General features: G+C 64.1%; 51 protein-coding genes, 1 other RNA gene and 1 pseudogene (1 of these 53 running past the window's edge). 15 read left to right on the top strand and 38 right to left on the bottom strand.

The window, feature by feature from the left end; all coding sequences use genetic code 11:
- A protein-coding gene (locus FJV83_RS11115) for an aminopeptidase P family protein (protein ID WP_142885124.1) crosses the window boundary here: on the top strand, positions 1-1,287 show its 3' portion. 558 nt of this gene lie to the left of the window's left edge; 1,287 of the gene's 1,845 nt are visible here — the last part of the coding sequence; its start codon lies off the left edge, out of view; it ends in the stop codon at positions 1,285-1,287.
- A gap of 136 nt (positions 1,288-1,423) precedes the next feature.
- Here the strand turns inward: FJV83_RS11115 and FJV83_RS11110 are convergent, their stop codons facing one another.
- The 23 genes from FJV83_RS11110 to mraZ all read right to left on the bottom strand — a co-directional run bounded on the left by FJV83_RS11110 (position 1,424) and on the right by mraZ (position 28,907).
- Positions 1,424-1,720: an AzlD family protein gene (locus FJV83_RS11110; RefSeq protein ID WP_095787755.1), complete on the bottom strand. Its 297-nt coding sequence runs from the start codon at positions 1,718-1,720 to the stop codon at positions 1,424-1,426.
- Positions 1,717-2,445, bottom strand: a complete 729-nt coding sequence (locus FJV83_RS11105) for an AzlC family ABC transporter permease (RefSeq protein ID WP_142885122.1) — start codon at positions 2,443-2,445, stop codon at positions 1,717-1,719. Before FJV83_RS11105 ends, FJV83_RS11110 begins: the two co-directional genes overlap by 4 nt.
- 114 nt (positions 2,446-2,559) lie before the next feature.
- Positions 2,560-3,249, bottom strand: coding sequence for a DUF2461 domain-containing protein (locus FJV83_RS11100; protein ID WP_142885121.1), 690 nt, complete (start codon positions 3,247-3,249; stop codon positions 2,560-2,562).
- Positions 3,246-5,450, bottom strand: a complete 2,205-nt coding sequence (gene ligA, locus FJV83_RS11095) for an NAD-dependent DNA ligase LigA (RefSeq protein WP_142885119.1) — start codon at positions 5,448-5,450, stop codon at positions 3,246-3,248. The genes FJV83_RS11100 and ligA overlap by 4 nt, the downstream gene beginning before the upstream one ends.
- 151 nt (positions 5,451-5,601) lie before the next feature.
- Positions 5,602-7,275, bottom strand: coding sequence for a DNA repair protein RecN (gene recN / locus FJV83_RS11090; RefSeq protein ID WP_142885117.1), 1,674 nt, complete (start codon positions 7,273-7,275; stop codon positions 5,602-5,604).
- A gap of 218 nt (positions 7,276-7,493) precedes the next feature.
- Positions 7,494-8,363: an outer membrane protein assembly factor BamD gene (locus FJV83_RS11085; protein ID WP_095773953.1), complete on the bottom strand. Its 870-nt coding sequence runs from the start codon at positions 8,361-8,363 to the stop codon at positions 7,494-7,496.
- A 264-nt stretch (positions 8,364-8,627) separates the two neighbouring features.
- A complete protein-coding gene (lpxC, locus tag FJV83_RS11080) occupies positions 8,628-9,578 on the bottom strand; it encodes a UDP-3-O-acyl-N-acetylglucosamine deacetylase (protein WP_095773952.1) in 951 nt (316 codons plus the stop codon).
- 279 nt (positions 9,579-9,857) lie between these two features.
- Positions 9,858-11,537, bottom strand: a complete 1,680-nt coding sequence (ftsZ, locus tag FJV83_RS11075; RefSeq protein WP_095787749.1) for a cell division protein FtsZ — start codon at positions 11,535-11,537, stop codon at positions 9,858-9,860.
- 66 nt (positions 11,538-11,603) lie between these two features.
- A complete protein-coding gene (ftsA, locus tag FJV83_RS11070) occupies positions 11,604-12,911 on the bottom strand; it encodes a cell division protein FtsA (RefSeq protein ID WP_095773950.1) in 1,308 nt (435 codons plus the stop codon).
- Positions 12,908-13,849, bottom strand: a complete 942-nt coding sequence (locus FJV83_RS11065) for a cell division protein FtsQ/DivIB (RefSeq protein WP_142885115.1) — start codon at positions 13,847-13,849, stop codon at positions 12,908-12,910. Before FJV83_RS11065 ends, ftsA begins: the two co-directional genes overlap by 4 nt.
- Positions 13,837-14,763, bottom strand: coding sequence for a D-alanine--D-alanine ligase (locus tag FJV83_RS11060; protein ID WP_095773948.1), 927 nt, complete (start codon positions 14,761-14,763; stop codon positions 13,837-13,839). The genes FJV83_RS11065 and FJV83_RS11060 overlap by 13 nt, the downstream gene beginning before the upstream one ends.
- A gap of 446 nt (positions 14,764-15,209) precedes the next feature.
- On the bottom strand, positions 15,210-16,175 hold the full coding sequence (gene murB / locus FJV83_RS11055) for a UDP-N-acetylmuramate dehydrogenase (protein WP_095787745.1): 966 nt from the start codon (positions 16,173-16,175) through the stop codon (positions 15,210-15,212).
- Positions 16,172-17,572: a UDP-N-acetylmuramate--L-alanine ligase gene (gene murC, locus FJV83_RS11050; protein ID WP_095787744.1), complete on the bottom strand. Its 1,401-nt coding sequence runs from the start codon at positions 17,570-17,572 to the stop codon at positions 16,172-16,174. Before murC ends, murB begins: the two co-directional genes overlap by 4 nt.
- A complete protein-coding gene (murG, locus tag FJV83_RS11045; RefSeq protein ID WP_142885114.1) occupies positions 17,569-18,696 on the bottom strand; it encodes an undecaprenyldiphospho-muramoylpentapeptide beta-N-acetylglucosaminyltransferase in 1,128 nt (375 codons plus the stop codon). The genes murC and murG overlap by 4 nt, the downstream gene beginning before the upstream one ends.
- Before the next feature lies 1 nt (position 18,697).
- Complete coding sequence (gene ftsW, locus FJV83_RS11040; RefSeq protein ID WP_142885112.1) at positions 18,698-19,849, bottom strand: putative lipid II flippase FtsW; 1,152 nt, start codon at positions 19,847-19,849, stop codon at positions 18,698-18,700.
- Entirely contained in the window at positions 19,849-21,249 is a 1,401-nt protein-coding gene (gene murD, locus FJV83_RS11035; RefSeq protein ID WP_142885110.1) for a UDP-N-acetylmuramoyl-L-alanine--D-glutamate ligase, read from the bottom strand. Before murD ends, ftsW begins: the two co-directional genes overlap by 1 nt.
- Before the next feature lie 11 nt (positions 21,250-21,260).
- Complete coding sequence (gene mraY, locus FJV83_RS11030; RefSeq protein WP_010910257.1) at positions 21,261-22,343, bottom strand: phospho-N-acetylmuramoyl-pentapeptide-transferase; 1,083 nt, start codon at positions 22,341-22,343, stop codon at positions 21,261-21,263.
- A gap of 23 nt (positions 22,344-22,366) precedes the next feature.
- On the bottom strand, positions 22,367-23,824 hold the full coding sequence (locus FJV83_RS11025) for a UDP-N-acetylmuramoylalanyl-D-glutamyl-2,6-diaminopimelate--D-alanyl-D-alanine ligase (protein ID WP_095773942.1): 1,458 nt from the start codon (positions 23,822-23,824) through the stop codon (positions 22,367-22,369).
- On the bottom strand, positions 23,821-25,275 hold the full coding sequence (locus FJV83_RS11020) for a UDP-N-acetylmuramoyl-L-alanyl-D-glutamate--2,6-diaminopimelate ligase (protein WP_095773941.1): 1,455 nt from the start codon (positions 25,273-25,275) through the stop codon (positions 23,821-23,823). The genes FJV83_RS11025 and FJV83_RS11020 overlap by 4 nt, the downstream gene beginning before the upstream one ends.
- Before the next feature lie 54 nt (positions 25,276-25,329).
- On the bottom strand, positions 25,330-27,039 hold the full coding sequence (locus FJV83_RS11015) for a penicillin-binding protein 2 (protein ID WP_095787740.1): 1,710 nt from the start codon (positions 27,037-27,039) through the stop codon (positions 25,330-25,332).
- Positions 27,036-27,431: a hypothetical protein gene (locus FJV83_RS11010; protein ID WP_095787739.1), complete on the bottom strand. Its 396-nt coding sequence runs from the start codon at positions 27,429-27,431 to the stop codon at positions 27,036-27,038. Before FJV83_RS11010 ends, FJV83_RS11015 begins: the two co-directional genes overlap by 4 nt.
- 4 nt (positions 27,432-27,435) lie before the next feature.
- Complete coding sequence (gene rsmH, locus FJV83_RS11005; protein WP_142885108.1) at positions 27,436-28,452, bottom strand: 16S rRNA (cytosine(1402)-N(4))-methyltransferase RsmH; 1,017 nt, start codon at positions 28,450-28,452, stop codon at positions 27,436-27,438.
- Positions 28,449-28,907, bottom strand: a complete 459-nt coding sequence (gene mraZ, locus FJV83_RS11000; protein ID WP_095773937.1) for a division/cell wall cluster transcriptional repressor MraZ — start codon at positions 28,905-28,907, stop codon at positions 28,449-28,451. Before mraZ ends, rsmH begins: the two co-directional genes overlap by 4 nt.
- A gap of 406 nt (positions 28,908-29,313) precedes the next feature.
- Here mraZ and FJV83_RS10995 point away from each other — a divergent pair, with 406 nt between their 5' ends.
- A complete protein-coding gene (locus FJV83_RS10995; protein ID WP_142885336.1) occupies positions 29,314-30,429 on the top strand; it encodes a cystathionine gamma-lyase in 1,116 nt (371 codons plus the stop codon).
- An 8-nt stretch (positions 30,430-30,437) separates the two neighbouring features.
- Here the strand turns inward: FJV83_RS10995 and FJV83_RS10990 are convergent, their stop codons facing one another.
- From FJV83_RS10990 to FJV83_RS10960, 7 genes are all read right to left on the bottom strand, one after another.
- Positions 30,438-30,785: a type II toxin-antitoxin system RelE/ParE family toxin gene (locus FJV83_RS10990; RefSeq protein WP_142875889.1), complete on the bottom strand. Its 348-nt coding sequence runs from the start codon at positions 30,783-30,785 to the stop codon at positions 30,438-30,440.
- A complete protein-coding gene (locus FJV83_RS10985; RefSeq protein ID WP_095773934.1) occupies positions 30,733-31,008 on the bottom strand; it encodes a type II toxin-antitoxin system ParD family antitoxin in 276 nt (91 codons plus the stop codon). The genes FJV83_RS10990 and FJV83_RS10985 overlap by 53 nt, the downstream gene beginning before the upstream one ends.
- 167 nt (positions 31,009-31,175) lie before the next feature.
- An RNA gene (rnpB, locus tag FJV83_RS10980) (RNase P RNA component class A) lies at positions 31,176-31,575 on the bottom strand.
- A 77-nt stretch (positions 31,576-31,652) separates the two neighbouring features.
- Positions 31,653-32,357 carry a transglycosylase SLT domain-containing protein gene (locus FJV83_RS10975; RefSeq protein WP_142885106.1) on the bottom strand — a complete coding sequence of 235 codons (705 nt, stop codon included), beginning with the start codon at positions 32,355-32,357 and terminating at the stop codon, positions 31,653-31,655.
- Positions 32,358-32,566: 209 nt separating this feature from the next.
- Positions 32,567-33,322 carry an N-acetylmuramoyl-L-alanine amidase gene (locus FJV83_RS10970; RefSeq protein ID WP_095773932.1) on the bottom strand — a complete coding sequence of 252 codons (756 nt, stop codon included), beginning with the start codon at positions 33,320-33,322 and terminating at the stop codon, positions 32,567-32,569.
- Positions 33,319-34,038, bottom strand: a complete 720-nt coding sequence (locus FJV83_RS10965; RefSeq protein WP_095773931.1) for a DnaJ family molecular chaperone — start codon at positions 34,036-34,038, stop codon at positions 33,319-33,321. Before FJV83_RS10965 ends, FJV83_RS10970 begins: the two co-directional genes overlap by 4 nt.
- Positions 34,039-34,193: 155 nt before the next feature.
- Positions 34,194-34,406 (bottom strand): hypothetical protein, encoded by a 213-nt coding sequence (locus FJV83_RS10960; protein ID WP_019859105.1) that lies wholly within the window; start codon positions 34,404-34,406, stop codon positions 34,194-34,196.
- A gap of 181 nt (positions 34,407-34,587) precedes the next feature.
- Here FJV83_RS10960 and FJV83_RS10955 point away from each other — a divergent pair, with 181 nt between their 5' ends.
- From FJV83_RS10955 to FJV83_RS10945, 3 genes and pseudogenes are all read left to right on the top strand, one after another.
- Entirely contained in the window at positions 34,588-38,220 is a 3,633-nt protein-coding gene (locus FJV83_RS10955) for a hydantoinase B/oxoprolinase family protein (protein WP_142885104.1), read from the top strand.
- 159 nt (positions 38,221-38,379) lie between these two features.
- Positions 38,380-39,678: a DUF3419 family protein gene (locus tag FJV83_RS10950; RefSeq protein WP_095787732.1), complete on the top strand. Its 1,299-nt coding sequence runs from the start codon at positions 38,380-38,382 to the stop codon at positions 39,676-39,678.
- Positions 39,675-40,346: pseudogene (locus tag FJV83_RS10945) on the top strand (class I SAM-dependent methyltransferase); the annotation flags it as partial. The gene FJV83_RS10950 and the pseudogene FJV83_RS10945, both read left to right, overlap by 4 nt.
- A 119-nt stretch (positions 40,347-40,465) precedes the next feature.
- On the opposite strand, the gene FJV83_RS10940 reads toward FJV83_RS10945, so the two are convergent.
- The gene (locus FJV83_RS10940) at positions 40,466-41,845 is read right to left on the bottom strand and encodes a serine hydrolase (protein ID WP_142885103.1); all 1,380 of its coding nucleotides are present in this window, start codon (positions 41,843-41,845) and stop codon (positions 40,466-40,468) included.
- Positions 41,846-42,126: 281 nt separating this feature from the next.
- Here FJV83_RS10940 and FJV83_RS10935 point away from each other — a divergent pair, with 281 nt between their 5' ends.
- Together FJV83_RS10935 and FJV83_RS10930 are read left to right on the top strand one after the other, a co-directional pair.
- Positions 42,127-42,927: a GH25 family lysozyme gene (locus FJV83_RS10935; protein ID WP_095773927.1), complete on the top strand. Its 801-nt coding sequence runs from the start codon at positions 42,127-42,129 to the stop codon at positions 42,925-42,927.
- Between the two features lie 261 nt (positions 42,928-43,188).
- Positions 43,189-44,367 (top strand): lytic murein transglycosylase, encoded by a 1,179-nt coding sequence (locus tag FJV83_RS10930; protein ID WP_095787834.1) that lies wholly within the window; start codon positions 43,189-43,191, stop codon positions 44,365-44,367.
- Between the two features lie 25 nt (positions 44,368-44,392).
- Here FJV83_RS10930 and FJV83_RS10925 read toward each other — a convergent pair whose 3' ends face one another.
- Positions 44,393-45,301, bottom strand: a complete 909-nt coding sequence (locus FJV83_RS10925) for a LysR family transcriptional regulator (protein ID WP_095773926.1) — start codon at positions 45,299-45,301, stop codon at positions 44,393-44,395.
- Between the two features lie 130 nt (positions 45,302-45,431).
- Between FJV83_RS10925 and FJV83_RS10920 the strand changes: the two genes are divergently transcribed.
- The gene (locus FJV83_RS10920; RefSeq protein ID WP_142885101.1) at positions 45,432-46,163 is read left to right on the top strand and encodes an SDR family oxidoreductase; all 732 of its coding nucleotides are present in this window, start codon (positions 45,432-45,434) and stop codon (positions 46,161-46,163) included.
- Here the strand turns inward: FJV83_RS10920 and FJV83_RS10915 are convergent.
- On the bottom strand, positions 46,160-47,380 hold the full coding sequence (locus tag FJV83_RS10915) for an alanine racemase (protein WP_142885100.1): 1,221 nt from the start codon (positions 47,378-47,380) through the stop codon (positions 46,160-46,162). The two genes, FJV83_RS10920 and FJV83_RS10915, sit on opposite strands and share 4 nt — an antisense overlap.
- A 302-nt stretch (positions 47,381-47,682) precedes the next feature.
- Between FJV83_RS10915 and FJV83_RS10910 the strand changes: the two genes are divergently transcribed.
- Positions 47,683-48,600, top strand: coding sequence for a DMT family transporter (locus FJV83_RS10910; protein WP_095773924.1), 918 nt, complete (start codon positions 47,683-47,685; stop codon positions 48,598-48,600).
- A gap of 521 nt (positions 48,601-49,121) precedes the next feature.
- On the opposite strand, the gene metF is transcribed toward FJV83_RS10910, so the two are convergent.
- Together metF and FJV83_RS10900 are read right to left on the bottom strand one after the other, a co-directional pair.
- Entirely contained in the window at positions 49,122-50,039 is a 918-nt protein-coding gene (gene metF / locus FJV83_RS10905; RefSeq protein ID WP_095773923.1) for a methylenetetrahydrofolate reductase [NAD(P)H], read from the bottom strand.
- Positions 50,039-51,061: a metalloregulator ArsR/SmtB family transcription factor gene (locus FJV83_RS10900; protein ID WP_095773922.1), complete on the bottom strand. Its 1,023-nt coding sequence runs from the start codon at positions 51,059-51,061 to the stop codon at positions 50,039-50,041. Before FJV83_RS10900 ends, metF begins: the two co-directional genes overlap by 1 nt.
- A 193-nt stretch (positions 51,062-51,254) precedes the next feature.
- Between FJV83_RS10900 and tsaA the strand changes: the two genes are divergently transcribed.
- Positions 51,255-51,779 (top strand): tRNA (N6-threonylcarbamoyladenosine(37)-N6)-methyltransferase TrmO, encoded by a 525-nt coding sequence (tsaA, locus tag FJV83_RS10895; protein WP_142885099.1) that lies wholly within the window; start codon positions 51,255-51,257, stop codon positions 51,777-51,779.
- Positions 51,776-52,090 carry a DUF2293 domain-containing protein gene (locus FJV83_RS10890; protein WP_095773920.1) on the top strand — a complete coding sequence of 105 codons (315 nt, stop codon included), beginning with the start codon at positions 51,776-51,778 and terminating at the stop codon, positions 52,088-52,090. Before tsaA ends, FJV83_RS10890 begins: the two co-directional genes overlap by 4 nt.
- A 5-nt stretch (positions 52,091-52,095) precedes the next feature.
- Here the strand turns inward: FJV83_RS10890 and FJV83_RS10885 are convergent, their stop codons facing one another.
- Positions 52,096-52,605 (bottom strand): hypothetical protein, encoded by a 510-nt coding sequence (locus tag FJV83_RS10885; RefSeq protein ID WP_095773919.1) that lies wholly within the window; start codon positions 52,603-52,605, stop codon positions 52,096-52,098.
- Between the two features lie 158 nt (positions 52,606-52,763).
- On the opposite strand from FJV83_RS10885, the gene FJV83_RS10880 reads away from it, so the two are divergent.
- Together FJV83_RS10880 and FJV83_RS10875 are read left to right on the top strand one after the other, a co-directional pair.
- The gene (locus tag FJV83_RS10880; RefSeq protein ID WP_142885098.1) at positions 52,764-53,726 is read left to right on the top strand and encodes a D-amino acid aminotransferase; all 963 of its coding nucleotides are present in this window, start codon (positions 52,764-52,766) and stop codon (positions 53,724-53,726) included.
- Positions 53,727-53,859: 133 nt separating this feature from the next.
- Complete coding sequence (locus FJV83_RS10875; protein ID WP_142885097.1) at positions 53,860-54,699, top strand: SDR family oxidoreductase; 840 nt, start codon at positions 53,860-53,862, stop codon at positions 54,697-54,699.
- A 66-nt stretch (positions 54,700-54,765) separates the two neighbouring features.
- Here the strand turns inward: FJV83_RS10875 and FJV83_RS10870 are convergent, their stop codons facing one another.
- Positions 54,766-55,383: an MOSC domain-containing protein gene (locus tag FJV83_RS10870; protein WP_142885096.1), complete on the bottom strand. Its 618-nt coding sequence runs from the start codon at positions 55,381-55,383 to the stop codon at positions 54,766-54,768.
- A 17-nt stretch (positions 55,384-55,400) separates the two neighbouring features.
- A complete protein-coding gene (locus tag FJV83_RS10865) occupies positions 55,401-55,958 on the bottom strand; it encodes a TetR/AcrR family transcriptional regulator (protein WP_281409084.1) in 558 nt (185 codons plus the stop codon).
- 196 nt (positions 55,959-56,154) lie between these two features.
- Between FJV83_RS10865 and FJV83_RS10860 the strand changes: the two genes are divergently transcribed.
- Together FJV83_RS10860 and FJV83_RS10855 are read left to right on the top strand one after the other, a co-directional pair.
- Complete coding sequence (locus tag FJV83_RS10860) at positions 56,155-56,577, top strand: hypothetical protein (protein ID WP_095773915.1); 423 nt, start codon at positions 56,155-56,157, stop codon at positions 56,575-56,577.
- A gap of 18 nt (positions 56,578-56,595) precedes the next feature.
- Positions 56,596-56,994, top strand: a complete 399-nt coding sequence (locus FJV83_RS10855) for a glyoxalase/bleomycin resistance/extradiol dioxygenase family protein (protein ID WP_142885094.1) — start codon at positions 56,596-56,598, stop codon at positions 56,992-56,994.
- The last annotated feature ends 61 nt before the right edge of the window (positions 56,995-57,055 follow it).

The following is a 57,055-nucleotide window of genomic DNA, read 5'->3' as shown; positions in this document are numbered from 1 at the left end:
GCAACAGCGATCGGCAAGGACGGCGCCACCCATGCGGTGCTGACCGACCCCTCCTCCATCGCCTGGGCCTTCAACATCCGAGGCGGCGACGTACCGCACACGCCGCTGGCGCTCGGCTTCGCCATCCTCGCGGCGGATGGATCGCACCAGCTGTTCATGGACAAGCGCAAATTCTCGCGCCAGGTCGCGGCCTATCTCACCCAGCTCGCCGATCCGCACGAGCCCGGCGAATTCGAGGCGGCGATCGCAGCGCTTGCCAAGGGTGGCGCCAAGATCGCGCTCGACCCGGTGCTGGCGGCCGACCGGCTGCGCATGCTGGTCGAGGACAATGGCGGTACGGTGGTCGCCGCGCCCGATCCTGCCCGCATCCCGCGAGCCACCAAGAACCAGGCCGAGATCAACGGCTCGCGCGCCGCGCACCGTCGTGACGGCGCGGCGGTGGCCAAGCTTCTGTGCTGGCTGGAGCGGCAAAAACCCGGCTCGCTCGACGAGATCGCGGTCGTCACAAGGCTGGAGGAGAGCCGCCGGCAGACCGGCGAGGAAACGCAAATGCTGCTGCGCGACGTGTCCTTCGACACCATTTCCGGCGCCGGCCCGAACGGCGCCATCATGCATTACCGCGTGTCGCGCGCCACCAGCCGCAAGCTGCAGGCCGGCGAGTTGTTCCTGCTCGATTCCGGCGCGCAGTATCAGGACGGCACCACCGACATCACCCGCACTGTGCCGATCGGCCAGCCGACCGAGGAAATGCGCGAACGCTTTACCCTGGTGCTGAAAGGCATGATCGGCATTTCCACGCTGCGCTTCCCCGCCGGCACGCGCGGCTCGGAAATCGACGCCGTCGCCCGCATGGCGCTGTGGAAGCATGGTTGCGACTTCGCCCATGGCACCGGCCATGGCGTCGGCTCTTATCTGGCCGTGCATGAAGGTCCGCAGCGCATTGCCCGCACCGGCACCGAAAAGCTGCTCGAAGGCATGATGCTGTCCAACGAACCCGGCTATTACAAGGAAGGCGCCTACGGCATCCGCATCGAGAACCTCATCCTGGTGACGCCGGCCGAACAGATCGAAGGTGGCGACATCGCCGTGCATGGCTTCGAGACGCTGACGCTGGCACCGATCGACATCAGGCTGGTGCGGTCAGAGCTGCTGACTCGCGAGGAGCTGCATTGGCTAGACGCCTACCATGCCCGCGTGCTGGCCGAGATCGGACCGATGCTTGACGGCGAAACGCTGGCCTGGCTGGAAAAGGCGACAGCGCCGCTGCCGCACGACGCGAAGATTTGAGGCGAGCCTCTTTCTCCAAGTCACTATACGGGAGTTGAGAAGCGGACGAAAAGCCAATTGCTTGGCTTTTCGAGTGACGAACGCCCGGCAGGGCAATGAGGGGCGGTGCCAACGCTCGGAAAGATCGCGGGCCAAACTACGCTGCGAACTGCCGCGCCAGGATGAGCACTGCCGCGCCAGCCAAAAACATCGACATCAGCCCGCCGCGCAGCGAGACCGCGGCGGTGACGACCAGCGCCGCCCATTCCGCCGGTCCGGCATTTAACAGCTCCGGTGCCACCAGCGTCGTCAGCACCGCCGCCGGCACGGCGTTGAGGCCGGCCTCGACGCGCGGATGGATGTTCTCGAAGCGGGAGATGACCAGATGCCCGCCGACGCGCGTGAGATAGGTGGCGACCGCGCCGGCGATGATGATCCAGAACGTCGTGCTCATGGCCTTGTCTCCACGCCGCTATGGTGCGGCGGCAGGATGACGGCGAGCAGCACGCCGGCAATGGCGCCGATCGAGACGTGCCAGGGCGAGCCGACCGTCTTGTAGGCGACGATTGAGGCGCAGGCACTGGCGACCACCACCGGCAGCCACAGCGGTCGCTTGCGGAAGCCCATCACCAGGCCGAGGAAATAGATCGGCAACAGGAAATCGATGCCCAGCGCATGCGTGTCGGGGATGAGCTTGCCGAACACAGCACCCAGCGCGCTTTCGGTTACCCAGAACACATAGACCGGCAGGCCAAGCCCCAGATACCAGGCGAAGCCGACCGTCTGGCCCGACGCCGCCCTCGCCTCGGCCACCGCGAACTGCGGATCGGTGAGGAGGAAATAGCCGAGCGCCTGCTGGATGACAGGCCAATGCGCGATGCGCCGGCCAATGCCGGCGGAGTAGAGCACATGGCGGAAGTTGACGGCGAAGATCGACAGCACGATCAGCCACGGCGCGACATGCTGGCCGAACAGCTGGATGCCGACCATCTGGCTGGCGCCGCCATAGACCAGCGCGCTCATCATAAAGGCTTCGAGGACCGAGAAACCATTGTCGACGGCAAGCGCCCCGAACAGCACCGCGAACGGCGCCGACGCCACGACGACAGGCATGGAGAGCCGCACGCCTTGCCAGAAGTCGCTTCTGCCGCCGCTCTCGGAAATCACGTCCGTCGCCATCGATCGCTCCAGGGTCGAAACCGTCGATGTAGGTAGTGCAGCCCGCCTTGTCACACGAATTCGCTTGAGCCAAACGATCAACGGAAATGATCATCGCCGGGCTCGAGATGGAACTTAGTCCTTCGCGATTTTGCCCTCGATCGCCCTGCCCCAGTCGAGCAGCGGCTTGGCGCGCATGGTGAAATCGACGAGTTCCTCGACCAGTTCCGGCCCGTGGATGCCCGCCGGATCGATGACGTGGCGGACGGCAAAATGCCGGTTGCGGATCGCAGCGACGAGATCCTTGTCCGTAACGTGCTCGAAGCCCCGCGGCGTGCGTTTCATGGCGTCTTCGGCGCTAAGCTCGAGGCCGTTCTTCTTCAACGCCTTAACCATGGCGCGAAACCTGTCCGGCCACGTCTCGAGGGCGCGCCGCATCGCCAGCAGCAGCGCAGCCTCCGGCTGCCACCAGGCGACGCCGGCAAAGCAGCCCTCAAGCCCGATATGAATGTAGAACACGCCCTGCACGGCCTTGCTGCCATCGGACGACAGGATCGCCGAGACATGCCGGTTGTAGGGCCGCTTGTCCTTGGCAAAGCGCACGTCACGATTGATGCGGAACAGCGACTTCTTGCGGTCGCCGCGCAAGCCGAGCCGCGCTTCCGCAAAGCGTTGGGTCAGCGTGTCGACGAGATCGCCAAGCGGATCGCGCAGTTCCTGTTCGAACAGGTCGCGGTTTTCCAAAAACCACTCCCGGCTCTGGTGGAAATCCAGCGCCTTCAGGAACGGAAGGGCCTTTGGGCCGAAGCCTTTGAACGCCGTCACGCCTTGCCGACCCGTTGCAGCCAGGTGTCTTCGTCGATGACTTCGACGCCAAGTTCGCTGGCAAGCTTGAGCTTGGAGCCGGCGCCGGGTCCGGCGACCAGCAGATCGGTCTTGGCCGAAACCGAGCCGGCCACCTTGGCGCCCAGGCGTTCGGCCATCGCCTTGGCTTCCGAGCGCGTCATCTTCTCCAGCGTGCCGGTGAAGACGATGGTCTTGCCGGCAACCTCGCTGTCGGCCGAGACGGTGACGATATAGGGCTTGGGCCTGACCTGCTCGAGCAGCTTGTCGAGCACGTCGTCATTGCGTTCATTGCCGAAGAAATCGCGCAGCGCATCGATCACCGTGTCACCGATGCCGTTGACCGAAGGGAAGACGGTGTGCGGATCCTGCGCTGCCGCCGTTTCCTTGCCGACGCGGATCAGTTCCTCGATGGTGGAAAAGGTCTTGGCGAGCACGGCGGCCGTCGTCTCGCCGATATGGCGGATGCCGAGCGCGAAGATGAAGCGATCGAGTTCCGGCTCGCGGCGCGAATCGATGGCCGCGAACAGCTTGTCGAGGCCTTCATAGTTGCGGTCCTCGACACTGCGCACATTCTTGCGCGTCTTTCCGGACGCCGCCTCGCGCTGCCTGGCCTGCTCCTCGCGCCGCTCGGCCAGCGCCTTGGTGACGGCGGGACGTCGATCCCTGAGCGTAAAAATATCGGCGGCCGTCTTGATCAGTCCGGCATTGAAGAAGGTGTCGATGTTTTCGGCGCCCAGGCCCTCTATATCGAGCGCCCCGCGCGAAACGAAATGGCGCAATCTTTCCACGGCCTGTGCTGCGCAGATCAGCTCGCCGGTGCAGCGCCGGCGGGAATCCTCCTTGCCGGTCTTCTCGTTGATCTCGCGCGTCGCCGGCGAGCCGCAGACCGGACAGGTATGCGGGAATTCGTAAGGCACGGCATCGGCCGGGCGCTTGTCGATGACGACGCTGACGATCTGCGGAATGACGTCGCCTGCCCGCTGGATCACCACCGTGTCGCCGATGCGCACATCGATGCCGTCGCGGATCGGCAGGCCGTTGCTGTCGAAACCCTTGATGTAATCCTCATTGTGCAGCGTGACGTTCTCGACCACGACGCCGCCGACGGTGACGGGCGCAAGCCTTGCGACCGGCGCCAGCGTGCCGGTGCGGCCGACCTGGATGTCGATCTTCTGCACGGTCGTCATCGCCTGCTCGGCCGGGAATTTGTGGGCAACCGCCCAGCGCGGCTCGCCGGTGACGAAACCCCAGCGGCGCTGCAATTCCAGCTGGTCGACCTTGTAGACGACCCCGTCGATGTCGTAGCCGAGCGAGGAGCGCTGCTCCTCGATGCGATGATAGTGCGCTATGAGGTCGTCGATCGACTTCGCCCGCACCATCAGCGGGCTGACCTTGAACCCCCATTCCTTGAACTTCTGCACCGAATCGAACTGCGTCGGCGCGGGGTCCGCCGTCGTGTAGCCCCAGGCATAGGCGAAGAATTTCAGGTTGCGGCTGGCGGTGACCGATGGATCTTTCTGGCGCAGCGATCCAGCCGCCGTGTTGCGCGGATTGACGTAATCCTGGCCGCCGACCGCTGCCGAACGCTGCTTCAAAGCTTCGAATTCGGCATAGGTCATGTAGACCTCGCCGCGGATTTCGATGACATCAGGCCAGTCCGAACCCTGCAACTTCTTCGGAATGTCGGCAATGGTCTTCAGATTCGCCGTGATGTCCTCGCCGACCGTGCCGTCGCCGCGCGTCGCGCCCTGCACGAACACGCCGTTCTCGTAGCGCAGCGACGCCGACAGCCCGTCGATCTTCGGCTCGGCGGTGAAAGCGATGTCGAGGTCCTTGTCGCGATCGAAGAAACGCCGGCCGCGCTCGATGAAATCGGCGACGTCCTGGTCGGTATAGGCCTTGGCGAGGCTCAGCATCGGCACCGCGTGCCGCACCTTGGCGAAACCTTCGGCCGGCGGCGCGCCGACCCTGCGCGACGGCGAATCCTCGCGCACCTGGTCGGGAAAACGCTCCTCGATGGCAAGGTTGCGCCGGCGCAGCGCATCATATTCAGCGTCGGTGATCGTGGGCGCGTCCTCGGCATGGTAGCGCCGGTCATGCTCGGCGATCTCCTCCGCCAGGCGCTTCAGCTCGGCTTCAGCCTCGCTTTCGCTGAGCGAATCGACAGGTTTTTCGGCCATGCTTTTCTTCCCCGAACGGTGGCGCGCCACAATAGAGCATGATCCCGAAAAGTGGGAACCGGTTTTCGGAAAAGATCATTCCTGAACAGCAGGATGGAGCCATATCCTGACTCGCTGCCATATCCTGCCCCGTCAATGACGCCGGATGGCCTTACGCCGCGTTTGTGTTCTCGCGCAGCAGCCTTTCGGCGGCGGCGCGTGCCTCGTCGGTGATCGTGGCGCCGGCCAGCATGCGGGCGATCTCTTCCTGCCGCGCCGGCCTGTCCATCTCGGCAATGCCGGTCGCCACACGGTCCGTGCTGCCCGATTTTGAGATCAGGAAATGCGTTGCCGCGCGCGCCGCCACTTGCGGCGCATGCGTGACCGACAGCACCTGCACGCGCTTCGACAGCCGCGCCAGCCTTTGGCCGATGGCATCCGCCACGGCGCCACCGACGCCGGTGTCGATTTCGTCGAAAACCAGCGTCGGCGCCGAGCCACGGTCGGCCAGCGCCACTTTCAGCGCCAAAAGGAAGCGCGACAGCTCGCCGCCGGACGCCACCTTCATCATCGGCCCGGGCCGCGTGCCGGGATTGGTGCGCACCCAGAACTCGATCTGGTCGATGCCCTCTTCCATGCGGGTCTCGGCCTCGCTCTTCATCTCCACGATGAAGGCGGCGCGTTCGAGCTTCAGCGCCGGCAATTCGGCCATCACCGCCTTGGTCAGGCCGACGGCTGCCGCGTGGCGAAACGAAGAAAGCTGCGCCGCGGCGATGTCATAGGCCTCGCGTGCCGCCGCGGCCTGCTTTTCCAACCCATGCAGGCGTTCCTCGCCGGCATCGAGATCAGCCAGATCGGCAACCATCGTGTCGCGCAGTTGCGCCAGATCGTCGACGGCGACACTGTGCTTGCGTGAGGCGGCGCGCAGCGAAAACAGCCGCTCCTCCGCCTTCTCCAGCCGCTGCGGGTCATACTCCGTTGCGCGAAGGGCCGCTTCGACACCGGATTGCGCGGCGTCGAGCGACAGCATGGCTTCGTCCAGCGACTTGACCACGTCCTCGAGCAGGCCGGGCGCCTCCGTCGCCTTGCGCTGCAGCCGTCTCAGCAGACTGGCGAGTTGCGGCAAGGGCGAAGACGGGCCGGACAGTACATCCTGGGCGTCATGGATTTCGGAAGCGATCTTTTCGGCGCGCATCATGTGGGCGCGCAGTTCGGCAAGTTCCGTTTCCTCGCCAGGCTGCGGATCGAGCTTGGTCAGCTCCGCCACCGCCGCACGCAGGTAATCGGCCTCGCGCGCCGCTGCCGCCACCTTGGCGCGGTGGCGCGTGAGCTCCTGCTCGCAGGCGCGCCAGTGGCGCCAGGCCTCGCCGGTCGATCGGACAGCGCCGAGATGGCCGCCGAAAGCGTCGAGCACGTCGCGATGGGCGCCCGGATCGACCAAGGCGCGTTCGTCGTGCTGGCCGTGGATCTCGACCAAAGCGCGCCCGACATCGCGCATCAGCGTCACGCTGGACGGCTGGTCGTTGACGAAGACGCGGGTGCGGCCGTCCGCCGTCTGCACGCGGCGCAGGATGATGTCGCCATCATCCTCGATGGCATTCTCGACGAGCAGCGCGCGTACCGGATGGTTGCGCGCCACATCGAACACGGCAATGACCTGGCCCTGTGGTGCCCCATGGCGCACCAGGGAGGCGTCGCCGCGCGCGCCGAGCGCCAACGACAGGGCATCGAGCAGAATGGATTTGCCGGCGCCGGTTTCACCCGTCAGCACGGAAAGGCCCGGCTGGAAGTCGATATCCAGCTTCTCGATCAGGACGATATCGCGGATCGACAGTCTGGAAAGCATCAGAACCCGAACCTCAGGCAATTCCAGGAAAGGTGCGTAGCGTTTTTCCCATCGGAATTGCGTAGGACAAAAAGTTGGGACGGCTCAGCGCTTCAATCAAACCACTGAACCGCCGTGGAGCGGTGCGCGACCGATTGGAGTCGCAGCGCCGCACTATCTTTTTGTTTCAGCATCGGATCAATCCGAAAAGCGCCCAACGCACGCTTGCGCCTGACAGATCAGGCGCCGGTGATCAGCTTCCCGGCCTTGGAAATCCACGATCCGGCATTCTCGCGCGGCGAAAGCCCGTTGCTCTGCAGGAGCTTGTAGGAATCCTTGTACCACGGGCTGTCGGGATAGTTGGTGCCGAGCACCGCGGCGGCCGTCTGGGCCTCCGAGGTGAGCCCCATCGCGTAATAGCTTTCGGTAAGGCGGGCCAACGCTTCCTCGACATGACGCGTGTTGGAATAGTTTTCCACCACGGTGCGGAAGCGCTTGACGGCGGCGATGTACTCGCGGCGCTCCAGGTAATACCGGCCGATCTGCATTTCCTTGCCGGCGAGCTGGTCGTTGGCGAAGCGGATCTTCTCCTTGGCGTCGTCGACATACTCCGACGTCGGCCAGCGCGTGACCAGATCCTGCATCGTCTGCAGCGTCTGGCGCGCTTCCTTCTGATCCTGCGTCACGTCCTTGATCTGGCGATAGTAGCTCAGGCCGATGATGTACTGTGCATAGGGCGCGTCATCGGTGGACGGATAAAGCGCCAGATAGCGCTTGGCCGACGAGATCGCCTCGTCGTAGCTGCCCTTTCGGTAGTCGGCGAAAGCGCCCATCACCATCGACTTGCGAGCCCATTCCGAATAGGGGTGCTGGCGGTCGACGGCGTCGAACTTCTTGCTCGCCTCGTCGAGGCGGCCGGCATTCAAATTGGCGAGGCCCTGGTTGTAGAGAACGTCGGCCGGCTCGGTCTGGTCGACGTATTTCGACAGATCGATGTCTTTCTCCGACGACATGCAGGCCGACAGAAAGAGCGATGGAACAACCAGCGAAAGCGCCAGGAGAACAGACCGCTTTGGCGCTTTCGATTGACCGACTCGCTTGAAGAACATGATTGGATTGCGCCCTTTCGGCGTTATTTTAATGCCTCTTGCATGCTGTTGTCCCAAAACTGGTCCCCACTTTTGAGCGACATGCACTAATCGACGGCAGCAGCCATAAACCATAACCGCCTTGCCCGGCAACGCTATCTCCGGGCAATGGCGCATTTTTGTGGCGGCAAGGCGGCGCTAGCGCATCCCTATGATTTCGCCGGTCGATGATGCATTCCTGCAACACCCGGCATCCCGCCACAAAGCGTGAAAACGGTGCGAAACCTAGATCATCCAAGGCGCGTAGAGCGGCGCATTGACGGCGCTCATCTCTGCCGCGCGGCCACGCTCTCGGCGTGTCGTCTCGACGATCTCGAAGGCCGTGCGGTCCGACAGCAGGCGCCGCAGCGCCGCGGCGTTCAGCCTGTGGCCGCCGCGATAGGAGCGGAAACAGCCGATGAAGCGGGCTCCGGCCAGAGCCAGGTCGCCCATGGCGTCGAGCGTCTTGTGGCGCACGAATTCGTTGGGATAGCGCAGGCCGCCCATGTTGATGACGCGGTTGTCGTCACCGATCACCAGCGAGTTCTCGAGCGAGGAGCCAAGCGCGTAGCCGGCCGCCCACAGCCGCTCGACATCCTTCATGAAACCGAAGGTGCGGGCGCGCGCAATATCGCGGCGAAAAATGTCGGCATTGATGTCCGACGCAAAGAGCTGACGGCCGATGGCCGGGCTTTCGAAATCGATCTCGACCTCGAAGCGGGTGCCGTCATAGGGCCTGAACTCCGCCCAGGAAGCACCGTTCTCGATGCGAACCGGCTTGACGACCCTGATATAACGCCGCTTGACCGGCAGCGTCTCGATGCCCGCCTGGTCGATGGCTTCCACGAAGGCCATGGCGCTGCCGTCGAGGATGGGAACCTCGTGGCCGTCGATCTCGATGAGAACATTGTCGATGCCGAGCCCGAACAGCGCGGCCATGATGTGCTCGACGGTGGCGATATGCTCGCCCGAGGGATCGCCAAGCATGGTGCACAGATCGGTGGCGCCGATCTCGGAAAACAGGGCACGGAACTCGCGGCCCTGCCCTTCGCCATTGATGAGCTGGAACACGATGCCGGTGTCGGCATCCGCCGGCAGGAAACTGATGGAAACTTCTTTGCCGCTGTGGACGCCGGTGCCCGTAAGCGACGCGCGCGTCTTCACTGTCGTCTGGTAGTCGTGCAAGACAATCCCCATAAGCCCGATATGCCTAAGTCCGCTTCTCCAGCCCAAGGGCGCGGCTCTTGTTAAATCGGCAGGCAGGGTCACTTCCCCGAAATCCCGGCAGACCGACTATGGTAGGCAGCGAAGATAATGTCCCGCCAGGGAGACTCCAAATCACGGTTTCTTACCCTCTGTAACCGCGAGCCGGAGCAAGCCCCATATCGTAACTGTTTGATTCTACAGCACTTAAAATGTTAACAGGCGAGCAATCCCTTGCTCGCCTGTTAACAATTGTTACGGTCCGTTAACCGCTCAGTTGGCCTGGCGGCGGAGGAACGCCGGAATCTCCAGCTGATCGTCGTCCTGAGTCGCCCTGGTCTGCGGCGTCAGGCGGCCCTGGTCGTCCAGCTGGCCACGGCGCGGCGCATAGAGCTGGGCGTCCTGGCTGGCGAGACGGCGCACTTCGGGGGCGGCCTGGCGCAGCTTCGGCTCGCGCGGTTGCGCCGGCTGCAGCCTTGCAGGTTCCTCCTCGCGGCGGGTCAAGCCGTTGGTCAGGCGCTTCAACAGGCCCATCGGTCCGCTGTTGTTCTCGTGGTCCACCGGACGGCTCTTTGCGTCGACCTCGGCCTTCACCACCGGCGGAAAGTCCTCGACGCGCGGCATGCGCTGCGGTGCCATCGCCACCGGCTGCTGGACCTCACGCAGCATTTCGCGCGGCTGCGGGGCCGGCTGCATCTGCTGGACGACCGGCTGCGGCATTGGCTGCTGCGGCGGCGCCTGGAAGATCTTGCTCTGCGGGCGGAAATCGTCCGCATGGGCGACAGGAGCCGGGCGGGCCTGCGCCATGGCGGCGGCGTTCGACTCGGCGAGCTGGATGGCCTCGGCGACCGGGTCCGCGGCGCGCGGTTCATAGACAGGCTGCTGGACCGGTGCCGGGCGGCTCTCCACGGCGGCCACGGCCGGACGGGCGGCCGGCTTCGGCGGTGCCGTACGGATCGAGATCGGCGCCGCGGCGATTTCAGCCGCCGACTTGTCGATGCCGGTGGCGACCACCGAGACACGGATGACGCCTTCGAGTTCCTCGTCGAAGGTGGCGCCGAGGATGATGTTGGCATCCTGGTCGACCTCCTCGCGGATACGGGTCGCTGCTTCATCGACCTCGAACAGGGTCAGGTCGCGGCCGCCGGTGATCGAGATCAGCAGGCCCTTGGCGCCCTTCATCGAGGTCTCGTCGAGCAGCGGGTTGGCGATCGCGGCCTCGGCGGCGGCCATCGCGCGGCCCTCGCCCGAAGCTTCGCCGGTGCCCATCATCGCCTTGCCCATCTCGCGCATCACCGAACGCACGTCGGCGAAGTCGAGGTTGATCAGGCCTTCCTTGACCATCAGGTCGGTGATGCAGGCGACACCGGAATAGAGCACCTGGTCGGCCATGGCGAAGGCGTCGGCGAAGGTGGTCTTGTCATTGGCCAGCCGGAACAGGTTCTGGTTGGGGATGACGATGAGGGTGTCGACGCATTTCTGCAGTTCCTCGATGCCCAAATCGGCCGTTTTCATGCGGCGCTGGCCTTCGAAGTGGAACGGCTTGGTGACGACACCGACGGTGAGGATGCCCTTTTCGCGCGCGGCGCGGGCAACGACCGGAGCAGCACCGGTGCCGGTGCCGCCGCCCATGCCGGCGGTGACGAAGCACATATGGGTGTTGGACAGGTGATCGATGATCTCGTCGATGCACTCTTCAGCCGCCGCGCGGCCGACTTCCGGCTGCGAGCCGGCGCCGAGGCCTTCGGTGACATGCGCGCCGAGCTGGATCAGCCGGTCGGCCTTCGACATGGTCAGCGCCTGCGCGTCGGTGTTGGCCACGACGAACTCGACACCGCGCAAGCCCGCGGTGATCATGTTGTTCACGGCATTGCCGCCGCCGCCGCCGACACCGAATACGGTGATGCGCGGCTTAAGCTCGGTGATGTCCGGCTTCTGCAGATTGATGGTCATTGTCTCCGTCCTTTGCCTTTCACGCCGCTTCGCCGCCGCGGCCGCCTATGGGGCTGTCCCCGTCAATTAGAAACTGTCTCTCAACCACTGACTCATGCGATGCAGTTTTCCACCCGTTCCGGTCATCCTGAGACCGGAAATGCCTTTTGCAGGATGGCTCTCGAAATTCGCCATCTGCGGATAGATCAGAAGCCCGACGGCGGCCGAGAAAGCCGGCCCCTTCGCCGCTTCGGGCAGGCCCGCCACGCCGAGCGGGCGACCGATGCGCACATTGCGCCCCAGGATGCGGCGCGCCGCTTCCGGCAGGCCGGCCAGCTGGCTGGCGCCGCCGGTCAGAACGACGCGCTTGCCGACCGCATTGCCGTAGCCGGACTTATTCAGCCGGTCGCGCAGCAATTCGAGCGTCTCGTCGATGCGGGCGCGCACGATGCGCGTCATCACCGAACGCGGGATCTGCAGCGGCACGTCGCCGTCGTCGCCGATCGGCTGGATCGAGACCAGGTCGCGGTCGTCGGCACTGCCCGGCAGCGCCGAACCATGCATGACCTTCAGCCGTTCGGCGGCATCGAGCGAGGTCGAAAGCCCCTTGGCCATGTCGAGCGTGACATGGTTGCCGCCAATGGCGATCGCGTCGCCATGGACGAACTTGCCTTCCGAAAACACCGATATGGTCGTCGTGCCGCCGCCCATGTCGATGCAGGCGGCACCCAGCTCCAGCTCGTCATCGACAAGCGCGGCGAGCCCGCTGGCATAGGGCGTCGCCACCATGCGCTCGACCGACAGGTGCGAGCGGTTGATGGAAAGCTCCAGATTGCGCATCGGTGCCGCATCACCGGTCAGCACGTGCATGTCGACGCCAAGCGCGTCGCCGACCATGCCGCGCGGATCGCGCACGCCGCGCTCGGCATCGAGCGAGAAGCCGACGGGCAGCGAATGGATCACCTCACGCTCGGCCTTGAGTGCCTGCTTGGCGCCGGCGCCGAGCACGCGCTTAATGTCGGCTTCGTCGGCCTCGTGGCCGCCAAGATTGATGGTCGCCGAGAAGCTTTCGCTCTTCAGCCGGCCGGCGGTCATGTTGACGATGAGCGAATCGACCGTCAGCCCCGCCATGCGCTCGGCGGCGTCGACGGACAGGCGGATGGCATGCTCGGCGCGGTCGAGATCGACGACCACGCCCGACTTCACGCCTTGCGACTTCTGATGACCGATGCCGATCACCTGGATCCGGTGCGAGCGGCCGCGCAACAGTTTGCCGTCATCGTTCGGCTTGAGCTTGGCCACCATGCAGCAGACCTTGTTCGAGCCGACATCCAGCACCGTCAGAGTGCCGGACCGGCGCGACGCGGCATCGCCTGAACCGCCAAGCCAGCTCATATCTTCGTCTCCGACTTGCGCTTGAGGGTCTTCGGCTTCTCGTTGAGCGCGGCCTCGCGCTGCGTCGCCGCTTCGGGCGTCAGCTCCACGACCAGCCGGTCTGTCAGGCGCATGTCGACGGCAGCGATGTCGCGCGACAAAAGCCCCTTGTCCTTGTCCATCTTGACCAGCTCGGCGAGCGCCTGGCCTTCCTCGTCCTCGGGCAGCTTGACGGTGATGCCGTTGTCGAGCTTCAGGTCCCAGCGGCGATCGCCAACGCGGACATAGCCTTTGACCCGGCTCGCGAGGTCCGGATATTTTTCGACCTTGGCCAGGAAGTCAGGCGCCTTGGCCGGCGCGCCCTCGCCGATCAGCAGCGGCAGCAGCACCTGCTTGCCGCCGGAGAACGGAGCGATGACCGCGCCATCCTTCTCGATGACCGAGAGATCATTGCCCTGCTGCCAGAGCGCGAAGGCTTCGCGCTCCTCGACGCGCACTTCCAGCGTGTGCGGATAGACCTTGCGCACCGCCGCCATTTCGATCCACGGCAGGCCGGAGATGCGCTCGCGTGCAGCCTCGGCGTCGAAGCCGATCAGCGAGGTCCAGCCGTCGAGCTCCAGCCTGTCGAGAATGTCGATCTCCGAGGTCTGGCGATTGCCGACCACCTTGACCTGATCGACGGCAAAGCCGGTACGGGCGGTGATGCTCTGGATGATGCCGTCGGCATGGCCACCGAGATAGGCGCCATAGGCGCCGCTCGAAGCGAGCAGCACCGCCGACATCATCGCGGCGGAGAAGCGCGGCGCCTCGAATTCACCATCGCCCAGGCGCGCCAGGATGCGCACCGGGCGGCGAAGCACGCGCGGCAGCACGAAATGGCCTGATGACAACGACAAGCCGAACAGCGACGGCCCGGCCGCGCCCTTCCCCTTGCCTTGCCCCCATTTCAACGCAGACACGAAGCGTCCTCCACCATCCAACTCAACAACTCACCAAACGAATGCCCGGCATGGGCCGCGATTTCAGGCACCAGAGACGTCGGCGTCATGCCCGGCTGAGTGTTGACCTCGAGCCATACAACTTCGCCATTTTCGGAGTGACGATCGTCATAACGGAAGTCCGACCGGGAAACGCCCCGACAGCCGACAGCTTGGTGAGCCTTGAGCGCCAGTGTCTGTATTTTTTGGTAAATATTCGGTGAAACTTTTGCGGGGCATTCGTGTTTTGATCCGCCCGCGACATATTTTGAATCGTAATCGTAGAAGGAATGACCGGTCGGGATGATCTCGCAGACGCCGAGCGCCACATCGCCCATGACGGCGCAGGTCAGCTCGCGCCCGTGGATGTAGCGCTCGACCATGACGGTATCGCCATATTTCCACTCGGACGAGCCGACGACCTGCGGTGGATGCGACTGTCCCTCCGACACGATGACGACGCCAAAGCTCGACCCTTCATTGACCGGCTTGATCACATAGGGCGGCTTCATCGGATGCTTGTTCTGGATGGCGAAGCGATTGGCGACCTTCGATTCGGCGACGGGAACGCCGACCGATTTGACGATCTTCTTCGCCTGTTCCTTGTTCATGGCGAGCGCCGAGGCGAGCACGCCGGAATGGGTGTAGGGAATGGCGAGATATTCAAGGATGCCCTGAATGGTGCCGTCCTCCCCGAACGGGCCGTGCAGCGCATTGAAGGCGACGTCAGGCTTGAGCTCGGCGAGCACCGAGCCGACATCGCGCCCGACATCGACGCGGGTGACCTGATAGCCCTCACTCTCCAGCGCATCGGCACAGGCCTTTCCGGAGGACAGGGACACGGGCCGCTCGGACGAAAAACCTCCCAGCAGGACGGCCACATGCTTGCTTTTCATTCCCCGTCATCCCCTCTCACGGCGGACCAAAAACCAAGATTTCCGCAACATTGAGTCCGAGTCTCCCGGCAGGTTGCCCCCCCAGACGGAAAACGCGGGTAACGCGTCGAACGACTCAAATCAGGAAACGCTTTCCAGCAGAGAATCAGAGAGTTGATTCACTGGCAAGTGCTTATGATTCCGAGAGATTCACTTTCTGAGAAAATGGCTGCGAAAACCGTGTCGCTGAGTCCCCGGAGCAACGGTTTTGCGCGTTCTGCGAGCGCATTGACGTTCATGCATCACATGAACTTCATAGACAGCGAGGGTACGTTGAGGTTCAGGTCAGGCCGAGTCGAAAACGATGGCCTTCGAGAACCGGAACGGAGCGGACATTCGGGTCCGTGAGCACCGGAAGCGGAGAATGCCGTCGTTTGCAGGCCGGCATCACCTGAATATCAGCGTACCTAGAGAAGCTGACCCAGAAACTCCTGGACGGCATGCCCGGGCCGGAAATCGCCGATGCGCTTGATCTCCCACTGCAGCCGGATGCCTGAGTGTTCGAGCACGCGGGCGCGCACCGTCTCACCGAGATATTCGAGGTCGTAGCCGGTCGCGGTGCCGGTGTTGATCATGAAATTGCAGTGCATGGGCGACATCTGCGCGCCACCGATCATCAGGCCACGGCAGCCCGCCTTGTCGATCTCCTTCCAGGCCGACGTGCCTTCCGGATTCTTGAAGGTCGAGCCGCCGGTCTTCTCGCGGATCGGCTGCACGGTCTCGCGGTGGTTCTGCACCGCGTCCATCGCCGCCTTGATAATGGCCTTGTCCTCGGCAAAGCCTTCGAACACGGCCGAGGTGAAGATCAGTCCGGCAGGGGCGGACGAATGGCGATAGGCATAGCCCATCTCGGCATTGCTCAGCGTCTGGACATTGCCCTTGCGGTCGAGAGCGCGCACCTCGACGACGCGCTCGCGCGTCTCGACGCCATTAGCGCCGGCATTCATCCTCAGCGCCCCGCCGACGGCGCCCGGAATGCCGTGATAGAAATGGAAGCCGCCAATGCCCGCTTCCAGCGCCAGGGCCGCGACACGCTTGTCGGGCGTGGCGGCACCCGCCTTGATCCTGATCGGCGAAACGATCTCGGCCTCGCCAAAGCCCTTGGCCGAGAGCCGGATGACGAAGCCTGGAATGCCGCCGTCCCTGACCAGCAGGTTCGAGCCGACACCAACGACGGTAAGAGGTATCTCTTCGGGAACCGCGCGCAGGAACGCGGCAAGGTCTTCTTCGTCGGCCGGCTGGAACAGCACCTCCGCCAGGCCGCCGGCGCGGAACCAGGTGATCTTGTCCATCTCGGCATTCGGCGTGAGCCGGCCGCGCAGGCCGGCAAGCCGGTCGCCGAGTCTGTCGATCAGGGCCTGGCCGTGCATCATGAGGCGGCAAGCTCCTTTGGCAGAGCATAGGCCCATTGGGTGATGTTGCCGGCGCCGAGGAAGACGACGAAGTCGCCGGGCTTGGCCAGGTCGCGAATGATCGGCGCGATCGCTGCCGGACCCTCTATGTATCGCGCGTCGCGATGGCCGCCGGCGCGGATGCGCGACACCAGCGCTTCGGAAGTCACGCCTTCGATAGGCTCTTCGCCGGCCGCGTAGACCGGCGCCACAATCACCGTGTCGGCATCGTTGAAGCAGGTTGAAAACTCGTTGAACAGATCATGCAGCCGGGTGAAGCGGTGCGGCTGGGCAATGGCGATCACGCGCCCCTTGGTGGCGCTGCGCGCCGCCTTCAGCACCGCCGAGATCTCGACCGGATGGTGACCGTAATCGTCGAACACATCGACGCCGTTCCAGGATCCGGTATGGGTGAAGCGGCGCTTGACGCCGGCGAAGGACGACAGGCCCTTCTTGATCGCCTCGCCGGACAGGCCGAGCTCATGCGCGACGGCGATGGCGGCGGTGGCGTTGGAGACATTGTGGCGGCCGGGCATCGGCAGGCGCAGACCTGAAATCGTGCTCTGGCTGCCGGTCTTGCGGTCGCGGATCACCACGTCGAACTCGGAGGTGGCCCCGGCCATGCGGTGGTTGGTAAAGCGCACATCGGCCTGTGCGTTCTCGCCATAGGTGATGACCCGGCGATCCTCGATGCGGCCGACCAGCGCCTGCACTTCAGGATGGTCGGTGCACATCACGCCGAAGCCGTAGAACGGCACGTTCTCGACGAACTGGCGGAACGCCTCGCGCACCTTGTCGAAGCTGCCGTAATGGTCGAGATGTTCGGGATCGATGTTGGTGACGACGGCGATGTCGGCCGGCAATTTGAGGAAGGTGCCGTCGCTCTCGTCGGCCTCAACCACCATCCACTCGCCGTCGCCCATGCGAGCATTGGTGCCATAGGCGTTGATGATGCCGCCATTGATGACGGTCGGATCGAGCCCGCCGGCTTCCAGCAAGGTCGCCACCATCGAGGTCGTCGTCGTCTTGCCATGCGTGCCGCCGATGGCGACAGCCTGGCGGAAGCGCATCAGCTCGGCCAGCATCTCGGCGCGGCGCACGATCGGCAGCAGCTTTTCGCGCGCGGCTTTCAGTTCCGGATTGGTCTTCTTGATCGCCGTCGAGACGACCACCACCTCGGCATCGCCGAGATTCTCGGCCTTGTGGCCGACGAAGCATTCGATGCCCTTGTCGCGCAGCCGCTGCACATTGGCGCTGTCGGCCTGGTCGGACCCTTGCACCTTGTAGCCGAGATTGTGCAGCACCTCGGCGATGCCGCTCATGCCGATGCCGCCAATGCCGATGAAATGCACAAGGCCGATGGTCTGCGGCATCTTCATGCTTGCGTCCCTTTCTTGAAATCCGAAACGGTTTTTTGGGACGCAATAGCCTCTGTGAGATCGGCGAGCAACCGTGCCGCGTCCGGCCTGCCGGCCGATTTCGCGCCCGCGGCCATCGCCGCCAGTTGCTCGGGATTGTCCATCAGCCCGCCAATGAGGGCCGCGATGCGCTCGGGCGACAGCGTCGATTGCGGGTGCACCTCGCCGCCGCCGGCAGCGGCAAGGGCCGCCGCGTTCGCCGCCTGGTCGTGGTCGAGCGCATAGGGATAGGGCACCAGCAGCGCGGGCCGGCCGATGACGGCGATCTCCGAGACGGTCGAGGCGCCGGAGCGCGAGATCACCAGATGCGCCGCCGCCATGCGCGCCGCCATGTCGGTGAAGAAGGGCGAGACCTCGACGGCGACGCCAAGCGCGGCATAGGCCGTCTTCACCCGCGCCACGTCATCCGCGCGCGCCTGCTGCGTGATGACGAGACGCTTGCGCTGTGCATCCGAAAGCAACGCGACGGCGCCCGGCATGGCATCGGAAAAGAACTGCGCGCCCTGGCTGCCGCCGAACACCAGCAGGCGGAAAGGCTCCTCCCCCGTCGATGCCGCATAAGCCGTCTTGGCCGCTTCCAGCACCGCCGGCCGAACCGGATTGCCTGTCGTTACCGTCTTTTCGCCGGTGGCGCTCGTATCCTGCGGCAGGAAGCCGCCGGCTATGGCATCGACACGGCCGGCCAGCGCCCTGTTGGCGCGCCCCATCACCGCGTTCTGCTCATGGATCAGCGTCGGCACCTTGCGCCGCGTCGCCGCGTAGAGCGGCGGCAGGGTCGGATAGCCGCCAAAACCGACCACCGCGTCCGGCTTGATCCTGCCGATAATGGCGGAGGCCTGGCGCACGCCGCGCCAGATTTTCCAGAATGCGCCAAGCACGGCAATCGGATTTTTCGAGCCCATTGTCGCCGACTGGATCGGATGGACGGCGGCAGCCGGGAAGTGGCCGGCAAACCGCTCGGCGCGATCGTCGGTCGCCAGATGCACCGTCCAGCCGCGCTCGTTCAGCTCATGCGCCAGCGCCTCGGCCGGAAACAGATGTCCGCCGGTTCCGCCCGCCGCGAGTAGGATGACACCCCTCGCCATGTCACTCCGCCGGCAAAGCGCGCCGCGGCAGCGCAAAACCCATCTGCTTGCGCTTCTCCGGCCGCTTGCGCGTCAGCGCCAGCACCATGCCCATCGAAATGGCGATGGCGATCTGCGAGGAGCCGCCATAGGAGATGAAGGGCAGCGTCATGCCCTTGGCGGGCACCAGTTGCAGGTTGACGCACATGTTGATTACGGCCTGCAGGCCGAACACGGTGACGAGGCCGCCGACCGCATAGCGGGTGAAGTCGTCATGTTCCTTGAGCGCCGTGTTTAGGCCGCGCAGCACGATGAATGCGAAGATCGACATGATGAAGAAGCACATGATCAGCCCGAATTCTTCGCCCGCGACCGAGAAGACGAAGTCGGCGTGGCTGTCGGGGATGACCCGCTTGACCGTGCCCTCGCCCGGGCCGACGCCGAACCAGCCGCCATTGATCAGCGCGTCGCGTCCCATGTCGACCTGGAACGTATCGCCTTCGCCGGTGAGGAACTTGTCGATGCGCAAGGCAACGTGCGGAAACACCGTATAGGCGGCGAAGACGCCGCCGACGCCGGCAGCACCCAGCACGATGATCCACAGCCAGGGCAGCCCGGCCATGAAGAACATGATGCCCCAGGTGCCGGTCGTCAGCATGGTCTGGCCGAGATCCGGCTGCGCCACCAGCAGCGACACGACCAGCACCAGCAGCAGCATGGCGAACAAATTGCCGGGAATGTCGGGCTGGCGCTTGTGCTCGGCGAACAGCCAGGCGCACATGATGACGAAGGCCGGCTTCAGGAATTCCGAGGGCTGGATCGACAGGCCGGCGAGCGACACCCAGCGCCGCGCACCCTTCACCTCGACGCCGATATAGAGCACCGCCACCATCAGCACCAGCATGAGGCACAGCATGATCAGCGACATGCGCCGGATCTCCCTGGAATCGAGGAAGGAGACGGCCAGCATCACGCCGAGCGCCGGCACGGTGAAGATGATCTGCCTGGTGGCGAAATGGAAACTGTCGAGGCCGATGCGCTCGGCGACCGCGGGGCTGGCGGCGAAGGACAAGACGATGCCCAGCCCCATCAGCGACAGAAACGCCGCCAGGAACCAGCGATCGATCGTCCACCACCAGGTTGCGACAGGACTTTTATCGAGACGGCTCTGCATTATCGTGCCCCTCCGATGGGTTTGACGCCATCTATAGCGCCCGCAGCTTGCCTGAAGGCTTCGCCGCGAACTTCGAAATTCTTGAACTGGTCGAAACTGGCGCAGGCCGGCGACAACAGCACCACCACCTCGCCACTGCCGTCCTTGGCCGCATCATGGGCGGCGTGCGCGACCGCGGCGGCCAGCGTGCCAGATATTTCGTAAGGCACCGCCTCGCCCAGCGTCGCCGAAAAGGCCGGTGCGGCCTCGCCGATCAGATAGGCCTTGGCGATGCGCGCGAAGAAACCGCGCAGCGGCTCGATGCCGCCCTCCTTGGGCAGGCCGCCGGCGATCCAGTAGATGCGCGGAAAGGTCGACAGCGCGGGGGCGGCCGCGTCGGCATTGGTCGCCTTGGAATCGTTGACGAACAGCACATGGCCCTTGCGGCCGACCTGCTCCATGCGGTGCGCGAGGCCGGGGAAGCTCTCGAGCCCCGACTGGATTTCGCCGAGGTCGAGCCCGACCTTCAGGCAAGCGGCGACCGCGGCAAGCGCGTTCTGCGCATTGTGCTGGCCACGCAGCGAACCGATGCCTTCGAGGAAGGCGACCTTGCTGTAGCGGCCGTGCACGGCCTCCATCAGATTGGTGCCGTCGGCGAAATAGCCGTCGGTCAGCGGCAGCCGCTTGGAAATGCGGATGACGTGCCGCCCTGCCCGCTCCAGCCGCTCGGCGATCTGCGCGCACCAGGAATCGTCGATGCCGATGATCGCCGTCTCGCTGCCCGCCACGAGCCGCTCCTTGATCGAAGCGTAGTGCTGCATGGTGCCGTGGCGATCGAGATGGTCGGGCGTCAGGTTGAGCAGGATGCCGGCGGTCGGATTGATCGAGGGAGCAAGGTCGATCTGGTAGGACGAGCATTCGACGACATAGTGGCGATCCGGCTTCGGCGGATCGAGCGTCATCACCGCGCGGCCGATATTGCCGCCCATCTGGGTGTCGCGGCCGGCCGATTTGAGGATATGCGCCGTCAGCGCGGTGGTGGTCGACTTGCCGTTGGTGCCGGTGATGGCGATGAACGGCGCCGTTGGCGCGCCGAGCGTCCGCTCGCGGCAGAAAAGCTCGATGTCGCCGATGACCTCGACGCCGGCGCCCTTTGCCAGCTCCACCGTCCAATGCGGCTTGGGATGCGTCAGCGGCACGCCCGGCGACAGCACGAAAGCCGAGAATTTCGCCCAGTCGGCGCCTCGCAAATCGGCGGTCGCGATACCGGTGGCGGCCGCCTTGGCGACGCTGTCGGGATTGTCGTCCCAGGCCAGCACCTGCGCCCCGCCCTCGATCAATGCCCGTGCGGTCGCGATCCCCGAGCCGCCGAGCCCGAAGAGCGAAACGTGCTTGCCTGCGAAGGATGCGGCGGGGATCAAGGGAGGGCTTCCTATCTGAGCTTCAGGGTGGAGAGACCGACCAGCGCCAGGATGACGGCGATGATCCAGAACCGGATCACCACCTGGCTCTCGGTCCAGCCGAGCTTTTCGAAATGATGGTGGATCGGCGCCATCAGGAACACGCGCTTGCCGGTCATCTTGAAGTAGCCGACCTGGATGATCACCGACAAAATCTCGACCACGAACAGGCCACCGACGATGACCAGCACGATCTCGTGCTTGGTGGCGACGGCGACTGTGCCGATCAGGCCTCCCATGGCCAGCGAACCGGTGTCGCCCATGAAGATCGCCGCCGGCGGCGCGTTGAACCAGAGGAAGCCGAGGCCGGCGCCGATGACGGCGCCCAGAACGACCGCCAGTTCACCAGTGCCGGGAACGAAATGGATCTGCAGATATTCGGCGAACACCGCATTGCCCGAGAGATAGGCGATGACGCCGAAGGACGCGGCGGCGATCATGATCGGCACGATCGCCAGTCCATCGAGGCCGTCGGTCAGGTTCACCGCATTGCCGGCGCCGACGATGACGAAGCAGGAGAACGGGATGAAGAACCAGCCGAGGTTGATGATGAATTCCTTGGCGAAGGGAAATGTCAGCGACGAGGAGAACGGCGCCTGGCCGTTATGCATGATCACCCAGGCGGCGATGCCGGCGATGATGAATTCCAGCCCCAGCCGCGCCTTGCCGGAGAAGCCGAGATGCGACTGCTTGGTCACCTTCAGATAGTCGTCATAGAAGCCGATCGAGCCGAAGCCCAGCGTCACCAGCAGCACCACCCAGACATAGATGCTCGACAGGTTCGCCCACAGGAGCGAAGAGCCGATGATGCCCGACAGGATCATCAGCCCGCCCATGGTCGGCGTACCCGCCTTCTTGAAATGCGTCTGCGGCCCGTCGGCGCGGATCGGCTGGCCCTTGCCTTGCCGTAGCCGCAGCGAATTGATGATGGTCGGCCCGAAGATGAAGACGATCAGCGCCGAGGTGATCAGCGCCCCGCCGGTGCGGAACGTGATGTAGCGGAAGACATTGAAGACCGAGATCTTGTCCGCGAAATCGACCAGCAGTGTAAACATGCGCTTTCGTCCCCCGACTTGACCTAGGTCAGTTTGCTGGTTGTCGTTTCAGCCGGGTACTTGCCCAGCAGCGCATCGACCAGTTTTGCAAAACCGATGCCCTTCGACGATTTGATCATCACCACGTCGCCAGGCTTCAGCGCGGCAAGCAGCACCGGCTTCAATTCCTCGACGCCGGCGCGGTATTCCGTCTTGATGTCGCCCGGTAGCGCTTCCGCCAGTGCCCGCATTTGGGGGCCGCCGAGAAACACTGTCTGCGTGCCGGTGCCAACGATGAGATCGGCAAGGGCGGCATGCAGCTTGGCCGAATGCTCGCCGAGTTCCAGCATGTCGCCGAGCACGGCGATGCGGCGCCCCTCACCCGTCACCGGCGTCGCGTTGAGCAGCGCCATGGCCGCCGCCATCGAGGCCGGATTGGCATTGTAGCTCTCGTCGATCAGCGTGATCGGGCCACCGGGGTGGCTCGAAGTCGAGCCACCGGGATGTCGCAACACATGGCGCTTGCCGCGACCGCGCTCTGCCGAGAGATCGGCCAGGGCCAGGGCCACCTTGTCGAGATCGGCGCCGACCAGTTGCGCCGCGCCCAGCACCGCCAGCACGTTCTGCACCATGTGCCGGCCGGGCACACCGATGCGGGCGATCATGTCATGGCCGCCGATCCGGGCGGCGATGTCGGAATGGTCGGCATGCAACTCGCATTTGGTGAGCTTGAAGGTCGAGCGCGCATTCTCGCCGAAGCCGTACACATGCTCTACGCCGGCGGCATGCGCCATCTTGTCGAGCAGCTTGAAGCGCGCATCGTCGCGGTTGAGGACGGCTGCGCCTTCGGGCTCCAGCCCTTCGAAAATCTCGGCCTTGGCCTTGGCGATCTCGTCCAGATTGCGGAAGAAGCCGAGATGCGCCGCAGCGATCATGGTGACGATGGCGACATGCGGCCGCACCATCTTCACCAACGGCCGGATCTCGTCGGGATGGTTCATGCCGATCTCGAACACGGCATAGTCGCAATCATCGGGCATGCGCGCCAGCGTCAGCGGCACCCCCCAATGATTGTTGAAGGACTGTGCCGAGGCATGCACCTTGCCGACCGCCGACAGCACATGGCGCAGCGCTTCCTTGGTGGTGGTCTTGCCGGCCGAACCGGTCACCGCGATGATCTTGGCCTGGGAACGGGCGCGCGCCGCGACACCAAGCTTTTCCAACGCGACCAGCACATCCTCGACGACGATGATTGGCGCCGTCAGCCGGCCGAGCGACGGCAGCTTGCCTTCCGCCACCACCAGCACACCGGCGCCGGCCTTGATGGCCGCGGTGGCGAAGTCGTGGCCATCCATCGCCTCGCCCTTGATGGCGAAGAAGGCGTCACCCGGCTGTAGGCTGCGGCTGTCGATCGAAATGCCCGATATGCCCTCGGGCATAGGCCCGAGCGGCCGCCCGTCCATGGCGGCAACCAGCGCGTCGGAGGTCCACAGCAAACTCATGCGGCACGCTCCCGCAGCGCCGCGCGGACTTCCTCGTGGTCGGAGAAATGCAGGGTTTCGGAGCCGATCATCTGGCCTTCCTCATGACCCTTGCCGGCGACGATCAGCGTGTCGCCGGCATGAAGCATGCCGACAGCCTCGTGGATCGCCTTGCGCCGGTCGCCGATTTCGATGGCGCCGGGGGCAGCGGCCAGAATGGCGGCGCGGATCGTCTCGGGCACTTCCGAGCGTGGATTGTCGTCGGTGACGATGACGACATCCGCAAGCCGGGTGGCGATTTCGCCCATGATCGGCCTTTTGCCCCGGTCGCGGTCGCCGCCGCAGCCGAACACGACCATGACGCGGCCGGTGGTGAACGGACGCACCGAAGCCAGCACGTTTTCCAGCGCATCGGGCTTGTGGGCGTAGTCGACATAGACCGGCGCACCGCTGGCGGTGGTGCCGACCAGGTCGAGCCGCCCCGGCGCGCCCTTCAATTTTTCCAATGCGGCCAAGGCCTTGGCGACGGGTGTTCCGGTGGAAATGGCAAGCCCTGCAGAAACCAGCGCGTTCGAAATCTGGAAATCGCCGGCCAGCGGCAAGTCGATTTCGTAAAGCACGCCCTCGGCCTCCACCTCGGCGCGCTGGCGATGGCGTTCGTGCTCGACCCGCTTCAGCGTGAGGAAATCGCCATGGCGGCCAACCGTCAGCACATTGAGCCCGGCGGCCTTCGCCGCCTGGATCGTCGGTGCCGACCACGGATCGTCGGCGAAGATGACCGCCGGCGCGCCCTTCGGCAGCAGCGTGTCGAACAGGCGCAGTTTGGCGCGATGATAATCCTCGACCGTCGGATGGTAATCCATGTGGTCGCGGCCAAGGTTGGTGAAGCCGCCGGCGGCGAGCTTCACGCCGTCGAGACGGCGCTGGTCGAGCCCATGGCTGGAGGCTTCCATCGAAGCATGGGTGACGCCGGCATCGGCCAATTCCCGCAGCAATTGGTGCAGGGCGACGGGATCTGGCGTAGTCAGCGAGCCATACTCGTTGCGGCCTGGCGCCACCACGCCGGTGGTGCCGATCGAAGCCGCGGCGTAGCCCGCCTGCTCCCAGATCTGCCTGGTGAAGGCGGCGACCGAGGTCTTGCCGCTGGTGCCGGTCACCGCCACCATGGTCTGCGGCTGCTTGCCGAAAAAGCGGGAAGCACTCAATGCCAACGCCAGGCGCGGATCGTCGACCGCCAGCACAGGAACCGGCAGTTCGGCAACGGAACTGCCCTTGACTGTCACGATCGCCAGCGCGCCGCGCCTGGCCGCGTCGGCGGCATAGGCCGCGCCGTCCGCCTTGGTGCCGGCGAGCGCAAAAAAGACGACGCCCGGTTTTACCTGGCGGGAATCGGACGAAATCCCGGTAACCTCCAGATCGGCGGAAGCTGTTCCTTCGACTGGCAGGACACCGGCTAGATCTCTGAGCTTCATCGAGTTCCGTTCACCGCAATAAAATAGCGCGCAGTCGCCGGCGCGCCCTAAGAATCACTCGTAGGAAACCAACGTTGCACCATTTTCATGGCTGAAATCTGGTTTCACGCCAAGCATGGCCGCCGACCGCCTGATGATATTACCCGCTATGACCCCCGCATTCGCGGCCGCGACGTCGGTCATCCCAGGCTTTTCCGGGTGCGGGGCGTCGGCAATCGTGAACACCAGATATTGCGGATCGTCCATTGGAAATGCGGCGACAAAGGTATTGAAATTCAGGTCTTTGGAGTAGCGGCCGTTGATGACCTTCTCGGCCGTTCCGGTCTTGCCACCAACGCGGTAGCCGGGGACTCTGGCGTTTCTGGCCGAGCCCTTCTCGGCATTGAGCGAATAGAGGTAGCGCATGCCCTCGACCGTCTTTTCGTTGACGACTTTCTTGGCAATCGCCATCGCTTCCTGCTGCGTGCGCACCAGGAAGGTCGGATTCATCAAATAGCCGCCATTCATCAGTGCCGCGCAGCCGACAGCCGCCTGGAGCGGGGTCGTCGATACGCCATGGCCGAAGGCGATGGTAAACGAATTGACCTGTTTCCAGACCTTCGGTTCGGTCGGGCGGGCGACTTCCGGCAGTTCGGTCTGCATCCTTTCCAGGATGCCAAGACGATGCAGGAATTCCCGGTGACCTTCGATGCCCACCAGTTCGGCCTCCCTGGCCGACCCGATGTTGGACGAATAGAGGAACACCTCCGGCAAGGACAGCACACGATTCTTGCCATGGAAATCGTGAATGGCCTGATGGCCGACCCGGATCGGATGCGAAGCGTCGAAACGACTGTTCATCGTCGCCTTGCCGGAATCGAGCGCCATGGCCGAGGTGAAGCTCTTGAAGGTCGAGCCCATCTCATAGAGGCCCGCCGACATCCGGTTCAGCCGATCCTTTTCCTGTGCATTGTAAGGATTGTTCGGATCGAAATCCGGCACCGAGGCCATGGCCACCACTTCGCCGGTCTTGACGTTGAGCACGACGGCGCCGGCGCCGAGCGCGCGATAGCGCTCCAGGCCGGCGGCTATTTCGTCGCGCACCACATGCTGGACGCGCAGATCGATCGACAGCTTCACCGGCTTGAGATCCTTGGCCACCGCCAGGCCCGACGCCTGCAGGTCGCTCAGGCCCTGCTCGTCGATATATTTCTCCATGCCGGAGATGCCCTGGTTGTCGATGTTGGTCAGGCCGACAATGTAGGACGAGGTTTCGCCGCTCGGATAGAAGCGGCGCTTCTCCGTGCGGAAGCCGAAACCGGGAATGCCGAGCTGCATGATGTCGGCCTGCTGCTTGGGTGTCAGCTGCCGCTGCAGCCACACGAAGCCGGCGCCGCTCTTGAGCTTGTGGTAGGTCTGCTCGTAATCGATCTCGGGCAGCACCGTCGACAGCTTCTCGATAGCCTCGTCGGCGTCGACGATGCGGCGCGGCTCGGCAAACAGCGACGCCGTCTTGATGTCGGTCGCCAGCACTTCGCCATTGCGGTCGACAATGTCGGGCCGCGAGGCGGTGATCCGGCTCTGCGGCCCCCCCGACAGGTCAGGCGTCTGGAAGCCGAGATAGACCAATCGCCCTGAAATGGTCGAGAAGATGCCGAAGAACACCGCCATCGTCATCACGATGCGCGCCTTGCCCTTGCCGCCGGTCGCCTTGCGTGCGCCCTCGACGACGATCGATCCGTCTTCACCCGTCCTTGCGCGACGCTTCAGCAGTTTGCCGATCATTGGGCGATGCCTCCGGTCACGACGGGATCCTTGCCGTCGGCAGGCGCCTTGTCGGAATTGTCGGCCATGCCGCCCTGGCGTCCGTTCAGAATGTCCTGGATGTCCAGGGCCTTGGCCGGCAGGTCGCCCAAGCCGACGATCTGGCGGGCGCTGACCGGCTCGAGCGCGAGCTGTGACTTGTAGAGTTCGGCGAGCTTCTGCAGCCGCGACGGCTGCGTGAGCAGGCTCCAGTCCGCCTTGAGCAGGTCGATCGTCTCCTCCTCATAGCGTATCTGGTTGTGGATCTTCTGCACCGCCGCCAACTGGTCCTCGGCCTCGCGCTTGGTCTTGTAGGTCAGGGCCGCCGCCGAAACCATGACGGCGATCAGGACAATGTCGCTGGTACGGAACACGTGCTTACCTCTCCCCCGGCCGGTCGATGCCGGGAAGCTTTGGAAGGCCGAAAATCGAAAAATCGCCGGCGCGTGCCGGCGCCTCGGTGCGGATCGCCGCGCGCAGCCTGGCCGAGCGGGCGCGCGGATTGGCAGCGACCTCGGCATCATCAGCCGTCACGCCGCCACCGGCCTTGCGGAAGGTCGCCGTGCGCGCATGCGCCTCGGGCAGGTGACGTGATCCCGTGGCGACGTCGGCACGGTCGGCGATGAAGCGCTTGACGATGCGGTCTTCCAGCGAATGGAACGTCACCACGGCGAGCCGCCCGCCCGGCTTCAGCGCGCGTTCGGCCGCGAACAACGCCTTGGCCAGTTCACCGAGTTCGTCATTGACGAAGATGCGCAGCGCCTGGAAGACGCGGGTCGCAGGGTGGATCTTGTCCTTCGGCGCGCGGCCAATATGCGTTTCGATGGCGTCGGCCAGTTCCAGCGTGCGCTCGAATGGCTTCTTTTCGCGGCGCGCCTCGATCATGCGGGCGATGCGGCCGGCGTGACGCTCCTCGCCGAGGAAGCCGAAGATGCGGGCAAGGTCGCCCGGCTTGAAGCTGTTGACGACATCCGCCGCACTCAGGCCCGCCTGCGCCATGCGCATGTCGAGCGGCCCGTCGAGGCGGAAGGAAAAGCCGCGCTCGGCCTGGTCGAGTTGCATGGAGGACACGCCAATGTCGAGCACGACGCCGTCGGCGCTTTCGACATGCTCGTCCAGCGTCGAGAACGGCGCCTGCACCAGCCTCAGCCTGCCGCCCGATTGTGCCTCGATATCGCGCCCGGCGGCGATCGCGTCGGGATCGCGGTCGATGGCGACGACGGAAGCGCCGGTCGCCAGAATGGCCTTGGTGTAGCCGCCGGCGCCGAACGTGCCGTCGATGATGATGTCGCCCTCCGCCGGCGCCAGTGCCTCGAGCACTTCGCCAAGGAGGACCGGAATGTGGCGGACCGATCCGCCAACGGCGTGGACGTCATCGCCGTGGCCCGCCGTCATTCCGGTCGCTCCCCAGGCTTCGTCCCCTGCCGAAGCTGCAAAAGCCTGGCCCGCGCCTGCGCCCCATAGGCCGCAAGTCGTCCCGGCTCCCAGATCTGAAAGAAATTGCCGCGCCCGACAAAGGCCACTTCCGCCGAGATGCCGGTATGCTCGCGAATGAAATCGCTCATCGTGATGCGGCCGTCCTGGTCGAGTTTCAGGAACGCTCCGTCGCCATGGCAGAAGAACGACATGTCGTCCGCCGCCTGCAGAAAGGGATCTTCCTGCGCGATACGCTGCTCGTAACGGTCGAGCAGATCCAGCCCGCCGACATCCATCGCCGGCAGATCCAGGCAGCGCAATGCATAGAGTTCCGAATAGCCGCGCTTCTGCACGACGGCGCGGAAATGCGCCGGAACGGACACCCGCCCCTTCGCATCGATCCTGCTCACCGTGTTCGACAGAAACCGGTCCATTAAACACTACGGCCGCTTGCGCCGCCGCACCCCTCTTCATCGTCTCGCACGCGCCGCCGCTGCGCGTTCCCTGCCCCGTATCAGCCTCGCGCGCACGGGCAAAAACCGGCAAACGCGCAGCCGCCGCGGCTGCCCGACTGGCGTACGCTTTACCCTGACGCGGAACGAAGGCTGTGATGTCTCGATGGGATATCATGGGGCACTATGGGCGTCAACGGGAATAGGCTTCATAAACACGCGCATCGCGACCAATCCGAGCAGCCGTTACGGCACGTCCCGTCTTTATGATCCATTAAGCCTAACGAAGCGTTTAGAGCCCGCTGGCCCAAAAGACCTGGCTTGCCGCCGATCACCCGCGCGCATAGCGTCGAGCGACGTCTTCCGCCCAAAAACAAGGATCGAGCTCATGTCCGAGACGGCAAAGTCACGCGCCGCCGTACTTTCTCATTTGCGCAGCCGCGATTTCGCCAGTGGCGATCCGATCCCCTTGCCGCTGACCATGGCGTCGATCTTTCACACGCCGGGTGTAGAGACCGGGGTCGATCAATATGGCCGCTACGACAATCCAACCTGGCGCGCCGTGGAACATGTGCTCGGCCATTTGGAAGATGCGCAATGCGTGAGTTTTCCCTCTGGAATGGGCGCGATTTCGTCGGTGTTTTTCGCGCTCCTGAAATCAGGCGATCGCGTGCTCCTGCCGGCGGACGGCTATCATGCGACGCGCGCGATGGCCGAACGCTTCCTGAAGCCGCTCGGCATCACCTGCGATACCAGGCCGACGCCGACCTTCCTTGACGGCGGCTTCAAAGGCTTTTCGCTGGTCTTCGTGGAAACCCCGTCCAATCCGCGGCTGGACATCTGCGATATCTCGGCGATTGCCAAGGCTGTCCACGAACAAGGCGGGCTCCTTGTCATCGACAACACGACGATGACGCCATTCGGCCAGCGTCCGCTCGACTTCGGCGCCGATGTCGTCGTCTCCGCCGACACCAAGGCGGTCAACGGCCATTCGGACGTGCTGTTCGGCCACGTCGCCAGCCGCGACGCCGACATCATCACCAAGGTGACGGACTGGCGGGCAATGGCCGGCGGCATTCCCGGGCCGTTCGAGGCATGGCTGGTGCATCGCGGCCTCGAAACACTGGAAGTGCGCTTCGACCGCATGTGCTCGTCCGCCGAAACGATCGCGCAGCGGCTGAGAGAACATCGCGCGGTGCGTGGCCTGCGTTTTCCCGGCCTGAACGGCGACCCGTCGCACAACCTCGCCCGCGCCCAGATGGAGCGCTTCGGCTTCCTCATCTCCTTCGAGCTCGCGTCCGAGAACAAGGCCGAGGATTTCATCAACAATTGCCCATTGATAGAGGCCGCGACCTCCTTCGGCGGCGTCCACACTTCGGCCGAGCGGCGCTCGAAGCGAGGCGATGCGGTACCGCCCGGCTTTGTACGTCTGTCAGTCGGCTGCGAACCGGTGGAAGAACTCTGGAAGGCCATCGAGACGTCGCTGGACGGGATCAGCGCCTGACAGGCCGATCACGAACCGAGGTCGTCGGCCTCGATGTTGCGATGGCCGTGCAGCACGCGAAGAATTTCGATCGCGTCGTCGCCGACGCGATACAGAGTGAGATACTCGCCGACGACCAGATGACGGATGCCAGGCCCAATGTCGTCACGTGGCGCGCCTGAGGAGGGAAAGGAAGCCAGTTGCTGCCACCGCGCCTCGAAGCGGTCGAGCAGCCGATCGGCTGCGGCCTCGTTGTCGCGCGCAACATGAAGCCAGATCGCGATCAGATCGTCTTCCGTGCGTTCTGGACGATGGGCAGAAAATTCATGCCGCGTCGTCAGATCGCAAGCGTCTCCGTGCCTCGGCCTTGATTTCATCCATCGATGCAAATCGTCCCGGCCCGCTGTCGATCCCTTCCTGCACCAACTTGCGTAGTTCCTCGATCGTATAGCCGAAGAGATCGCGACGGTCCTTCCACTGCCGCAGCGCATCGCGGATGACCTCGCTCGCCGAGGCATATTCGCCGGCGGCGACCACGTCGTCCACCGCTTGCGCCAGTTCCGGCGAGAGCGTGATGCTGCGCTTGTCGACCTGTCCCATGATAGGGCTCCCGATATCGTTCTCGGACCACAGTAGGATTTAATCGCACCAGCTTCAAGTGAGGCCGAGCTGAGTTCTTGTAGGCGAATAGCCGAAAAGACTTGAATCGACAGGCGCGCCCGAGGGCGCAACCTGCTGATCTCAAAGGACTTCTCTTCGAGGACGAAACTGCCAGCTGGCCTGTAAGCCGGGTTCTGTATGGCCCTCGCCCCTTGCGGGACGAGAACGTGGCGACCATTCATCTTGGGCGCATGTTGCCATGCGCCTCACGCAACCTACCCGGACGGTGAGCCGGAAACAGCCCTCGAGGGTTTCCCCTCGCACCGCCCCTATTCGGTTTTGCTCCCGGTGGGGTTTACCGTGCCGCTCCTGTTGCCAGTCGCGCGGTGGGCTCTTACCCCACCCTTTCACCCTTACCCCGACAAAGTCGTGGCGGTTTGCTTTCTGTGGCACTTTCCCTGGGGTCGCCCCCGCCGGCCATTAACCGGCACCGTGTCTCCATGGAGCCCGGACTTTCCTCACTCGCGGCCTTTCGGCGTTTGCGAGTGCGGCCGCCCAGCCAGCTGGCAAGGCGTATAAAGGGGTTCAGCCGGGAAAACGCAAATGAAAAAGCCGGCTTGTCCGCCGGCTCTCGCAACTTGCTATCAGAGCGCGGCCATCTGAACCTTGACCTTGCTGCAATAGGCGGCCGAGATCGGGTTCATCCGCGTCGCGGCATGGCCGGCATTGTATTTCAGGATCGTGCCACAGGTCGTGCCACCGCCAAGGTTCTGCGCCAGAGCGAGATACTTCATGCCGTATTTGATGTTGGTGTCGGGATCGAACAGCCCCTTGGCCGAACCGTTGTAGCCCATCATCCGCGCCGTCGCCGGCTTGATCTGCATCAGGCCGATCTCGCCGGCGCTGCCGACCATGTTCGGCCGGTAGTTGCTCTCGATCGTGATGACGGCGTTGGCCAGCGACACCGGAACGCCGTAGCTTGCCGCATAGCGGGCAACGATCGCGGAATACTGGCCGCTGCTGGCCACTGCTGCCGTCGACGCAGCGACGTTCCTGAGACCGATCGATGCCGTTGTCGTCATGTCGACGGTCTTGCGGCCACGCGTCGTCCGTCTTTTGGCGGAGGATTTCTTCGCCTTGATCGAGCTGGCTTTTTCCACCTTGGCGGAAGCCTGCTTCGCCGTTGCCTTCAGGCTGCTGCTGCTTTTGGCTGAAGTGGCCTTGCCCTTGGTCACCGCGACGAGCCCCTGATCGGCCCGGGGGCTCCATGTCGCGGCATCAGCCGCGCTGAAGGCAAAAGTCACTACGCCGGCAGCAAGAGCTGCCGTTACAACGGTCAATTTCTGCATGTGATCCTGTTCTGTCTGGACCACGCGAAGATATTCACGTGGCGCTGCTTGATTAATAGCGGAACATCCGGGGGCTGGAGATCCGACAAACTGTACGAATTGCCCTTTGAGGCCCGAATTGGCGCCAATGAAGGCGGGGCAAGTCACTTTGAGTGACAGTTTGTAACCTGACAGGGGAAAAGATTACTTGGGCGGCGCCTTGCCCCGTGTTATCCGCTCACCGAGGCAAGCAACTTCTGCAGCGTGCGCATGGTCGAGCCATCAGCCAGCCCATCGACCAGACGGGGCCGAAAATGCCGCTGGAACGCCTCGACGACAATCCGCGTCTGATGGTCGAAAACACCCGATATCTCGACGCCATAGCCATAGAGCGTCAGCATGGACTGCAACGCCTCGACATCGGTACCGCTGTCGCCGGGCTTCAGCGCGGTCCCGCGCCTGATGGGTGCGGCCGGCACGAGGTGGCCGACACCGGCCATGAACAGGGCGGCCCATGGGAACTTCTCGCCCGGATCGATCTTACGGCCCGGTGCCACGTCGGAATGCGCCAGCACCCGCATGGCGGGGATCGCATGCCGCGCGGTAATTCCCTTGCACAGGCCGATCACCGCCTCGATCTGGCGCCGGGGAAACCCGGCATAGCCCAGCGAATGGCCAGGATTGACGATCTCGATGCCCACCGAGCAGGAATTGATATCGGTGCGTCCGAACCAGGAACTCTTGCCGGCGTGCCAGGCGCGGTCGCTTTCCCGGACCATCTGCACGATGTGGCCGTTCTCATGCACGAGATAGTGCGATGAAACCTCGCTCGCCGGATCGCATAGCCACGCTTCCGCCCCGGCGCCGGTCGCCATGCCGGTGTAGTGCAGCACGATCATGTCGGGTTTCAGCGCATCACGCCTTGGCCCAAAATTCGGCGATACCCTGACCTCGGCGCTCGGCTCGTCGGGCAGGAAGCCGCTCATGCGTGCCGCAGGCCCCGCTCAATCATTTCATAGGCGGCGTTGATAGCCGCGACCCTGGTGGTGGCGATCTTGATGAATTCCTGCGGCAGGCCACGCGCGATCAGCCGGTCGGGATGGTTGTCTGAGACCAGCTTGCGGTAGCGCTTCCTGACCTCCTCGAACGGCCGGCCGCGCTCGATGCCGAGCACGACATAGGGATCGCCGGCGCCAAGATTGACGTGCCGGGCCAGGATCGACTCGTAATGCGCCTCTTCGATGCGGAAGATCTCGGCGATACGGTGCAGGAAGATGCCTTCGCGTTCATGCACCAGCCCATCGGCCTTGGCGATGTGGAACAGGCCGTCGAGTATGTCTTCCAGCATCACGCAATTGGAATGTCCCGAACCGCACAATTGCGCCATGCGCTCGGCATAGGTTTCGAAACCAGCCACGTCCCGCTGGGCGAGATCGAACAGCCGCGCGACGTTGCGCGTCTCCTTGGGCGGCACTTCGAATATTTCCTGGAAGGCGCGAACCTCGTCCTGGGTGACGATGCCGTCTGCCTTGGCCATCTTGGCCGAGAGCGCGATCATCGCCACGGAAAAGGCGACGCGGCGGCGCAGGTCCGCATCGCCGGAAAAAACCGTGCGCACGGCCTCCACCACATCGGCAACGCCCGACGAGGCTGAAGACGATACCCGCGTGATGAAGTCGCCGAGGCGGTCCCAAATCGACATGGCCGCTTCTTAGAGCGAACCGGTCCATGCTATCAAGCCAATAACGGGGTTGTGAACGACAGCCGCCCCGACAGATCGATGGATCGGCCCGTGAAAAAGGCCGGCATCATGCCGGCCTTTCTCCCAAGACACGCTTACTGCTTACTCACTACAAGCTACTGCGCAGGCGCAGGAGCAGGCGTTGCCGGAGCCGGCTCGGCGGGCTTGGTCGAATTATCGGCCGGAGCCGCGGGCTTCATCGGCTGCTCAGCAGCAGGCGGATTGGTGCTCTGCGTGGTGGTGGTGTCAGTGCCCTTGCCGCTGTCGCTGCAGGCCGCGACGCCCAGCAGGGCAAGGGCGGACACGGAAGCCAGAATGAGCTTTTTCATAATATCTCTCCTTCAACACACGCTCACGTTGCGGTGAACGGTCGCAGAGGAAATGCGCGACACGGTCATGAGTTTCGTAACGTTGCGTTTCCGCGTGTAACATCAACGGGATGCGTTGCCGCCGATGCATTGGCGCATTAACAACGAAAGCTGACAACGAAAAATGCCGGAGACAGCCGCCATGGCCGCGAAATGGGATTTCTGGATCGACCGGGGCGGCACCTTCACGGATGTCATCGGCCGCGATCCGCAAGCGGGGCTGCATCCGCGCAAGCTTCTGTCGGAGAATCCCGAAGCCTATGCCGATGCGGCGATCCAGGGCATCCGCGACCTGCTCGGCGTTGACCCGGGCGCCGCGATCCCGTCCGGGCTGATCGGCGACATCAAGATGGGCACCACGGTCGCCACCAACGCGCTCCTGGAGCGCAAGGGCGACCGCGTGCTCCTGCTCATCACCAAGGGCTTTCGCGATGCGCTGAGGATCGCCTACCAGGCGCGGCCCGACATCTTTGCCAAGGAGATCATCCTTCCCGAGCAGCTCTATGAGCGCGTCATCGAGATCGACGAGCGCGTGCTCGCCGATGGCAGCGTCGAACAACTGCTCGACATCGCCGCTAGCCGGCCCGCGATCGAGCAGGCGAAGGCCGACGGCATCGACGCCGTCGCCATCGTCTTCATGCACGCCTGGAAATACCCCGATCACGAGAAGGCGGTGGCAAAGGTCTGCCGCAAGATCGGCTTCGCCCAAGTCTCGGTCAGCCATGAGGTCTCGCCGCTGATCAAGCTGGTCGGCCGCGGCGACACCACCGTGGTCGACGCCTATCTCTCGCCCATTCTGTCACGCTATGTGCAAAGGGTGGCGGGAGAACTGGGCGCGGCGAGAGATGGCGACCAGCCCCCTCGCCTGATGTTCATGATGTCGTCGGGCGGCCTCACCGCCGCCGACATGTTCCAGGGCAAGGACGCACTGCTGTCGGGTCCGGCCGGCGGCGTCGTCGGCATGGTCGAGACGGCCAAGCTCGCCGGCTTCGAAAAAGTCATCGGCTTCGACATGGGCGGCACCTCCACTGACGTTGCCCATTACGATGGCGAGTACGAGCGCGCTTTCGATACCGAAGTCGCCGGCGTGCGTGTCCGCGCGCCGATGATGCGTATCCACACCGTCGCCGCCGGCGGCGGGTCGGTCCTGCATTACGAGGCTGGCCGTTTTCGCGCCGGGCCCGATTCAGCGGGCGCCAATCCCGGACCCGCCGCCTACCGGCGCGGCGGTCCGCTCGCCGTCACCGACGCCAATGTCATGCTCGGCAAATTGCAGCCGGACTTTTTCCCTGCGATCTTCGGCCCCGGCCAGGACCAGCCGCTCGACGTCGAGACCGTGCGCGCAAAATTCGCGGCCCTGGCCGACCAGATCGGTGACCGCCGCTCGCCGGAAGCGGTTGCCGAGGGCTTCGTCACCATCGCCGTCGCGAACATGGCCAACGCCATCAAGAAGATTTCCGTCCAGCGCGGCTACGACGTCACCGAATATCTCTTGAACTGCTTCGGCGGCGCCGGCGGCCAGCACGCATGCCTGGTCGCCGATGCGCTCGGCATGGAAGCGGTGCTGATCCACCCCTTCTCCGGCCTGCTTTCGGCCTATGGGATCGGCCTGGCGTCGGTCTTTGCCTCGCGCCAGCAGGCATTGCTCAAACCGCTTGCCGAGGAGTCCCGAACCGAGATCGCCAGCCTCATCGCCACCTTGAAAAAGACGGTGATCGCCGAATTGGCCGTGCAAGGCATCGCCGAGGACGCGGTGGCCGCCAAGCCCGTGCTGCACATCCGCTATGACGGCACCGACACGACGCTGCCGGTGAATTTCGAAAGCGACTCGATTTTCCAGGCAAGGCGCGACTTCGAAATCGCCCACAAGGCGCAATTCGGTTTCGTCTATGACGACAAGCCGATGATCGTCGAGACGGTTGGCGTCGAGGCCAGCGAAATCGGCGAGAGCAGCGCCGAGGCCTATGCGCCCGCCGGGCCTGCACGGATTGAAGCCGGCGCTTCCGGAACGCGGCGCATCTACACCGAAGGCCGGTGGCATGAAGCCGGCATCCATCGTCGCGAGAACCTGCGCCCATCCAATCTGGTCGCCGGCCCCGCTCTTATCATCGAACCGAACCAGACCATTGTCGTCGAACCGGGCTGGCGGGCCGAAATCACCAACCTCAACCATGTCGTGATCCGCCGCTCGGAAAAGAAGGCGCGCGCCGCCGCCCTCGGCACCGACGCCGATCCGGTGATGCTCGAAGTCTTCAACAACCTGTTCATGTCGATCGCGGAGCAGATGGGTGTCACGCTGCAGAACACCGCCTATTCCGTCAACATCAAGGAAAGGCTGGATTTCTCCTGCGCCGTCTTCGACCATACAGGGGCGCTGGTCGCCAATGCGCCGCACATGCCGGTGCATCTGGGCTCGATGGACCGCTCGGTCGAAACCATTATCCGGCTGAACTCCGGCGACGTCCACCCAGGCGACGTCTTTGCCTTGAACGCACCGTACAATGGCGGCACGCATCTGCCCGACATTACCGTGGTGACGCCGGTGTTCGACGACGCCCAGAAAGAGATCCTGTTCTGGGCGGCCTCGCGCGGCCACCACGCCGATATAGGCGGCACCGCCCCCGGCTCGATGACGCCGCTCGCCACCACGGTCGACGAGGAAGGGGTGCTGTTCGACAATTTCCGCATCGTCGACCGCGGCAAATTCCGCGAAAAAGAGCTGCATGCGCTGCTCACCGACCATCGTTACCCGGCCCGCAACCCGCACCAGAACATTGCCGACCTCAAGGCGCAGATCGCCGCCAATGAGAAAGGCGTCGCCGAACTGCGCAAGATGGTCGCGCATTTCGGCCTCGATGTCGTCGAGGCCTATATGGGCCACGTCCAGGACAATGCGGCCGAGAGCGTGCGGCGGGTGATCGAGCGGCTGCCCGATACATCGGCCTATGAATATCCCACCGACACCGGCCAGGTGATCAAGGTGAAGATATCGGTCGACCGGCAAAAGCGCGAAGCGACGGTCGACTTCACCGGCACATCGCCCGTCATGAAGAACAATTTCAACGCGCCGGAGCCGGTGGCCCGCGCCGCGGTCCTCTATGCCTTCCGTGTCATGGTCGAGGATATGATCCCGATGAATGCCGGATGTCTGCGGCCCATCAACATCGTCATTCCCGACGGCTGCATGCTGAAGCCCGCCTACCCCGCCGCCGTCGTCGCCGGCAATGTCGAGACCTCGCAGCACGTCACCAACGCGCTGTTCGGCGCCATGGGCACCATGGCCAATGCGCAGGGGACGATGAACAACCTTACCTTCGGCAACAAGAAGTACCAGTACTACGAGACGATCTGCTCCGGCTCGCCGGCCGGCCATATGAACTCCGGCCGCGGCTTTGCCGGCACTTCCGGGGTGCACACCCACATGACCAATTCGCGCCTCACCGATCCTGAAGTGCTGGAACTGCGCTTTCCCGTGGTGCTGGAGGATTTCCACATCCGTAAGGGATCGGGCGGCAAGGGCAAATGGAGCGCCGGTGACGGCACCAAACGCAGCATCCGCTTTCTCGAGAAGATGGAATGCGCGATCCTGTCCTCGCACCGCAACCGCCCGCCTCAGGGGCTGGACGGCGGCGGCGACGGCGAGGTCGGCTCGACCAAGATCCGCCGTAAGGACGGCACGATCGACATGCTGAAGGCCTGCGACCAGACCGTGCTCGAGGACGGCGATGCCGTTATTTTGATCACGCCGACGCCGGGCGGGTTTGGACCCGCCTGAGGGAGCTTCGAGAATTCGCTGCGGCGAGTCAGGTGACGTGGCTTTCGAGAACCGGAGCGGAGCGGACGTCGGAGTCCGCGAGCACCCGAAGCGCGGAAGGCCGCGTCAGATGGCCACCGCAGTAGAATTATCGATGCCTCCGGCTGTCACCGGCCTGTCATGACCCTGGGTTACCCGCTTGCGGCAAAGCAAATGGGGAATCACTTTGTCATGACGGACGTATCCTCGGATCTGGTTTTTCGCCGCGGCAAGGAAGTTGGAAAAGCCGTCTACCAGAACCGCGCGCTTTCGAAAGCCGGCATCTCCGAGCGGCTGTTCGCCTTCCTGTTTTCCGGCCTCGTCTATCCGCAGATCTGGGAAGACCCCGATGTCGACATGGAGGCTATGCAGCTTGGCCAGGGCCATCGCATCGTCACAATCGCTTCCGGCGGCTGCAACATCCTGGCCTACCTCACCCGATCGCCGGCACGGATCGACGCCGTCGACCTCAATGCCGCCCACATCGCGCTGAACCGCATGAAGCTGGAGGCGGTGCGCCGCCTGCCCTCGCAGGGCGACCTGTTCCGCTTCTTCGGCGCCGCCGACACCAGCCACAATTCGCAAGCCTATGACCGTTTCATCGCGCCGCATCTCGATCCGGTCAGCCGCCACTATTGGGAACGCCGCAACTGGCGTGGTCGCCGTCGCATCGGTGTTTTCGACCGCAATTTCTACCAGACCGGCCTGCTCGGCCTGTTCATCGCCATGGGCCATCGCACGGCAAAGTTCTTCGGCGTCAACCCGGCCCGCATGATGGAAGCCAGGAACCTCGGCGAGCAGCGCCGCTTCTTCAACGAGGAACTGGCGCCCGTCTTCGACAGAAAGCTTTTGAAATGGGCGACCTCGCGCAAGGCTTCGCTATTCGGCCTCGGCATTCCGCCGGCGCAATATGATTCCCTGATCACATCAGGCGACGGCACCATGGCCAGCGTGCTCAAGGCTCGGCTGGAGAAGCTCGCCTGCGATTTTCCCCTGGAAAACAACTACTTCGCCTGGCAGGCCTTTGCCCGCCGCTATCCCGAGCCCGGCGAGGCCGCCCTGCCGGCCTATCTGGAAAAGCAGAATTACGAGACCATCCGCGGCAATGTCGACCGCGTCGCCATCCACCATGCCAATCTGATCGAGTTCCTGGCCGGCAAGGATGCGGGTGCCGTCGATCGCTTCATCCTGCTCGATGCGCAGGACTGGATGACCGATGACCAGCTCAACGCGCTGTGGTCGGAAATCAGCCGCACCGCCTCCGCTGGCGCCCGCGTCATCTTCCGCACCGCAGCCGAGCCCAGCCTGCTGCCGGGCCGCGTCTCAACCTCGCTGCTGGACCAGTGGGACTATCAGGACGAGGCCTCGCGCGAATTCTCGGCCCGCGACCGCTCCGCCATCTATGGCGGCTTCCACCTCTATGTGAAGCGCGCCGCATGAGCACGACCGAGCTGCCGGCCAGCCCCGAATTCAAGGCCAATCATGCCGAACTGATGGATGGCGTCTACCGCTGGCAGCGCCACATCTACGACCTGACCCGCAAATACTACCTGCTCGGCCGCGACCGGCTGATCGATGGGCTTGAGGTGCCGCAAGGCGGCACCGTGCTGGAACTCGGCTGCGGCACCGGCCGCAACATCATCCTCGCCGCCCGCCGCTACCCCGATGCCCGCTTCTTCGGCCTCGATATTTCGGCCGAAATGCTGGAGACGGCCGGCAAGGCGATCGACCGCGAAGGCCTGTCAGGCCGCGTCACGCTGGCACGAGGCGACGCCACCGATTTCGACACCGCCGCACTTTACGGCATCGAGCGCTTCGACCGTGTCTTCGTCTCTTATTCGCTGTCGATGATCCCAGGCTGGGAGAAGTCGGTGTCGGCGGCACTGGCCGCGCTCGCCCCCAATGGTTCCCTGCATGTCGTCGATTTCGGCCAGCAGGAAGGCCTGCCGGGCTGGTTCCGTACCTTGCTGCGCGGTTGGCTCAGAAAATTCCATGTCACGCCGCGTGAATCGCTGCGCGAAGTTCTGGAATCGGAATCTCGGCGAACCAGTCTAACCTTCCGTTTCCGCACGCTTTATCGCGGTTATGCCTGGCTGGGCGTGATTGGACCGCACAACCTCACCTCCCCCTCGATGGAGGAGGTCGCGCCGAAGGCGCGGGTGGGGTGGAGCGCTAGGCAGCCCACCCCGGCGCTGCGCGCCGACCTCCCCATCAAGGGTAAAAGGTCCTAATGCAGGGCCTTCACCAGCGCGCCCACCATCGTCTGCGGACGATAGCCGAGCTTGGCCGGCGTCAGCCCCAGCCGCACGATCACCAGATGCTCCGAGGGAATGATGGCGACGGTCTGGCCGTCGTGCCCTTCCATCCAGTAGGTGTCCTTGGGCATGCCGGCCGCGACGCCGGCGCCGGGATTTTCCTCATCGCCCGGCGCCTCGATCCACAACTGGCCCTTGCCGTAGACTTTCGAGGCAGGCGCCGGCTCGCGCATCCAGTCGACGAAGCCGGCCGGCAGCACCTGGTTGCCGTTCCACACCCCACCCTGCAGCAGGAACTGGCCGAAGCGGGCCCAGTCATGCGCCGTGGCGTAGAGATAGGACGAGCCGACGAACGTGCCCTGCTCGTCGGTTTCGAGCACCGCGCTGTGCATGCCGAGCGGCCCGAACAATGCGCTGCGCGGCCATGTCAGCGCCTTGGCCTTGTCGCCGATCGCGTCCTGCCAGAGCCGCGACAGCATCACCGCCGTGCCGCTCGAATAGGTGAACACCTTGCCGACCTCGCCCGCCAGCGGCTTTGATTCGGCAAAGCCCGCCATGTCGGGCTCGAGATAGAGCATGCGCGTGACATCGGCGACGTCGCCATAGTCCTCGTTGAATTCCAGCCCGCTCGACATCGCCATCATGTCGGCAAGGCTGATAGCGGCGCGGCCGTCCGCCTTCCACGGCGCGAACAGGCCCTTGTTGTCGACGGCCATTTTGCCGTCCTTGACCAGCGTGCCGACGATCGCGGCGTTCACTGTCTTGGTCATCGACCAGCCGAGCAGCGGCGTCTTGGCCGAAAAGCCGTCGCCATAGCGCTCAGCGACGACGCGGCCGTTCTTGACCACGACCACCGCGCGCATGCCTGCCCCGGTCAGCGCCGCATCGTCGAGCAGCTTGGCAATCACCGGATCCTGCGATGCCTCGACCCGCTCGCCTTCGGGCCACAGCGTATCCAGGCTGGTTGCCGAAGGCTCGACATGGACCGTCGTGCGCCGCGCCTTGCCGACATCGCCGTCAGGGATCGAGGCGCAGCCCAGCCCATCGCGGGAAACCGCCTCGCTCTTGCCGAGGAAGCCCAGCAGGCCCGCCGAAACCGTTCCCCGGTTCTTGTCGACCGAGACCCGCATCAGCCGCAACAGCGGGTGGCCGGGCGCCTGCACGTCGACGGCAAGCACTTCGTTGGCATCGCGCCCGGCAATGAAGACGTTGGAGCAGACGATCTTGGCCGAATAGCCGGAACCGACACGGATCAGTTCGGGCGGCGCGATGTAGAGCCAGCCAAACAGCCCGGCGACCGCCAGAACGATCAGTCCAAGCAGCCATTTGACGATCTTGACGACGAACCGCATCTGCTTCCTCCCGGGCTTTCGCCCGACCCTTATGTCATCGAATTGCCGCCATTGCTCCCGCAAAATCAGGGCTCCTGTCGAGCGCCGTCAACGGATTATCAACCATGATCGGCGATCACAGGATGCATGTCGCCCAAAAGCGCGCTGCGGTTTTGGGACATGCACAAAAGGGATAGACTGGGCGATGCTGTGGGGCGATCGCCCGGAGGGGGCTCGACCAATCGTCGGCCATCGGTTCACAGACCCATCAGCGACCGGCTGTTTCCGGCTTGGAAGTTGTGATGCGCCGTCTTGCGGCCCTTTTCATGCTGACGCTGCTTGGCGCCTGCTCGACCGTGGACGATCTGTCGCCGCTGTCGCCATCCGGGTCCAGCAGCCCGACGGTCGCCGTGCGTGCTCCCCGCTTCGAGGATTCCAAGCCGCATGAATGGGACAGCGGCGCGCCGTGGAACTATGCCGTTCACGGCACCGACGTTTCCAAGTACCAGACCTCGGTCGACTGGCCGACAGCCAAGGCGAGCGGCATTTCCTTCGCCTTCATCAAGGCGACCGAGGGCGGCGACCGCTTCGACGAGTATTTCAACGAGCACTGGGCGCGCACGAAAGCCGCCGGCGTTCCGCGCGCGCCCTATCATTTCTTCTATTTCTGCACCCCGGCCGCCCAGCAGGCGCGCTGGTTCATCCAGAACGTTCCCGTCGACCGCTCCGCCATGCCGCCGGTTCTCGACATGGAATGGAACCCGAAATCGCCGACCTGCAGGCTGCGTCCCGACGCCGCCACGGTGCGTGCGGAGATGACCACATTCCTCCAGATCGTCGAACGGCACTACGGCAAGAAGCCGATCATCTATACCTCCGTCGACTTCTTCGACGACAACCAGTTGTCGACCTTCCGCGGCTACCCCTACTGGCTGCGCTCGGTCGCCGGCCACCCGCGCGAAAAATACGGCAGCCACCCCTTCACCTTCTGGCAGTACACCGGAACCGGCATCGTCCCCGGCATGACCGGCAAATCAGACATCAACGTCTTCAACGGCTCGGAAGCCGCCTGGAACAAGTGGCTGCGGCAGAACACCCGTTGACGTCTGGTTCAACGGACTATCGTTGAACCGGGCTCAACGGCAGCGAAACTCATGGAACAAGTGGCCGCTGCAGAACACCCGTTGACACCGGTTCAACGGCAGCGAAGCCCATGGAACAAGGGGCTGCCGCAGAAGACCCGTTGACACCGGGCCTGCCGCCTGCTTTTCGACACAGCCAGCGGTAGGGTGCAACCGCCGGTAATTCAGGGCGTTGGGCGTTCAGCCAGCACGACAATGCCCTCTTCGTTCGAAAGGAAGCTGATGCGACTGCGTTCCCAAGCCCTCGCGGCGCTATTCCTGTGCGCCACGGCCTTGCCGGCGATGGCGCAGGAATGCGGCGGCGACTTCGAAACCTGGAAACAGGGCGTGGCGGCGGAAGCCAAGGCGGCCGGTGTCGGCGCCGTCGGTCTCGATGCGCTGGAAGATGCCACCTTTGACGAGCGGGCGCTGGCGCGCGACCGCGCCCAGGGCGTCTTCACCCAGACCTTCATCGAGTTCTCCAACCGCATGATTTCGGCCTACCGGCTGAAGCAAGGCGCGGCGAACATGAAGAAATACGCCGATGTCTTCGCCCGCGCCGACCAGCAGTTTGGCGTACAGGCGCCTGTCATCACCGCCTTCTGGGCGCTGGAGACGGATTTCGGCGCCGTGCAGGGCGATTTCCATACGCTGAGCGCCCTGGTGACGCTTTCGCATGATTGCCGGCGCCCGCAGCTGTTCCGCCAGCAGCTGGTGCCGCTTCTGCAGCTCATAGATCGCGGCGTGCTGCCGGCCGACGTCAAGGGCGCATGGGCCGGCGAGATCGGCCAGACGCAGATCCTGCCTTCGGACTATCTGGCCCGGGGCGTCGACGGCGACGGCGACGGCAAGATCGACCTGCGCAACAGCGTGCCCGATGTGATCATGACCACGGCCAACAAGGTGCTGTCGCGCGGCTGGAAGCGCGACGAGCCCTGGATCCAGGAAGTGCGGGTGCCCGACGAGATGCCCTGGGATCAGACCGGGCGCACCAACAAATTGCCGCTGACACAGTGGGCGCAGTGGGGCATCACCAATCCCGACGGCTCGCCGCTTGTCGACAAGGGCCTCAAGGCAGGCCTGGCGCTGCCCATGGGCCGCAAGGGCCCGGCCTTCCTCACCTATGACAATTTCGACGTCTATCTCGAATGGAACCAGTCCTTCACCTATGCGCTGACCGCGGCCAATCTCGCCGCACGGCTCGCCGGCGCGCCGCCGCTTGATCCGCGCAACCCGGAACAAGGCCTCAACAACGAGCAGATGAAGGCGCTGCAGACCAAGCTCGAGGCCCGGGGCTACGACGTCGGCACGGTCGACGGCATTCTGGGCACCAACACCCGCGAAGCGATCCGCAAGGAGCAGATGAGGCTTGGCCTGCCGGTGGACGGCTGGCCGACATCGGAGCTTTTGGCGAAGCTGTGAGGGGCCGCCAATCTTGAGGCCCTCGCTACCGGCTAGCGCCTGCTCTCCTCGCCCGCACGAAATCGATGAACGCCCGCAAGGCGGGCGGCACGTGCCGCGAACTTGGGTGGTATAGATAGAAGCCCGGAAAGCTGGGCGACCAGGCTTCCAGAAAACGGACCAGCCTGCCTTGCTCGATCCAGGGCCGAACCTGGTATTCGAACATGTAGGCAATGCCCACGCCATCCAGCACGGCATTGAGCATCAGCTCGGTATCGTTGACGGTCAGGCTGCCTTCGACGGCGATTTCCAGGACCCGTTTGCCGCGCGCGAACTCCCATCGATAGAGGTTGCCGCCGCCCGGCCACTGGAATTTGATGCATTGGTGCTGGTGCAGTTCCTGCGGATGACGCGGTACGGTCCGGTTCTCGAGATAGGCGGGAGCGGCCACCGCGGCCATCTGCAAATCCTCGCTCAGTTTCACCGCCACCATGTCCTTCTCCAGCCGCTCGCCGAGCCGGATTCCTGCATCGAACCGGCCTTCGACAATGTCGGCCAGCGTGTCGTCGACGATGACGGTCAGCGCGATATCGGGATAGCTGCGCTGAAAGTCCCCAAGGATCGGCGCGATGAATCGCATCGCGGCGACACGCGGCACATTGATGCGTAGCGAACCCGCCGGCCGGTCGCGCGCCGCATGAACATCGGCAATGGCGCTTTCCAGTTCATCAAAGGCGACGGCAAGCCGCGAAAAAAGCGCATCGCCTGCGGCGGTCGCGGAGACACTGCGCGTCGTGCGGTTGAGGAGCCTGACGCCGATGCGCGTCTCCAACTGCCGGATCGACTGGCTGAGCGCCGGCGGCGACACGCGCAGCCTTGCGGCGGCACGGACGAAACTGCCCTCTTCGACGATGGCGGAAAATGCCTTGAGCTCGGTGAATTCGGATCCGCGCATTATGTATCCGTGGATTAACAAGCCAATCAGATAATAGGTCATTATCTGATCAATTGCATGCCGCTATTTCTCAGCCATCGGCCACATCGCAGGCAAAGCCGCCGGCCAGAATGGTTGAAGGAAATTGATCATGTCCCAGTCTCTGCACGGCAAAACCGCAATCGTCACCGGCAGTTCGCGTGGCATCGGCCGGGCCATCGCCGAAGGCCTCGCCGCCCAGGGCGCTGCCGTCGCCGTCAACTATGTCGGCAACCGGAAAGCCGCCGATGAGGTCGTCGCCGGCATCGCCAGCAAGGGAGGAAAGGCGATTGCCCTCCAGGCCGACATATCAAGCGTTTCCGATGTCCGCCGTCTGTTTGACGAGACCGAGAGCAGGCTGGGCGCAATCGACATCGTCGTCGCCAATGTCGGCGTCGCCGTCATCAAGCCGCTGACCGAGGTGACGGAAGCCGATTTCGACCAGGTCTTCGGCACCAATGCCAAGGGCACCTTCTTCACGCTTCAGGAAGCAGCGCGCCGGGTGCGCGATGGCGGCCGGATCATCGCCGTCTCCACCGGCGGCACGAAGATGTTCTTCACGCAGACGGCGCTCTATCTCGGCAGCAAGGGCGCCGTCGAACAGTTCGTCCGCGTGCTCTCGCGTGAGCTCGGGCCGCGCGGCATCACGGTGAATGCGCTGTCGCCGGGCTTCACCGACACGGACCTGCTTCCAGAGCGCGATCGCGCCGTGGCCGCCGGAATGTCGCCCTTCGGCAGGATAGGCGCGCCGCGCGACGTTGCCGATGTCGCGGTCTTCCTGGCCAGCGACGACGCCCGCTGGCTGACCGGCGAGAACATCCAGGCCGGCGGTGGCGTGGCCTAATCCGCCATCGTCTCCAGGCTGGCGAAGCCCTGCGGCGCGTCGCCTTCGTCGAACGGTGTCGTCACCTCGACGAATGTGTCGGGGTAAAAGCCGTTGAAGCGGGTCCTCAGCGACAGCGAATAGGCGCCGATATGGCCGATTTCGATCCAGTCGCCGGTATCGACGGTTTCCGGCAGCCAGAATGGCCTGGACAGGATGTCGACGGAATCGCAGGTCGCGCCGCAGACCTTGAACGGGACGATGTTTTTTTCAGCGCCATTGCGGGTCCTGATCGCCGGATCGGGGATGAAGCGCGCCGGCAGCGTGATCTTGCCGGTCCATGAATCCGACAGCGATGCCCAGATGCCGTCGTTGATGTAGAGCCGCTTGCCCTTGCGCAGCAGCACGCGCACGATCAGCGACAGGCAGCGCGCCACGATCACCCTGCCCGGCTCGGCCACCAGCGGCATCTGGTCGAACTGATATTCCTTCAGGTCGCCGGAGAGCCGCGACATGATCTGGCCGAGCGAGGGCATCTCGATCTGCTTGCGGTTGGGATCGTGGCCATATTCGGCTGGAAAGCCGCCACCGACATCGAGCCCGGCAATGTCGAAGGTCAGCCGGTTGCGCACCCAGTCGGCCGAGGCCAGCGCCCGCTCATAGGTATCGGGATCCTCGATCTGGCTGCCGACATGGAAACACAGACCGACCTTGTAGCCGGTGCGGTTCAGCCGCTCTGCCAGCTCCACGGCATAGGCCGGCCCGGCGCCGAACTTCTTCGACAATTCGTAGGCCGCCGACCCTCTCGTCTGGATGCGCACGAACACGCTGATCGAGCCAGGGTCGATGTCGAGCGCCCGCACCACCCGCGTCAGCTTGGTGATCTCGTCCTCATGGTCGAGCGAAATGACGCGGATGGCGTACTTCTCCAGCGCCAGCTTGATGTCGGACTGCGCCTTGACCGGGTGCATGTAGAGCATCTCGGCATCGGGAGAGACGGCGCGCACGGCAGCGAATTCGCCGGGCGAAGCGACGTCGAAGGCGGTGACGCCGGCCTCGACCAAGGTCTTCAGCACGATCTGCTCGCCATTGGTCTTGACCGCATAGGCGGTCTTGCCGGGGAACATGCCCATGAACTGCCTGGCATCGGCCTTCAGCACCTGCGGGCGGAAGCAATAGACCGGATCGTCGGGACGAAGCGCCAGTGCCGCCTCGCGGGCATTCTCGAATCGCTGCATTGACGAATCCTCGATCTCGGCTGCGCACAATTAATCCAAGCTAGCGGCTAGCGCATGACCCCGAAAGTCGATTTCGACTTTCGGAAAGGATCATGCGCCAAATATGAGTCTTGCAGCATCCGAGGACGCGCGGCGCTGCAATGAAAACAATTCTGTGTCTCGTGCACCTGACGCCGCGGCGGTAGTCTTGGCAGCGTCGTCTGCCAGCGATCAGGTTTCGGGTGGCGCTTGCCGGCAGACCCGATATGCCTGTGCCTGGCCGGCTGACATTCGAGCCGGCATGTCGGGGGAGGACGATCTACATGGCAATTGCCGCCACATCCGCACCACGCGGACCGATGACCCTCGCCGACTGGGGGCAGTTGCTGCTGCTTGGCGCCATCTGGGGCGGTTCGTTCTTCTTCGCCCGCATCGCGGTGGCGGAGCTTCACCCGCTGGTGCTGGTGCTGTTTCGCGTCGCCATAGCGGCAATCGCGCTGCAGATCTATCTCGGCCTGCGCGGCCCATCCTTCCGCCTTGCCTTTCCACATGCCGGCCTGTTCTTCCTGCTGGCCTTCACCAACAACGTCGTCCCCTTCTCGCTGATCTTCGCCGGCCAGACCGAGCTTGGCGCCGGCGTCGCCTCGGTGCTCAACGCGACGACGCCGTTCTGGACGCTGATCCTCGCCAACGCGCTGACATCGGACGAAAAGCTCTCCTGGAACAAGCTCGCCGGCATTGGGCTCGGCGTCGCCGGCACCGCCGTCATGATCGGTCCCGGCCTGCTCGCCGGGCTTGGCGGCCCTGTCTGGGCGAAGTTCGCGCTGATCGGCGCGTCGCTGTCCTATGCCGTCGCGCTGATGGTCGCCCGGCGATTCAAGGGCGTGCCCTCGCCGGTCATCGCCACCGGGCAGCTGACCGCTTCGACCATCATCATGATACCGGTCGTTCTGCTGGCGCACGGCCCCGCCGGCCTGTTTTCGGCCTCGCCGCCAGTCTGGGCGGCGGTGCTGGCACTGGCGCTGCTCTCCACCGCCTTCGCCTACATCCTCTATTTCAACCTCGTCGCCTCGGCCGGCGCCACCAACGCCTCGCTGGTCACGTTGATCGTGCCGGCCAGCGCCATGCTGCTCGGTTTTCTTTTCCTGGGCGAGCGGCTGGAACTGTTCGAGATCGGCGGCGTGGTGCTGATCGGCCTCGGTCTTCTCACAATCGACGGACGTGTCCTTGGACGGCGTTAGGCGCGAAAATCGAAGCCGACTTTCGCGGCGGTAGCGCTGCCATGACACAGCATCGACACGCCCCCGCCATAATTTATTCACAGGCATGAAGCGGGTTTTTGCCGAAGAGTTTCAACGGCTAACGGCAAAACCAGAGTCGCAAATTTCACAATCACGTCGCAATGCAGCACATTTTCCGCTTGCCTGTGGCACAAATGGACCTAGACTCTCAGGCATAGCTCTTTAAGAGGAGGCTATGTCATGGGACTTACGAGGCCAATCAACGCATTGATGATTTGTGCTGCGTTTGCTTTCATCGGCGCCCTCATTATGGGCGTCCTTCCCTGAACCCGCCAAGACGGGGAAGACCAGCACCAGATAGTCTAAACAATTCGAAAGGCCGGGTTTTTACCCGGCCTTTTGCTGTTTAGGCTGAAGCGCGTCGCGTCTGAACGGATTCATGCGACGCACTTTAAGTCTTTGTTTTTATGCATGTCATTCTCCCAAAGCCGGGGCCACTTTTGGGCAACATGCATTAAACCTCACGCAGCAGCCGAGCCCGCCACCTCCGCCTCGTGCGAGCGGATGCCGATCATGTGGCAGATGGCGAAGACGAGGTCGGCGCGGTTCATCGTGTAGAAGTGGAAGTCGCCCACGCCGCGCTCGACCAGGTCGAGCACCTGTTCGGCGGCGACGGCCGATGCCACCAGCGCATGGGTCTGCGGATCGTTCTGCAGGCCGTCGAAACGCTCGGCCAGCCATGCCGGCACCAGCGCGCCGCAGCGCGCCGAGAAATTGGCGACCTGGGTGAAATTATGCACCGGCAAAATGCCCGGAACGATCGGGATGTAGATGCCGGCGCGACGCGCGCGCTCGACATAGCGCTCGTAGAGATCATTGTCGAAGAAGAACTGGGTGATCGCCCGCGTCGCGCCATTGTCGACCTTGCGCTTCAGCATGTCGATATCGGTGGCGAAGTCCGGGCTTTCCGGATGCTTTTCCGGATAGGCCGAAACCGAGATGTCGAAATCGCCCGCTTCCTTCAGCGCGCCCACCAGTTCGGCGCCGTTGGCGTAGCCGTCCGGATGCGGGCGGTAGGCGGTGCCCACGCCCGCGGCCGGATCGCCGCGCAGGGCGACGAAGCGCTTGACGCCCATATCGGCGAATTCCTGGATCACCGCGTCGACCTGATGACGGGCGGCATCGACGCACGTCATGTGCGCGGCCGGCGTCAGGCTGGTCTCGTTCAGGATGCGGCCGACGGTGCGCGCCGTGCGCTCACGCGTCGAGCCGCCGGCGCCATAGGTCACCGAGACGAATTTCGGCTTCAGCGGTTCCAGCCTTGTGACCGTGTCCCACAGCCGCGCCTCCATCTCGTCATTCTTGGGCGGGAAGAACTCGAAGGAAACCTTGACCTTGTCGCCAATGTCGGGGCGGCGGGAAAAGCGGAACTGGTTCATCAGGCGATTTCCCCTATCGAATTCACTTTGGTCTGCTGGCTGTCATTGGCAGGGTCGGCGATCAGCAGGCGCCGGTCGCGGCCAAGCCAGAGCTTGACGGTGAGCCTGGGCTCGCTGCCGCCGCGCGGCTCGAATTCCTGGGCATCCTCGAGATCGAGGCCGGCCTCTGCAAACCACTCGCTGATCTGCCGGTCGGAAAAGCCGAGCCGCATATGCGCGTGCTCTTCGCGCAGGAATTCCAGCGTGTGCGGCGCGAAGTCGACGATGACCAACCGGCCCGACGGCCGCAAAAGCCGTGCCGCCTCGTGGATGGCGCGGGCGGGATCGTCGAGATAATGCAGCACCTGGTGGATGGTGACGAGATCGAAAGCGTCACGCTCGACCGGCGGCGAGAAGATGTCGCCCTGCCGCACCTGCGCGTTCGAAACGCCGGCCTTGTCGAGATTGGCACGCGCCACGGTCAGCATCTCGCGCGACATGTCGATGCCGACACCGCGCCGGTAGAGCGGCGAGAAGATTTCCAGGAGCCGCCCGGTACCGGTGCCGAGATCCAGCATCGACTGGAACGGCCGCTTGCCGACCAGCTTCAGCATCGCCGCCTCGACCGCACGGTCCGGCACATGCAGCGAGCGGATATGGTCCCAGCTTGCGGCGTTCACCGAGAAATACTCGGCCGCCCGGTCCTGCCGCTTGCGCTTGACCGAGGCCAGGCGTTCGAGATCGCGCTCGACCTGCGGATCGGCGCCGCGAATGCTGGAAACCAGCCCCATGACGAAGTCGCGCGCGGAATCGGCATCCGACAGGCGGAAGAAGGCCCATGATCCTTCCTGGTAGCGGTCGATCAGCCCGGCCTCGAGCAGCAGCTTCAAATGCCGCGAAACGCGCGGCTGCGACTGGCCGAGAATTTCGGTAAGATCGGAAACGGTGAGGTCTCCACGCGACAACAGTGCCAATATGCGCAGGCGGCTGGATTCGGCCGCCGCCTTCAGCGTATCCACCATGGTGTCGAGCGAAACATGCATCAGCGTATTCTCTTTTCAGCGCATTCACTTTGAAAAAGATATAAACATATGTTTATGTCGGTTTTCAAAACCTTGCAAGCGCTATGTCGCTTCCGGACAAGAAAATGCCGCATGCGTGATTTTCCGGTGCGCGCCGCCCAAAAATGTGTAGCGGTCCTGGGACAATGACAGCAGCAGCACGGAGATGGGCAGAATGACGGGGCCGCGCGAAATGTTCGAGGCACGCGAAGGCGAGCAGAGGCTGGGCTTGGATCCGGCAACGATGCCGGCGGATGCCGGCGTCGTCTTCATCGGCCGCATCGCCTCGCCCTGGACGACAAGGGAGAGCTGCCCGAAAAACATGCGCACGGCGCGCGAGACCGGACAGCCGGCGGTGCTGACCATCGACGCGCCCTATCGCCCTGGCTTGCAGGGCCTGGAGCGCGCCAGCCATGTCATCATCCTGTCCTGGCTGCACCACGCGCCGCGGAATCTGATTGTGCAAAAACCCCGCCATGCGGCTGAAGCAAAAGGCGTATTCGGCCTGCGTTCCCCTGCCCGGCCGAACCCGGTCGGCCTGCATGTGGCAAGGCTCGTCGGATTGGACATCGCCACCGGGCGCATCGATCTCGACGCCATCGACGTGCTCGACGGCACGCCGGTCATCGACGTCAAACCTTACTTCGCCTCGACCGACGCCATACCGGAAGCGATCATCGAGGGACGCGGGGAGCGATGACTGCACCGACCGGCCGCCGCCGCGCCATCGCCAAGGCGCTAACCGCACTTCTGCCGCTGGCGCCCTATGCCGACATGGAGAAGATCCGTGCGGATGCCGGCGCAGTGCATATGAAGACCTTGCCGCCAGGCATTGCCGTGTGGCTGGCAACCATTGCCCACATCCGCCACATGCACACCGACTATGAAAAGCTGCTGGCCGAGGGTTATGACCGCGACTCCGCCCGCTTCTTCGTCATCGAGAAGACCAACATCGTGCTCACCCGCTGGCGCGCGACACGCCTGCTCGACGCCGACGACGAGGAGGAATGAAGCGGCTATTGTCGCGTCAGCACGGCGATCGCATTGTAAGGCTGGCCATCGGCCTGGCCGACCCAGGTCCAGGACAGGTTTCCCTTGAAGAAGCGGACGGTGATGTCGCCACCGTCGATGCACGTGTCCTGGCCATAGGTGATGCTTTCATGGAATTCCGCCGACGTCTCGTCCCTCGACGTCTGCGACAGCGATCCGCCGCAGCCAAGTGACGGATAATCGATCGACGCGCCGTCATTCCTGATCGTCATGGCGATCGACCAGTCGGCGCCGGCATCACCCGCCGGGCTCTGGTGGCCGCTGCCGACCCAGGTGCCGGTCAGTGTCTGCGCCGGCGCATTCACCGTGCAAGGCAGGTTCTGGAAGATCGGCGTCAACTCGCTGCCGGTCTTCTCGCAGCGATAGGTCTGGCCGTTTTGGCAGAGTTCGTCGCCTTGTTTCACGCACTGCGCGCTGGCCTCGCCCGTGGCGGCGAAAATCATCATGGCTGCGATGATGGTCCCAAGCCTGCCCATATCCCCTCCCATTCCAAGCCATCCGATCATAAGGCAATTCCAATCCGGTGTATCGGCTAGGACCGTCATGGAGGACGAACGGTGCCGGGCGGTTGGCTCTATGCCTCCTGTCCCGGGCCGGTAGGCTGATGACCCGCCCTGCCCGCGAGGAGGCCCCGATGGACCAGACGACGGCCACACAGGCTACAAAACCACTGCCCACGGTCGGCAACCGCCATGTTGACCCGCACACCTATCCCGACGGCATCGCCTTCCTCGACGGCCAGTATCTGCCCATGTCGCAAGCCAAAGTGTCGGTGCTGGATTGGGGGTTCCTGCATTCCGACGCCACCTATGACACGGTGCATGTCTGGAACGGCCGCTTCTTCCGCCTCGATCTGCATCTCGACCGCTTCTTCGGCGGGCTCGACAAGCTGCGCATGACCATCCCCTTCGACAGGGATGGCGTGGCCGATATCCTGCACAATTGCGTCGCCCTTTCAGGCCATCGCGCCGCCTATGTCGAAATGCTGTGCACGCGCGGCGCATCGCCAACCTTCAGCCGCGATCCGCGCCAGGCGATCAACCGCTTCATGGCCTTCGCCGTGCCGTTCGGTTCGGTCGCCAATGCCGAACAGCTGCAGCGCGGCCTGCGCGTCGCCATCAGCGACAAGGTGCGCATCCCGCCGGCATCGGTCGATCCGTCGATCAAGAACTACCATTGGCTCGATCTGGTGCGCGGCCTCTACGACGCCTATGACCGCGGTGCCGAGACCGCACTCCTTCTCGACTTCAACGGCAATGTCGCCGAGGGTCCGGGCTTCAACGTCTTCTGCGTCAAGGATGGCAAGCTGTCGACGCCGGCCATCGGCGTGCTGCCTGGCATCACCCGCCGCACCGTCTTCGATCTCTGCGCCGACGAAGGTCTTGTCGCCGCCGCCGCCGATGTCAGCGTTGCAGCACTCACGGCGGCCGACGAGGTCTTCATCACCTCGACCGCGGGCGGCATCATGCCGGTGACTGAGATCGATGGCGCGGCGATCGCCGACGGCAAGGTCGGGCCTGTTACCGGCCGGCTGATGGCGCTCTACTGGCAAAAGCACGACGATCCGGCCTGGTCGTCTCAGGTGAGTTATCGCTGATCAAGGGACGTCTTGTTCAAAAAGATTTCCCCTCGCCCCTGGAAAATCACGCGATAGGCCGTATATGCCCGAAAGCGGAGAAGCCTCCGCTTTCATCCAAAAATTGCGCCCGCAAGGGCAAGGATTCCACATCATGACAAACAAGGTTTGGTTCATCACCGGATCGTCGAAGGGTTTTGGCCGCGTCTGGGCCGAGGCCGCATTGGCGCGTGGCGACCGTGTCGCCGCGACCGCCCGTGACGCCGGCACGCTCGCCGATCTGGTCGAGAAATATGGCGACCACATCGCCGCGATCAAGCTCGACGTCACCGACAAGAAAGCCGTCGATGCCGCCGTCGCCGAGGCGCACAAGCGATTTGGCCGGCTCGACGTCGTCATCAACAATGCCGGCTACGGCCATTTCGGCGCCATCGAGGAAGTCAGTGAGCAGGAAGCCCGCGACCAGATAGAAACCAATGTGTTCGGTGCCCTCTGGGTCACGCAGGCCGTGGTGCCGATCATGCGCGCCCAGCGGTCCGGCCACATCATCCAGATTTCGTCGATCGGCGGCGTCAACGCCTTTGCCTCGCTCGGCCTCTACCATGCCTCGAAATGGGCGCTGGAAGCCTTCAGCCAGTCGCTCAGCATCGAGGTGGCGGAATTCGGCATCCATGTCACGCTGGTCGAGCCGGGCGGCTTCTCCACCGACTGGTCCGGCGCCTCAGCCAAGGTGTCCAAGCCGATGGAGGCCTATGCGCCCGCCCGCGCCAAGATGGCCGAGCGCCGCGCCAACTCGGTCGCCGGCGATCCCGAGGCGACAGGTCCGGCAATGCTGGCCATCGTCGACGCCGCCGAGCCGCCGCTGCGGGTGTTCTTCGGTGACGGCGGCCTGCCGATGATCCGTCAGGAATACGCCAACCGCCTCGCCACCTGGGACAAGTGGGACCACGTGTCCGTCATGGCGCAAGGCGCCAACAAGAACCGCAAGGGCTGAGGCTTCGGCATTTTGCTACGCCGCTCATCAGCGGCGTAGCCCTTCGGTCACGATGCAACCGCGCGGCTATGCCTGATAAATCCACTGCTCCGGCACCCGCGCCGAAATCTCTTCGCCGGCCCTGATCGTTCCGGGCTTCTCGACCCAGGCGACCACGCCACGCAGCCGTTTGGCCATTTTGGGAAACAGCAGCGCGCCGGCTTCGATGTCGGCCATTCCCGCATTTTCGGCGATCGATCGCCCGGAAATGCGGCATGGTCCGTTCTGGGCGTCGACCTTAAGGGTGACGCCATCCTTGAAGAACAGCAGCGTGCCGGCCGGCAGCATCGACAGATGCGGCACGCCTTCGACCACCAGATTGGCGCCGATCCATTCCGGCTTGATCTCGGCAAGGCCCATCCGCCCGGCGACGATGGCCAGCTCGTCCGCCGCCACGATCGACAGCTGCCGCTCGTTGCGCATTTCGGTGCCGCGCGGATACCAGGGTTCGCGCCCGCCCGAGCGCCGCGTTGCGCCCGCGTGGAAATCGCCCAAAATGCCGTCGAAGCCAAGGCGCAATTCCTCCACCGGCCGCGTCTGGAAATGATCCGCCAGCGCGACATAGAGCGCTGCGGCGCGGGCGGAAAGCTTCTTTGCCGGGACGATTTCGACCGGCTTCTCGGCTTCGGGGAAGAGATCCAGCATGGCGTTCCGTCCTTGAATCATGCTCCCCGTTTTTGCTCTTCGGGCGGCAAGGCCGCAAGAGCGGTTTGGGCCATAATGCGCAACTCTTCGGCCGATGCGCCGTCCCGCGCCTGGATCGACATACCGTTCATGACGCCGGCGATATATTTGGCGAAGCTCTCGACGGAGAAGCCTTCCGGCAGGTCGCCCGCCACTTGGCCTTTGGCGAGGCGCTGCGCGATCGCCGCCTCGCTCGCCTTGCGATAGGACTTGAGTTCATCGGCAATCGCCTGCGCCTGCGGCGAGGCCGCCAGCGCACCGCTGACGAAAAGGCATCCGCCCGGCTTGCCGGGCCTTGAATAGGCCTCCGCCGCGCCCAGCAGCAGCAGCCGGATCGCCTCGTGCGTCGGCACCGACGCGCTCAGCGCGTCCAGCGCAAAGCCGATCTCCGTCTCGTGGTAGCGCGTCAGCGCCCTGCGGAACAAGGTCTCCTTGTCGGTGAAGGCGTTGTAGATCTGCGGCGGCGTCAACCCCATCGCCTCGCGCAGCATGGCCAGCGACGTCGCCTCATAGCCATGCTCCCAGAACAGATGCATCGCCGCATCCAGCGCCCGGTCCGGGTCGAACGCGCGGGGACGACCACCCCTGGCCTTTTCCAAATTATCCATAGTGATCGATACGAAACCTGTTGACTTGCTCGCTACACATAACGTAACAATTGATACGAAACATGGCAAGCCGGAAGACGATCTTCCGGCAAGGCCGTGCAGCCGAAGGACAAGGAGAGACCAAATGCCCATCACCGTGACCGCGCCAGAAGGCGTACTGACAGAGGCCGGAGAGCGCGAGATCCTGCCGCGCCTCAGCGCCGCCCTCATCGAAGCTTCCGGCGCCACCGGCAATGCGTTCTTCACCGCCATCGTCGGTGGCACGGTCCACATCCTGCCGTCGCGCCACATCTATGCCGGCGGCGCCAACAGGCCTGTCGTGATGGTGGAGTTGAAATTGCCCAATATCGCCCTCGGCTCGATCGAGGCTCGCAACGCCTTCATCACTACGGCCGCCGGCATCGTCGCCGAACTCTGCGTGGCCGGGCACAAGCCCGAAAACACCTGGATCAACATCGTCAACGCGCCCGACGGCGGCTGGGGCATCGGCGACAGGCAATATACCGGCGACGCACTCATTGCCGCCGCCACCGCCGCCGCGCACTGATTTCATAGGGAAGATGTGATGCGGCTCTCCCCTTCGCTGTTCTTCACCACCAACTGCGAGCCGGCACTGGCTTTCTACGAACAGTGCGGCCTTGGCCGGGGAACCATCCTGCTGCGCTGGGGTGATAGCGGCATGCCGGTGCGAACCGAAACCATGCGCGGAAAAATCCTGCATGCGCGCTTCGAAGGTCCGGGCGTGCTGTTCCATGCCTCCGACAATGATGATGCCGAGCCGATGAAAGGCTCTGCCATGATGCTGGAATTCGACGACCTGGCAGCCATGCGGGAGCTTTTCTCCCGCATGGCTGCCGGCGGCCGCATCACCGTGCCCCTGGCGCGGCAATATTGGGGAACCAGCTTCGGCATGCTGGTCGACGCCTATGGCGTGCAGTGGATGTTCAGTTGCTCGGGTCAATAAGGCGAAGGATCACGATCTTCTTACCGGAAATGGAATTGGTGCCGCATTGCCGCCGCGTCGG

The sequence above is a fragment of the Mesorhizobium sp. WSM4307 genome, assembly GCF_007003945.1.
Lineage (GTDB): Bacteria > Pseudomonadota > Alphaproteobacteria > Rhizobiales > Rhizobiaceae > Mesorhizobium.
This window is presented reverse-complemented; position numbering and strand designations above follow the sequence as displayed.

Coding starts and splice junctions, on each gene's coding strand:
- FJV83_RS11110 (WP_095787755.1), bottom strand. CDS start 1,720: ATGAGCACGACGTTCTGGATCATCATCGCCGGCGCGGTCGCCACCTAT.
- FJV83_RS11105 (WP_142885122.1), bottom strand. CDS start 2,445: ATGGCGACGGACGTGATTTCCGAGAGCGGCGGCAGAAGCGACTTCTGG.
- ligA (WP_142885119.1), bottom strand. CDS start 5,450: ATGGCCGAAAAACCTGTCGATTCGCTCAGCGAAAGCGAGGCTGAAGCC.
- recN (WP_142885117.1), bottom strand. CDS start 7,275: ATGCTTTCCAGACTGTCGATCCGCGATATCGTCCTGATCGAGAAGCTG.
- FJV83_RS11085 (WP_095773953.1), bottom strand. CDS start 8,363: ATGTTCTTCAAGCGAGTCGGTCAATCGAAAGCGCCAAAGCGGTCTGTT.
- lpxC (WP_095773952.1), bottom strand. CDS start 9,578: ATGGGGATTGTCTTGCACGACTACCAGACGACAGTGAAGACGCGCGCG.
- ftsZ (WP_095787749.1), bottom strand. CDS start 11,537: ATGACCATCAATCTGCAGAAGCCGGACATCACCGAGCTTAAGCCGCGC.
- ftsA (WP_095773950.1), bottom strand. CDS start 12,911: ATGAGCTGGCTTGGCGGTTCAGGCGATGCCGCGTCGCGCCGGTCCGGC.
- FJV83_RS11060 (WP_095773948.1), bottom strand. CDS start 14,763: ATGAAAAGCAAGCATGTGGCCGTCCTGCTGGGAGGTTTTTCGTCCGAG.
- murB (WP_095787745.1), bottom strand. CDS start 16,175: ATGATGCACGGCCAGGCCCTGATCGACAGACTCGGCGACCGGCTTGCC.
- murC (WP_095787744.1), bottom strand. CDS start 17,572: ATGAAGATGCCGCAGACCATCGGCCTTGTGCATTTCATCGGCATTGGC.
- murG (WP_142885114.1), bottom strand. CDS start 18,696: ATGGCGAGGGGTGTCATCCTACTCGCGGCGGGCGGAACCGGCGGACAT.
- ftsW (WP_142885112.1), bottom strand. CDS start 19,849: ATGCAGAGCCGTCTCGATAAAAGTCCTGTCGCAACCTGGTGGTGGACG.
- mraY (WP_010910257.1), bottom strand. CDS start 22,343: ATGTTTACACTGCTGGTCGATTTCGCGGACAAGATCTCGGTCTTCAAT.
- FJV83_RS11025 (WP_095773942.1), bottom strand. CDS start 23,824: ATGAGTTTGCTGTGGACCTCCGACGCGCTGGTTGCCGCCATGGACGGG.
- FJV83_RS11020 (WP_095773941.1), bottom strand. CDS start 25,275: ATGAAGCTCAGAGATCTAGCCGGTGTCCTGCCAGTCGAAGGAACAGCT.
- FJV83_RS11015 (WP_095787740.1), bottom strand. CDS start 27,039: ATGATCGGCAAACTGCTGAAGCGTCGCGCAAGGACGGGTGAAGACGGA.
- rsmH (WP_142885108.1), bottom strand. CDS start 28,452: ATGACGGCGGGCCACGGCGATGACGTCCACGCCGTTGGCGGATCGGTC.
- mraZ (WP_095773937.1), bottom strand. CDS start 28,907: ATGGACCGGTTTCTGTCGAACACGGTGAGCAGGATCGATGCGAAGGGG.
- FJV83_RS10995 (WP_142885336.1), top strand. CDS start 29,314: ATGTCCGAGACGGCAAAGTCACGCGCCGCCGTACTTTCTCATTTGCGC.
- FJV83_RS10990 (WP_142875889.1), bottom strand. CDS start 30,785: ATGAAATCAAGGCCGAGGCACGGAGACGCTTGCGATCTGACGACGCGG.
- FJV83_RS10985 (WP_095773934.1), bottom strand. CDS start 31,008: ATGGGACAGGTCGACAAGCGCAGCATCACGCTCTCGCCGGAACTGGCG.
- FJV83_RS10975 (WP_142885106.1), bottom strand. CDS start 32,357: ATGCAGAAATTGACCGTTGTAACGGCAGCTCTTGCTGCCGGCGTAGTG.
- FJV83_RS10970 (WP_095773932.1), bottom strand. CDS start 33,322: ATGAGCGGCTTCCTGCCCGACGAGCCGAGCGCCGAGGTCAGGGTATCG.
- FJV83_RS10965 (WP_095773931.1), bottom strand. CDS start 34,038: ATGTCGATTTGGGACCGCCTCGGCGACTTCATCACGCGGGTATCGTCT.
- FJV83_RS10960 (WP_019859105.1), bottom strand. CDS start 34,406: ATGAAAAAGCTCATTCTGGCTTCCGTGTCCGCCCTTGCCCTGCTGGGC.
- FJV83_RS10955 (WP_142885104.1), top strand. CDS start 34,588: ATGGCCGCGAAATGGGATTTCTGGATCGACCGGGGCGGCACCTTCACG.
- FJV83_RS10950 (WP_095787732.1), top strand. CDS start 38,380: ATGACCCTGGGTTACCCGCTTGCGGCAAAGCAAATGGGGAATCACTTT.
- FJV83_RS10940 (WP_142885103.1), bottom strand. CDS start 41,845: ATGCGGTTCGTCGTCAAGATCGTCAAATGGCTGCTTGGACTGATCGTT.
- FJV83_RS10935 (WP_095773927.1), top strand. CDS start 42,127: ATGCGCCGTCTTGCGGCCCTTTTCATGCTGACGCTGCTTGGCGCCTGC.
- FJV83_RS10930 (WP_095787834.1), top strand. CDS start 43,189: ATGCGACTGCGTTCCCAAGCCCTCGCGGCGCTATTCCTGTGCGCCACG.
- FJV83_RS10925 (WP_095773926.1), bottom strand. CDS start 45,301: ATGCGCGGATCCGAATTCACCGAGCTCAAGGCATTTTCCGCCATCGTC.
- FJV83_RS10920 (WP_142885101.1), top strand. CDS start 45,432: ATGTCCCAGTCTCTGCACGGCAAAACCGCAATCGTCACCGGCAGTTCG.
- FJV83_RS10915 (WP_142885100.1), bottom strand. CDS start 47,380: ATGCAGCGATTCGAGAATGCCCGCGAGGCGGCACTGGCGCTTCGTCCC.
- FJV83_RS10910 (WP_095773924.1), top strand. CDS start 47,683: ATGGCAATTGCCGCCACATCCGCACCACGCGGACCGATGACCCTCGCC.
- metF (WP_095773923.1), bottom strand. CDS start 50,039: ATGAACCAGTTCCGCTTTTCCCGCCGCCCCGACATTGGCGACAAGGTC.
- FJV83_RS10900 (WP_095773922.1), bottom strand. CDS start 51,061: ATGCATGTTTCGCTCGACACCATGGTGGATACGCTGAAGGCGGCGGCC.
- tsaA (WP_142885099.1), top strand. CDS start 51,255: ATGACGGGGCCGCGCGAAATGTTCGAGGCACGCGAAGGCGAGCAGAGG.
- FJV83_RS10890 (WP_095773920.1), top strand. CDS start 51,776: ATGACTGCACCGACCGGCCGCCGCCGCGCCATCGCCAAGGCGCTAACC.
- FJV83_RS10885 (WP_095773919.1), bottom strand. CDS start 52,605: ATGGGCAGGCTTGGGACCATCATCGCAGCCATGATGATTTTCGCCGCC.
- FJV83_RS10880 (WP_142885098.1), top strand. CDS start 52,764: ATGGACCAGACGACGGCCACACAGGCTACAAAACCACTGCCCACGGTC.
- FJV83_RS10875 (WP_142885097.1), top strand. CDS start 53,860: ATGACAAACAAGGTTTGGTTCATCACCGGATCGTCGAAGGGTTTTGGC.
- FJV83_RS10870 (WP_142885096.1), bottom strand. CDS start 55,383: ATGCTGGATCTCTTCCCCGAAGCCGAGAAGCCGGTCGAAATCGTCCCG.
- FJV83_RS10865 (WP_281409084.1), bottom strand. CDS start 55,958: ATGCATCTGTTCTGGGAGCATGGCTATGAGGCGACGTCGCTGGCCATG.
- FJV83_RS10860 (WP_095773915.1), top strand. CDS start 56,155: ATGCCCATCACCGTGACCGCGCCAGAAGGCGTACTGACAGAGGCCGGA.
- FJV83_RS10855 (WP_142885094.1), top strand. CDS start 56,596: ATGCGGCTCTCCCCTTCGCTGTTCTTCACCACCAACTGCGAGCCGGCA.